Annotated in this window: 50 protein-coding genes and 1 tRNA gene (2 of these 51 running past the window's edge); 35 read left to right on the forward strand and 16 right to left on the reverse strand. The window is 37.9% G+C overall.

Annotated elements, in window-relative coordinates:
- Positions 1 to 3,140 carry the 5' portion of a DUF3418 domain-containing protein gene (locus FTU75_RS04815; RefSeq protein ID WP_218948329.1) on the reverse strand. Its footprint begins 778 nt before the window's first position, so 3,140 of the gene's 3,918 nt are visible here — the first part of the coding sequence; its start codon is at positions 3,138 to 3,140; its stop codon lies off the left edge, out of view.
- Positions 3,141 to 3,680: 540 nt separating this feature from the next.
- Positions 3,681 to 4,118 (reverse strand): hypothetical protein, encoded by a 438-nt coding sequence (locus tag FTU75_RS04820; RefSeq protein ID WP_180084199.1) that lies wholly within the window; start codon positions 4,116 to 4,118, stop codon positions 3,681 to 3,683.
- A gap of 356 nt (positions 4,119 to 4,474) precedes the next feature.
- Here FTU75_RS04820 and ahpC point away from each other — a divergent pair, with 356 nt between their 5' ends.
- The 3 genes from ahpC to FTU75_RS04835 all read left to right on the forward strand — a co-directional run bounded on the left by ahpC (position 4,475) and on the right by FTU75_RS04835 (position 6,229).
- Positions 4,475 to 5,038: an alkyl hydroperoxide reductase subunit C gene (gene ahpC, locus FTU75_RS04825; RefSeq protein WP_078193727.1), complete on the forward strand. Its 564-nt coding sequence runs from the start codon at positions 4,475 to 4,477 to the stop codon at positions 5,036 to 5,038.
- Positions 5,039 to 5,328: 290 nt separating this feature from the next.
- Positions 5,329 to 5,805 (forward strand): hypothetical protein, encoded by a 477-nt coding sequence (locus tag FTU75_RS04830; protein WP_180115280.1) that lies wholly within the window; start codon positions 5,329 to 5,331, stop codon positions 5,803 to 5,805.
- A gap of 217 nt (positions 5,806 to 6,022) precedes the next feature.
- Positions 6,023 to 6,229 carry a KTSC domain-containing protein gene (locus FTU75_RS04835; protein WP_078189026.1) on the forward strand — a complete coding sequence of 69 codons (207 nt, stop codon included), beginning with the start codon at positions 6,023 to 6,025 and terminating at the stop codon, positions 6,227 to 6,229.
- Positions 6,230 to 6,314: 85 nt separating this feature from the next.
- On the opposite strand, the gene FTU75_RS04840 is transcribed toward FTU75_RS04835, so the two are convergent.
- Positions 6,315 to 6,908, reverse strand: a complete 594-nt coding sequence (locus FTU75_RS04840; protein WP_180115281.1) for an O-methyltransferase — start codon at positions 6,906 to 6,908, stop codon at positions 6,315 to 6,317.
- 57 nt (positions 6,909 to 6,965) lie between these two features.
- A complete protein-coding gene (locus tag FTU75_RS04845; RefSeq protein WP_180007360.1) occupies positions 6,966 to 7,184 on the reverse strand; it encodes a DUF1653 domain-containing protein in 219 nt (72 codons plus the stop codon).
- A 283-nt stretch (positions 7,185 to 7,467) separates the two neighbouring features.
- Between FTU75_RS04845 and ahpF the strand changes: the two genes are divergently transcribed.
- The 3 genes from ahpF to FTU75_RS04860 all read left to right on the forward strand — a co-directional run bounded on the left by ahpF (position 7,468) and on the right by FTU75_RS04860 (position 9,971).
- Positions 7,468 to 9,033: an alkyl hydroperoxide reductase subunit F gene (ahpF, locus tag FTU75_RS04850; protein WP_180115282.1), complete on the forward strand. Its 1,566-nt coding sequence runs from the start codon at positions 7,468 to 7,470 to the stop codon at positions 9,031 to 9,033.
- Between the two features lie 266 nt (positions 9,034 to 9,299).
- Positions 9,300 to 9,542 (forward strand): hypothetical protein, encoded by a 243-nt coding sequence (locus tag FTU75_RS04855; RefSeq protein ID WP_180094142.1) that lies wholly within the window; start codon positions 9,300 to 9,302, stop codon positions 9,540 to 9,542.
- Positions 9,543 to 9,776: 234 nt separating this feature from the next.
- On the forward strand, positions 9,777 to 9,971 hold the full coding sequence (locus FTU75_RS04860; protein ID WP_111885752.1) for a hypothetical protein: 195 nt from the start codon (positions 9,777 to 9,779) through the stop codon (positions 9,969 to 9,971).
- Positions 9,972 to 10,040: 69 nt separating this feature from the next.
- On the opposite strand, the gene FTU75_RS04865 is transcribed toward FTU75_RS04860, so the two are convergent.
- Together FTU75_RS04865 and FTU75_RS04870 are read right to left on the reverse strand one after the other, a co-directional pair.
- A complete protein-coding gene (locus FTU75_RS04865; protein WP_180115283.1) occupies positions 10,041 to 10,688 on the reverse strand; it encodes a LysE family transporter in 648 nt (215 codons plus the stop codon).
- A 145-nt stretch (positions 10,689 to 10,833) separates the two neighbouring features.
- Positions 10,834 to 11,406, reverse strand: coding sequence for an FxsA family protein (locus tag FTU75_RS04870; RefSeq protein WP_180115284.1), 573 nt, complete (start codon positions 11,404 to 11,406; stop codon positions 10,834 to 10,836).
- Between the two features lie 132 nt (positions 11,407 to 11,538).
- Between FTU75_RS04870 and ruvC the strand changes: the two genes are divergently transcribed.
- Complete coding sequence (gene ruvC, locus FTU75_RS04875) at positions 11,539 to 12,084, forward strand: crossover junction endodeoxyribonuclease RuvC (protein WP_078189034.1); 546 nt, start codon at positions 11,539 to 11,541, stop codon at positions 12,082 to 12,084.
- 71 nt (positions 12,085 to 12,155) lie between these two features.
- Here the strand turns inward: ruvC and FTU75_RS04880 are convergent, their stop codons facing one another.
- Together FTU75_RS04880 and FTU75_RS04885 are read right to left on the reverse strand one after the other, a co-directional pair.
- Complete coding sequence (locus FTU75_RS04880) at positions 12,156 to 12,431, reverse strand: acylphosphatase (RefSeq protein WP_180115446.1); 276 nt, start codon at positions 12,429 to 12,431, stop codon at positions 12,156 to 12,158.
- A 1-nt stretch (position 12,432) separates the two neighbouring features.
- A complete protein-coding gene (locus FTU75_RS04885) occupies positions 12,433 to 13,920 on the reverse strand; it encodes an NAD(P)H-hydrate dehydratase (protein ID WP_180115285.1) in 1,488 nt (495 codons plus the stop codon).
- 20 nt (positions 13,921 to 13,940) lie between these two features.
- Here FTU75_RS04885 and queG point away from each other — a divergent pair, with 20 nt between their 5' ends.
- Positions 13,941 to 15,035 (forward strand): tRNA epoxyqueuosine(34) reductase QueG, encoded by a 1,095-nt coding sequence (gene queG, locus FTU75_RS04890; RefSeq protein ID WP_180115286.1) that lies wholly within the window; start codon positions 13,941 to 13,943, stop codon positions 15,033 to 15,035.
- Positions 15,036 to 15,312: 277 nt separating this feature from the next.
- Positions 15,313 to 16,305, forward strand: coding sequence for a biotin synthase BioB (gene bioB / locus FTU75_RS04895; protein ID WP_168379635.1), 993 nt, complete (start codon positions 15,313 to 15,315; stop codon positions 16,303 to 16,305).
- 125 nt (positions 16,306 to 16,430) lie between these two features.
- On the opposite strand, the gene FTU75_RS04900 is transcribed toward bioB, so the two are convergent.
- Entirely contained in the window at positions 16,431 to 16,655 is a 225-nt protein-coding gene (locus FTU75_RS04900) for a hypothetical protein (protein WP_111885746.1), read from the reverse strand.
- 535 nt (positions 16,656 to 17,190) lie between these two features.
- Complete coding sequence (locus tag FTU75_RS04905; protein ID WP_180115287.1) at positions 17,191 to 19,395, reverse strand: OsmC domain/YcaO domain-containing protein; 2,205 nt, start codon at positions 19,393 to 19,395, stop codon at positions 17,191 to 17,193.
- 368 nt (positions 19,396 to 19,763) lie between these two features.
- On the opposite strand from FTU75_RS04905, the gene FTU75_RS04910 reads away from it, so the two are divergent.
- From FTU75_RS04910 to FTU75_RS04925, 4 genes are all read left to right on the forward strand, one after another.
- Positions 19,764 to 19,840: transfer RNA gene (locus tag FTU75_RS04910), tRNA-Ile, on the forward strand.
- A 194-nt stretch (positions 19,841 to 20,034) separates the two neighbouring features.
- The gene (locus FTU75_RS04915; RefSeq protein WP_180115288.1) at positions 20,035 to 21,264 is read left to right on the forward strand and encodes a site-specific integrase; all 1,230 of its coding nucleotides are present in this window, start codon (positions 20,035 to 20,037) and stop codon (positions 21,262 to 21,264) included.
- Between the two features lie 181 nt (positions 21,265 to 21,445).
- The gene (locus FTU75_RS04920) at positions 21,446 to 24,289 is read left to right on the forward strand and encodes an ATP-binding protein (RefSeq protein ID WP_180115447.1); all 2,844 of its coding nucleotides are present in this window, start codon (positions 21,446 to 21,448) and stop codon (positions 24,287 to 24,289) included.
- 1,738 nt (positions 24,290 to 26,027) lie between these two features.
- Positions 26,028 to 27,026 carry a hypothetical protein gene (locus FTU75_RS04925; protein ID WP_180115289.1) on the forward strand — a complete coding sequence of 333 codons (999 nt, stop codon included), beginning with the start codon at positions 26,028 to 26,030 and terminating at the stop codon, positions 27,024 to 27,026.
- A gap of 31 nt (positions 27,027 to 27,057) precedes the next feature.
- Here FTU75_RS04925 and FTU75_RS04930 read toward each other — a convergent pair whose 3' ends face one another.
- Positions 27,058 to 27,396, reverse strand: a complete 339-nt coding sequence (locus FTU75_RS04930; RefSeq protein WP_180115290.1) for a helix-turn-helix transcriptional regulator — start codon at positions 27,394 to 27,396, stop codon at positions 27,058 to 27,060.
- Between the two features lie 126 nt (positions 27,397 to 27,522).
- Between FTU75_RS04930 and FTU75_RS04935 the strand changes: the two genes are divergently transcribed.
- The 12 genes from FTU75_RS04935 (at position 27,523) to FTU75_RS04990 (ending at position 42,969) form a co-directional block, all read left to right on the forward strand.
- Positions 27,523 to 28,245, forward strand: coding sequence for a hypothetical protein (locus FTU75_RS04935; RefSeq protein ID WP_180115291.1), 723 nt, complete (start codon positions 27,523 to 27,525; stop codon positions 28,243 to 28,245).
- Positions 28,246 to 28,323: 78 nt separating this feature from the next.
- Positions 28,324 to 29,196, forward strand: coding sequence for a hypothetical protein (locus FTU75_RS04940; RefSeq protein WP_180115292.1), 873 nt, complete (start codon positions 28,324 to 28,326; stop codon positions 29,194 to 29,196).
- A 379-nt stretch (positions 29,197 to 29,575) separates the two neighbouring features.
- On the forward strand, positions 29,576 to 31,144 hold the full coding sequence (locus FTU75_RS04945; protein ID WP_180115293.1) for a type I restriction-modification system subunit M: 1,569 nt from the start codon (positions 29,576 to 29,578) through the stop codon (positions 31,142 to 31,144).
- Positions 31,144 to 32,397, forward strand: a complete 1,254-nt coding sequence (locus tag FTU75_RS04950) for a restriction endonuclease subunit S (protein ID WP_180115294.1) — start codon at positions 31,144 to 31,146, stop codon at positions 32,395 to 32,397. Before FTU75_RS04945 ends, FTU75_RS04950 begins: the two co-directional genes overlap by 1 nt.
- A gap of 72 nt (positions 32,398 to 32,469) precedes the next feature.
- Complete coding sequence (locus FTU75_RS04955; protein WP_180115295.1) at positions 32,470 to 32,928, forward strand: hypothetical protein; 459 nt, start codon at positions 32,470 to 32,472, stop codon at positions 32,926 to 32,928.
- A gap of 82 nt (positions 32,929 to 33,010) precedes the next feature.
- A complete protein-coding gene (locus FTU75_RS04960; RefSeq protein WP_180115296.1) occupies positions 33,011 to 33,838 on the forward strand; it encodes an HNH endonuclease in 828 nt (275 codons plus the stop codon).
- Positions 33,839 to 33,877: 39 nt separating this feature from the next.
- Positions 33,878 to 36,754 (forward strand): type I restriction endonuclease subunit R, encoded by a 2,877-nt coding sequence (locus tag FTU75_RS04965; protein WP_180115297.1) that lies wholly within the window; start codon positions 33,878 to 33,880, stop codon positions 36,752 to 36,754.
- Between the two features lie 35 nt (positions 36,755 to 36,789).
- Positions 36,790 to 37,764 carry a hypothetical protein gene (locus tag FTU75_RS04970; protein WP_180115298.1) on the forward strand — a complete coding sequence of 325 codons (975 nt, stop codon included), beginning with the start codon at positions 36,790 to 36,792 and terminating at the stop codon, positions 37,762 to 37,764.
- Between the two features lie 109 nt (positions 37,765 to 37,873).
- Positions 37,874 to 38,080 carry an AlpA family transcriptional regulator gene (locus tag FTU75_RS04975; RefSeq protein WP_180115299.1) on the forward strand — a complete coding sequence of 69 codons (207 nt, stop codon included), beginning with the start codon at positions 37,874 to 37,876 and terminating at the stop codon, positions 38,078 to 38,080.
- Positions 38,077 to 40,101, forward strand: coding sequence for a DUF3987 domain-containing protein (locus tag FTU75_RS04980; RefSeq protein WP_180115300.1), 2,025 nt, complete (start codon positions 38,077 to 38,079; stop codon positions 40,099 to 40,101). The genes FTU75_RS04975 and FTU75_RS04980 overlap by 4 nt, the downstream gene beginning before the upstream one ends.
- A 1,245-nt stretch (positions 40,102 to 41,346) precedes the next feature.
- Positions 41,347 to 41,916: a 1-acyl-sn-glycerol-3-phosphate acyltransferase gene (locus FTU75_RS04985; RefSeq protein ID WP_078194352.1), complete on the forward strand. Its 570-nt coding sequence runs from the start codon at positions 41,347 to 41,349 to the stop codon at positions 41,914 to 41,916.
- A gap of 300 nt (positions 41,917 to 42,216) precedes the next feature.
- Positions 42,217 to 42,969 carry a YebC/PmpR family DNA-binding transcriptional regulator gene (locus tag FTU75_RS04990; RefSeq protein ID WP_078194353.1) on the forward strand — a complete coding sequence of 251 codons (753 nt, stop codon included), beginning with the start codon at positions 42,217 to 42,219 and terminating at the stop codon, positions 42,967 to 42,969.
- 89 nt (positions 42,970 to 43,058) lie between these two features.
- Here the strand turns inward: FTU75_RS04990 and FTU75_RS04995 are convergent, their stop codons facing one another.
- Positions 43,059 to 43,529, reverse strand: a complete 471-nt coding sequence (locus FTU75_RS04995) for an Lrp/AsnC family transcriptional regulator (RefSeq protein ID WP_067763303.1) — start codon at positions 43,527 to 43,529, stop codon at positions 43,059 to 43,061.
- Between the two features lie 481 nt (positions 43,530 to 44,010).
- On the opposite strand from FTU75_RS04995, the gene FTU75_RS05000 reads away from it, so the two are divergent.
- Entirely contained in the window at positions 44,011 to 45,339 is a 1,329-nt protein-coding gene (locus FTU75_RS05000; protein ID WP_180115301.1) for a hypothetical protein, read from the forward strand.
- A gap of 81 nt (positions 45,340 to 45,420) precedes the next feature.
- On the opposite strand, the gene FTU75_RS05005 is transcribed toward FTU75_RS05000, so the two are convergent.
- Entirely contained in the window at positions 45,421 to 46,185 is a 765-nt protein-coding gene (locus tag FTU75_RS05005) for a glutathione S-transferase family protein (protein ID WP_180012150.1), read from the reverse strand.
- A 629-nt stretch (positions 46,186 to 46,814) separates the two neighbouring features.
- On the opposite strand from FTU75_RS05005, the gene ychF reads away from it, so the two are divergent.
- Both ychF and FTU75_RS05015 read left to right on the forward strand, forming a co-directional pair.
- Positions 46,815 to 47,906 carry a redox-regulated ATPase YchF gene (gene ychF, locus FTU75_RS05010; protein ID WP_111885996.1) on the forward strand — a complete coding sequence of 364 codons (1,092 nt, stop codon included), beginning with the start codon at positions 46,815 to 46,817 and terminating at the stop codon, positions 47,904 to 47,906.
- Between the two features lie 273 nt (positions 47,907 to 48,179).
- Positions 48,180 to 48,572 (forward strand): hypothetical protein, encoded by a 393-nt coding sequence (locus tag FTU75_RS05015; protein WP_257223712.1) that lies wholly within the window; start codon positions 48,180 to 48,182, stop codon positions 48,570 to 48,572.
- Positions 48,573 to 48,637: 65 nt separating this feature from the next.
- Here FTU75_RS05015 and FTU75_RS05020 read toward each other — a convergent pair whose 3' ends face one another.
- A complete protein-coding gene (locus FTU75_RS05020) occupies positions 48,638 to 49,177 on the reverse strand; it encodes a DUF962 domain-containing protein (RefSeq protein ID WP_180115302.1) in 540 nt (179 codons plus the stop codon).
- A 100-nt stretch (positions 49,178 to 49,277) separates the two neighbouring features.
- On the opposite strand from FTU75_RS05020, the gene FTU75_RS05025 reads away from it, so the two are divergent.
- Complete coding sequence (locus tag FTU75_RS05025) at positions 49,278 to 49,985, forward strand: Crp/Fnr family transcriptional regulator (RefSeq protein WP_180115303.1); 708 nt, start codon at positions 49,278 to 49,280, stop codon at positions 49,983 to 49,985.
- 96 nt (positions 49,986 to 50,081) lie between these two features.
- On the opposite strand, the gene FTU75_RS05030 is transcribed toward FTU75_RS05025, so the two are convergent.
- Both FTU75_RS05030 and FTU75_RS05035 read right to left on the reverse strand, forming a co-directional pair.
- Entirely contained in the window at positions 50,082 to 50,240 is a 159-nt protein-coding gene (locus tag FTU75_RS05030; protein ID WP_227591814.1) for a hypothetical protein, read from the reverse strand.
- A gap of 434 nt (positions 50,241 to 50,674) precedes the next feature.
- On the reverse strand, positions 50,675 to 51,154 hold the full coding sequence (locus tag FTU75_RS05035; protein WP_180115304.1) for a hypothetical protein: 480 nt from the start codon (positions 51,152 to 51,154) through the stop codon (positions 50,675 to 50,677).
- Between the two features lie 103 nt (positions 51,155 to 51,257).
- Between FTU75_RS05035 and FTU75_RS05040 the strand changes: the two genes are divergently transcribed.
- The 6 genes from FTU75_RS05040 to dapC all read left to right on the forward strand — a co-directional run.
- Complete coding sequence (locus FTU75_RS05040; RefSeq protein WP_180115305.1) at positions 51,258 to 52,010, forward strand: AzlC family ABC transporter permease; 753 nt, start codon at positions 51,258 to 51,260, stop codon at positions 52,008 to 52,010.
- Entirely contained in the window at positions 52,007 to 52,354 is a 348-nt protein-coding gene (ygaH, locus tag FTU75_RS05045; RefSeq protein WP_180115306.1) for an L-valine transporter subunit YgaH, read from the forward strand. The genes FTU75_RS05040 and ygaH overlap by 4 nt, the downstream gene beginning before the upstream one ends.
- A gap of 121 nt (positions 52,355 to 52,475) precedes the next feature.
- Positions 52,476 to 53,339: a hypothetical protein gene (locus tag FTU75_RS05050; protein ID WP_180115307.1), complete on the forward strand. Its 864-nt coding sequence runs from the start codon at positions 52,476 to 52,478 to the stop codon at positions 53,337 to 53,339.
- A gap of 118 nt (positions 53,340 to 53,457) precedes the next feature.
- The gene (gene purT / locus FTU75_RS05055; protein ID WP_180115308.1) at positions 53,458 to 54,672 is read left to right on the forward strand and encodes a formate-dependent phosphoribosylglycinamide formyltransferase; all 1,215 of its coding nucleotides are present in this window, start codon (positions 53,458 to 53,460) and stop codon (positions 54,670 to 54,672) included.
- Between the two features lie 29 nt (positions 54,673 to 54,701).
- The gene (gene glnD, locus FTU75_RS05060; protein WP_180115309.1) at positions 54,702 to 57,368 is read left to right on the forward strand and encodes a [protein-PII] uridylyltransferase; all 2,667 of its coding nucleotides are present in this window, start codon (positions 54,702 to 54,704) and stop codon (positions 57,366 to 57,368) included.
- Between the two features lie 24 nt (positions 57,369 to 57,392).
- Positions 57,393 to 57,671, forward strand: the 5' end (the start) of a protein-coding gene (gene dapC / locus FTU75_RS05065; RefSeq protein ID WP_180115310.1) for a succinyldiaminopimelate transaminase. It continues 891 nt past the right edge of the window; only the first 279 of its 1,170 coding nucleotides appear in the window; its start codon is at positions 57,393 to 57,395; its stop codon lies off the right edge, out of view.

Genomic DNA, 57,671 nt, shown 5'->3' on the forward strand with positions numbered 1-57,671 from the left:
TGTTTCACCACCACACCCGTGACTTTTTGTGATGCTTCGAACACAAAATTATCAGGGAAGGTTTTAAACTCACCTTTTAACTGTTTGACTGGGCTATGAGTTTCCGTACGACAGCGTGCTTTGAGTTCATCTAGATCACGACCTTGCTCAATCACACGGCCTTTTTCATCAATGACTTTGATTAAAGGCAGCAGATATTGCTCAACGCGTTCCCAAGAAAAGTCTTTGTCTGTGATTTGCTCACCGCGCAGTTGGTATGCCAAGAAACTAAAAATATGCTCGCGCAAATGCACGGCATCGACACGATCCATCAATTTACGAGCCGTATCAGGTATTGGCACCAAGTGACGGCGTTTATCCTTAGGCAGGGCTTTAAGCAAGGCTTCAATCAGGTCTTGTCGCCAACCGGGTATGCCCCATGACCAAATATTTTCATCCACTTGCGGCAAAGCTTGAACTGGAATTTTGACCGTTGCACCATCTTCATCATGACTTGGGTCAAAACGATAACTTGCAGCCAAACGCAGTTCACCATTTCGTAGGTAGTCTGGAAATTGCTGGGTCGTTGGACGGTCATTCATCCAAAGCGCATCATCATCGATAAATAAATACCGTGGATTTTTCGGTTCTACAGTTGCACGCCAGTCTTCAAAACTACGACGACTTGCCACCTCTTCAGGCACTTTTGCAGCATAAAATTGGTAGATGGTTTCTTCATCCACCACCAAATCACGACGACGCAGTTTATCTTCAACACGCTCAACTTCTTCGAGTTTTAATAAATTGTGTTTTAAGAACGGCGGCGTAATACCCAAATGTCCCGTCGTCAACGCATCGCGTAGGAAAATTTCATGCGCCGCCGGATGATCCACTTTTTCATAATTAATCTGACGACGTGGCTCAATAATCAAACCAAATAAAGAAATTTGATCATAAGCATTCACCACACCAGCTTTTTTCGACCAATGCGGCTCAAAATAATGATGCTTCAATAAATCGCCTGCAGCCAATAAAATCCATTCAGGTTCAATTTTCGCCAATGTACGAAGATATACCTGAGAGGTTTCCACCATCTCAAAAGCCATGACCCAAGGTGTATTGGTTTTATGCAAAGTTGATGCAGGGAAAATACGTGCCTTTTGCTGACGCACCGCCATGAATACATTGCGTTCATCTGTTTTATTGGCAATAAATGAAAGCAACCCTGTTAAAAGCGCACGGTGCAGATTTTCGTAATTGGCCTTCTTTTCATTAAAAGAGAGTTTCAAGCCCTGAGCCAAATCCACCAATTGCTCATGGGTTTTTTTCCACTCACGAAGACGTAACCAACTGAGGAAATGATTGCGCGCAAAGGTTCGACGCTTATTTTCACTCATGTCACGGTTAGCAACCAAAGCTTCCCATAATTTGATATAGAACAAGAAATCTGAGTCAGCTTCACGGAACAAAGCATGTTTCTGATCGGCCTGCATTTGTTTATCCGCAGGACGTTCACGTGGATCTTGTACCGCTAAAGCAGCGACAATAATTAAGACTTCATTTAATACGCCAAAATGCGCTCCACCCAAAATCATCCGTGCAAGACGTGGGTCAATCGGCATTTTCGCCATTTGCTGACCGATTTTGGTTAAACCACCACCCTTCGCCGGAGGAAGTCCCCCTTTTGTAAAGGGGGATTTAGGGGGATTACTTTCAATAGAATCTCCCCCAACCCCTCTTTGCGAAAGAGGGGCTTTCCCTTTCTCAACCATCGCCCCAAGCTCAATCAAAAGCTTACGACCATCATTCACCAAACGATGATCTGGCGGCTCAATAAAATCGAAGTCTTCTAATTCACCAAAGCCCAAACTTTGCATTTGCAAAATAACCGAGGCCAAGTTGGTTCGTTTAATCTCCGGTTCGGTAAATTCAGGACGACTCATAAAGTCTTCTTCTGAATACAGTCGAATACACACACCTGGTGCAATACGACCACAACGACCTTTACGCTGATTTGCTGCTGCTTGTGATACTGCTTCAATTGGTAAGCGCTGTACACGTGAGCGATAGTTATAACGGGATATCCGTGCAAAGCCACTATCAATTACGTAGCGAATATTCGGTACAGTTAAAGCCGTTTCTGCCACGTTGGTGGCAATAATAATACGTCGCCCACCGCCTGATGGATTAAAGATCTTTTGTTGTTCTGCCAAAGCCAATCGTGCATATAAAGGTAAAACTTCGGTATGTCTTGGCCCAAACTTTTGCAGTGTTTCCTGTAACTCACGTATTTCTTGTTCAGTGCTGGCAAAAATCAAAATGTCGGCATGTTCAGGATGACCTTTTTCCTGCGCATCTTGAAAACATTCTTCTACGGCTGAAACCACAGCACGGGGTAAATTTTCTTCAAAATCATCAAACTCATCGTCATCACTACCGACAATGCTCAGCTCTGAAATCGGACGATAACGGAGTTCTACTGGGAAGCTTCGACCTTCGACCGCAAAAATAGGTGCCCCATTAAAGTAATTCGAGAAGCGATTTACGTCTAATGTCGCGGAAGTAATAATGACTTTGAGATCTTTACGACGAGGCAAGAGCTGTTTGAGATAGCCCATGATGAAGTCAATATTTAGCGAACGCTCATGCGCTTCATCGATAATAATCGTGTCATATTTATTTAAGAATCGGTCATTAGCCAGTTCAGCCAATAAAATACCATCGGTCATTAATCGAACGATGGAATCTTGTGAACCTTGTTCATTGAAACGAACTTTAAAGGAGATCGACTCCCCCAGCTTTTCGCCCACTTCTTCTGCAATACGTTGCGAAACACTACGCGCTGCTAGTCGACGGGGTTGAGTATGGCCAATCAAACCTGTTAAACCACGACCTGCAAGCATGGCAATTTGAGGCAACTGTGTGGTTTTACCCGAACCCGTTTCACCTGCCACAATAATCACTTGATGCTTTTGAATCGCTTCAATTAGTTTGTCCGCATACTGCGTAACAGGTAAGTCTTGATTTAATTTAATATTGGGAATGCGGGCAATCCGTTCGCGCACTTTCGCATTCGACTTTTCAAACAAATCTTGAAATTTTTCAGGATTGGCTTCTTTGCCTTTTTTCAGCCGACTTAAGCGATGGCGATCACGAACCATGACCAATTGATCGACATTTAACTGACTTGGCACAGATGCATTATCCTGATAATTAAAATAGAACCGAATATTTTACGCTGTATGTAAAAATAGTGAAAGATGAATCTATTTTTTGCGTGCCTGAAACCAATAGGTAAAGCCGAACAGAATAAAATGATAAAAAACTAAAATTGCGGCCAATAGCCAATAATTGCCACATGCTTCAATACTGCCATGTAATGGCTGATAAAATGACACTGTATAGAATATACTCAATGGCACAATTAAAAACATCAATAAAATGAAAGAGATGATCAAAAAATGATGAATAGATTTTGTTAAGCACAAAAAAATTGAGAATAAAAAGCAAATCAACGCAATAAAAATAAATAAAAGAGGTTCATCCGATGAAAAACCATTCATTTCAGCTTAATAAATAATTTGATTCGGGCTAGCACCTTGAATTGAAAGCACATTCTTGATTCATCCAGTACAGAAAAATAAACCCACATGCTGACTAGAATAGGCAACTCAAGCTTATCCATTTGGATGCTTTATCCATTAGTTTTCAGTCCCATAGAAAATATAAATGATACTAAAAACAATAAATATACTCTGCCCGATCACCCATGCGAACAACCAACCATTATGACAATAAACAATACTGTCATAGATAATTTTTGAAATTGAAGCAGTTTCTATCATTAAAATGATGATGAATTGAAAAATCGCATATAGCCATAATATAACCACATACCAAGCACGTCTAAATGATAGCAACAGTGGGAAAAAAAAGAAGATTCCAACGATTCCCATGGTACTCAATAGCGTAGGATCATCTGATGAAGTTCCTAATAGTTCATTAAAATAGGTCGCTTTTTGAGGTTGCAAGTATTCATAGATACATAAATTTGTACCTGTGTCTTCAACTTTAAGAATACATAGTGATGCAAGTGCAAGACTGAGAATGGCAATGATACGAAAAAATTGACTAAGCACCTGATCAAATCTGGAGTCATTTTATGTTCATGCCATCTTATATGAACAAATTCTATAATTTGAAATATTTTTTATAACTTTTTTAGAGATCACCCTTGAAATCTTATGCCACAAGCATCATGTTGGTTACAGATTTTAAAAAGATGATTTTGTCATTTTACTTTCAACTTTATATGGCATTGATATGGCTTATATCGAATGAAATAATGATAAATAATCGTTATTGCTGAAATAGTTCTGGAGTGTACTAATTCGGATTTTCCGATATTAGTTATGTAAAAATACTATTTCAGCAATAAGAAAAATTTCTGTACCCTATTGGAAATCAAAAACAAACCTCAATCATGGAGACAATGATGAGCTTAATTAATACTGAAGTTAAACCGTTTAAAGCACAAGCATTCCAAAATGGTCAATTCATCGAAGTAACTGAAGCTGATCTTAAAGGTAAATGGTCTGTTGTATTCTTCTACCCAGCTGACTTCACTTTCGTTTGCCCAACTGAACTTGGTGACCTTGCTGACAACTATGCAGAATTCCAAAAACTAGGTGTTGAAATCTACTCAGTTTCTACTGACACTCATTTCACTCACAAAGCTTGGCACGATTCTTCAGAAGAAATCAAAAAAATCCAATACGTAATGGTTGGTGATGCGAACTGGACTCTTGCTAAAAACTTTGACGTATTAATCGAAGCTGACGGTCTTGCTGATCGTGGTACTTTCGTTATCGATCCAGAAGGTAAAATCCAAATCGTTGAAATCAACGCTGGTGGTATCGGTCGTGATGCTCAAGAACTTCTTCGTAAAGTTAAAGCAGCTCAATACGTACACGCTCACCCAGGCGAAGTTTGCCCAGCTAAATGGAAAGAAGGCGATGCAACTCTTGCTCCTTCAATCGACCTAGTTGGTAAAATCTAATCTGTATTAGATTGAACTGATTCAAAAACCACGCTTTTAGCGTGGTTTTTTATGCCTATTATTGGAGAGTATGTACCTCTATATACCCTACGCAGTTCACACTTTATTCATACAACTTTAACGTATTAGCACTATCCACATATCTGTAGATATTCATCAAGTTAGAACTTACACAAATATAATAAAAATGCGCCGCAAACTTGATTGTCTAGGCTTACATCTTTGCCGGTATTTCAGTATTTTTAACATGAATTTTAGGTCAATTGCTTATTTCAGGAAGATGTAAGCCCATGAAAAAATATTTCGTCTCGATCAGTTTAATTTTATGTTCATTTACGACTTTTGCTGCCGTGAACTGCGAAGGTGAAATTAAAAACCAAAGTATTCGTGAGGATATTAAAGTCAAAAAAAATTGTCAGCTTAAAGGTTTAATTCTTCATGGCAATCTTATTTTAGAAAATGGTGCCAGTGTTGAACTGCATGACAACCACATCAAAGGCAATATTGAATCGAATAAAAATTTTACCAAGATCATTGCCAATCATAACAATATCAGTGGCAATGTCGATTTTACGACAGGGAAAAACATCCAACTCCTCAATAATCAAATTTCAGGCGACCTCAAATTAAAGAAAAATAATGGCAATATTGTTCTAAATAATAATGAAATCGCAGGTAATTTGATTTGTCTTGAAAATGCTTTTTCAATTAATGGCAGCAACAACCAAGTCAAAGGCAATAAATCAGAACAATGCCGTAGTTTTTAACTCTCCTTACACTAATATGGGAGAATTACACTTATGGCATTTATTTGAACTGGCATTTTTTTATCAAATTAGTTGATAAAGAAATGAAAAAAATGTGAGATAAAACATTATTTTTTAACAATTCTGCAATACTCCACGCCCTAAATTTGTCTTAATTTCAAATGAGATAAACCTTTAACTGCAGTATGACTATAACAACGCAATAAGGGGGTGGCTTATGACAACAACTGTTGTAACTTCTTGGAAATACAGTTCTTCTTCACGTTACTTAAAAATATTTTATGCGAATGGTTCTGGGGATCTCTTTTATCCAGTTTCACCTTTTATTTATGATAATTTACTTCGATGTAGTGATAAAACGGCATTTGTCCACAAATATTTAGAATATGATCTACATTTTTCACGAGTAAGCTTACAGGGTTAAATCGCTACAAGCTCAGCGCTATAGCAACAGTATTTTTACTAATTAAAAAAAAATTCGATCAAATCAGGGCTGAATGCCCTGATTTTTAGTTGCGCCAAATCACCATAAAAAGCCCTGCGCCCACATTTAATGTTGTACTGATAAAACGATCATCCGTTTCAACACGCTGGATAAATTCAGCGACCTCATCGGCATGTGACAGCACATTGTCCACGATTAACACGCCATTTTGAACTTGTATTAATTCAGCTAAATATGACCAATACGCCACATACGCATCACGTTCTGCATCTAATAAAATGAAATCATAACGACGATTTGAATGCTGTAAAAAATGCAGTGCATCGCCATGATGAAATTCGATGTATTCGGATAAAGCTAAATTTTCCGCATGCTGTTTAGCTTTCTCAATGCGCGCTGCATCAATTTCAATGGTTTCGACCCGCCCTTGTGTAGACTGCGCAGCATCTGCTAACCACAGCGTGGAATAGCCTGTAGATGTTCCAATTTCCAAGATCTGTTTGGCTTGTTTTAAGCGAATTTGCATAGCTAAAAACAGTGCAGACTCAGGCTCAATATTTCGGTAACGCGCAAGTCGGTGATTTTGCGCAGCATCGTGAGCACTAAAGTCTGCATAGAGTTGTTGCATATAGTTTTTAAAATTTGCATCCATGCTCATGATTCTGTCCTTTTGTTATTTCTTTCATATTTAAAGATTAAAGTACTAAATGTCTGCTCAGTGGGTTTCTTGGATCAGTTTAAAACGTGGAATTACTTCACCATCAATTTCAACGGTTTCCATAAACATCTCTAAGGGTCTGACCCACATTGAATAGTCGTCATACAAGCACTGATAGACCACAACTTTTTCACGCGTTTCACTATGTGTTGCAACATGAAAGATTTGATACAACTGACCTTTATAATGCTGATAAATTCCCTGTTTAACCTGCATGCCATTTCCCTAAAAAGTTCTCAATACAATAGCGTTGACTCTAGCATTCTCTCGCTTAAAGCGCGATGAATTCGTTTATTTTTCCACTATTTAACTTGTATTTCTCGATAGTGGCCCAATATTGACTGCATTCACATCGGTATATTCTTATGATTTAGAAAGAAATTTAATCACTTGATTTGTAAAACCGATTAATTTTATAAAAACAAACCGTTTCACCTATTTAATGGTTTGTTCTATCATTCTCTCATCAAATAAATTTACTCCTCTGGAGACGTTAGCAATGTTAGATCAAAATACTTCTGCTCAATTAAAAACCTTACTTGAACGCCTTGAAGGCCCGATTGAAATCGTCGCGACTTTAAACGGCACGGACAAATCAGACAAAATTAAAGAATTGGTAACTGAAGTTGCTGCTTTATCTGATTTAGTGACTGCACGTTTTGACGGTAACAACAGCCGTGCTCCAAGCTTTGGTATTGCAAAAGCAGGTGAAACTCCACGCGTATTCTTCGCAGGTCTACCGATGGGCCACGAATTCACTTCTTTGATTTTGGCATTGTTACAAACTTCAGGTTATGCACCGAAAGTTTCTGACGAAGTACTGAACACCATCAAAGGTCTAGGTCTTAAAACTGACTTTGATGTGTTTGTATCTTTAAGCTGCCATAACTGTCCTGACGTGGTTCAAGCACTTAACTTGATCGCAATTTACAACCCAGGTACAACTGCAACCATGATTGATGGTGCATTCTTCCAAGACGAAGTGGAAGAACGCAAAATCATGGCTGTACCAATGGTATTCCAAGACGGCAATCACATCGGTCAAGGCCGTATGACTTTGGAAGAAATCATTGCCAAATTAGACACTAACTCTTCTGCAAAAGATGCTGAAAAGTTAAATGCCAAAGAAGCCTTTGATGTCCTTGTGATTGGTGGTGGCCCTGCAGGTAATACTTCTGCAATCTATGCAGCACGTAAAGGTATCAAAACAGGTATCGTGGCTGAACGCATGGGCGGTCAGGTTATGGATACCATGGACATTGAAAACTACACGTCGATTCAAAAGACACAAGGTCCTAAGTTTGCTGCTGAAATGGAAGCACATGTACGTGAATACGGTGTGGACATCATGAACTTGCAACGTGTATCTGACATCAAAGGTGCAGATGAAACAGCCAATGGCTTGGTTGAAGTGACTTTAGAGAATGGTGCAAAACTTGAATCTAAAGCAGTGATTCTTTCAACAGGTGCACGTTGGAGAGAAATGAACGTTCCGGGTGAACAAGAATACCGTACACGTGGTGTTGCATACTGTCCACACTGTGACGGTCCATTGTTTAAAGGTAAACGTGTTGCGGTGATCGGTGGTGGTAACTCAGGTGTAGAAGCAGCAATTGACCTTGCTGGTATTGTAGAACATGTAACACTTGTTGAGTTTGATACCAAGCTTCGTGCTGACCAAGTCCTTCAAGACAAGTTAAATAGCTTACCGAACACCACTGTGATCATGAATGCATTGTCTACAGAAGTGGTCGGTGATGGTTCACAAGTGACTGCATTGAACTACAAAGACCGTGCAACTGATGAAATCAAAACAATTGAATTGGCTGGTATCTTTGTACAAATCGGTTTGTTACCAAACACTGATTTCTTAAAAGAAACAGCAGTTGAACTTTCAAACCGTGGTGAGATCGTAATTAACGAGCGCAACGAAACCAATGTGAAAGGTGTATTTGCTGCCGGTGACTGTACAACAGTACCTTACAAACAAATCATCATTGCGACAGGTGAAGGCGCGAAAGCATCATTATCTGCTTTTGATTACATCATCCGTTCGGGTCAATAATTCAGTTTAAACAGAACAACAAAAGCCAGTTTTCGAACTGGCTTTTTTTATGACTGAAAATTTATGTCTTGTTTCATATTTAAATTATCAATAAAACAATTATTTAACTTACTGACGCTTTTCATTTACACAATAATGAGCAAAACAAACCGTTTAAAACTTGTACAGCAGCTTATTTGCACATTAAGATAAAACAATCATCACGGATTGATGGTTGACAATAACAACAAGAATGTTGGTCAAATTCGACTAAATGGAGAAACGCAATGCACTATCAATATCACTGTGCTTGTTGCAATAAAGTATTGGCTTCAAGCGATAAAGAATGTTCCGAATGTGGCTCACATAATATCCGTAGCCCATATGGCTTTTGGATATTTTGCATACTCAGTTGTTTGGCTGTTGCCATTCTATTTAAGAGTATCCAAGTGTATTTGCAACAGCACGATACTGAAGCGACAACCCAACTCAACATCTTTGAAGTACTCAAGCAAGATGGTAAAAATTAAGTTTTTTTACAACAGCCAAATACAGCCGTATGAACAGGCTGGCAATGTGTGAAATTTAGCCAAACTAAATCTAAGCACTATTATCCAGTTGCTTTAAAGTCATTCAAAGCGAGAAATTAAAATGATGAAAGCCTGAATGATTTCAGGCTTTTTTATGCGCTAGCATCGCCCTGCTCACTTATCTTCACGAGGAAAATTCTTTAAACTATGACAATAGCAATGAGGTTCTAGACGATGGTGCAGTTAATAAAAAAAGGCGGTTTACGTGAACGCGCCAATCGTAGCCGATCATACAAAGGCTCTGAAAATACCGAAACCACCCTCAAGCCAAACCGCTATCGTGATCATGCCGAAACTACCGATGTTGCACAAGATCCATCAAATACAGCACCATCCAAAGACCAAGATCAAACCAATCCAGAGCAATAAAATTGGCACATAAAAAAAGCCAAGTTCTAATACTTGGCTTTCGCTTTGCTGACAGCAATATGTTTGCAGCTATTGAAGATTGAACATTCTAATTGCGTCGAACCACAGCCAAATCGCAAAAATTAAAAATAACGCCCCTGAAACCACATCAATATAACTACCAGAACGTTGGTAGAGTGCTTTAATTTTGGGCAAAGACATAATCATCATAAACAGACTAAACACAATAAAAGTTTGAATCGGAATGATGACAGCAAGCTGTGCTTTTAGGTTACTACTGGCTGATGAACTCAACGCCAGTGAGAACACACTACTAAAATAGATCAGTGTTTTCGGATTGGCTAAATTCGTAAATAAACCTAATAAGAAATAATTTTCAGTATTCTGCTGACTTAAGGCCTGCCCATCTTCTAAATTGGCTGTTTGATTTAAACTTTTAAGCCCACCACTAAACATCGCCCAACCCATTTTCGCCAAGAAAAATCCACCAACAGCCATTAAAACTTGTTGTATCCATGGAAATTGCTCAACCAGAACCGTAAAGCCCAATAAGGTTAAAACGACCCACACCACAATCCCGACAGAGATCCCCGAAATAATTTTTAAGGTATTTGCACGCGTTGTTGATGCTGCACTTTTAGCAATTAATAATACATCTGGACCGGGACTCAACTGCGCAACAAAATGAAGCGCACAGATGGTGAATAACAGTGACATGCAAGCTGATTCATTTGAATTAAAACGTGAAGATTATATCGCCTGTTCAATTTTTTTGTTGGCAACACAAGGTTTATTTTTAGGCCGTATCAAAATTTACGCAAAAAAAAGCCGAATACACATTCGGCCTTTCATACTGAGTTAATTATTTTTTATTGACATCTTTCAGTTCAATTTGTTTCGCATCTGGCGTCACTTCACGAGCTTCACCATCAATAACGGATGAATCACGACCTGATTGCTGATTTTGCATATCTTGCATTTGACGCATCATATCTGCAAATGGGTTCTGACCTTGAGCACCGCCCATGCCTCCCATATCCCCCATCATGCCACCCATCATTTTTTCTATCATGGCTTGCTGACGCTTCATCATTGTTTTCATCATGACTGCTTTCATGGCATTTTGTACAGGTGGAATCAAAATAAGTAATGCCATAATATCTGAGATTAGACCCGGTAACAGCAATAAGAAACCAGCCAAAATTTTTGGTAAATTTCCAGTTAAAGCTGGATCATTACTCATTTGACCTGCTTGCATTTGCTGCATTTGAGGCATCAGACCTGATGAATATTTACGGATAATATTCATCCCTATAAAGAAGGCCGCCACGAACCAGAAAAAGACATACCACATGCTGCCGACGAGGTCGCCCACACCGATCCAGACAAACACTTCCAGGATCAAGCCTGCTAAAATCAGAAGAAATAATTTCATGAAAATTAAACAAATCTCAGTAAATTAATTTAAGGTGTTGCGTTCAACTGCTCAATCACTATCAAGCTTTTTTGACACGCTTATGTAACAATATGGGCATTATTTTATTTTTAAAGGGCAAATAGGGCAAACATGTCATTAATTATCGGTATTGACCCTGGGTCTCGCTTAACTGGTTACGGCATCATCGAAAAGGATGGTTCTAAACTACGTTTTGTCGATGCTGGCACCATTCGTACCGAAACAACAGAAATGCCTGAACGCTTAAAACGTATCTTTGCTGGTATTGATCGTATCGTAAAGTTTCACGGGCCTACTGAAGCTGCGGTTGAACAAGTATTTATGGCTCAAAACCCTGACTCGGCCTTAAAATTAGGTCAAGCACGCGGTGCTGCCATTGCCGCTTTAACCAATTTAGATTTACAAGTCGCTGAATATACTGCACGTCAAATCAAACAATCTGTGGTCGGCTATGGGGCTGCTGATAAAGAACAAGTCCAAATGATGGTTATGCGCATTCTGAACCTAAGCATCAAACCCCAGCAGGATGCAGCCGATGCTTTGGCTGCCGCAATTTGTCATGCGCATGCGTCCGGGAGTATGAGTAAAATGGCTGTACTGAATGCCTTAGGTGGTATGGCTCGTGGCCGAAGCCGTGTAAGCACTCGACGTCGATAAATAAATCGTCAATTCATATAGCTCAGTAATTCATTCTGTTTTCAAAAGCCCATTCAATCTAGTGATCAAATTTAGAGAATCATTTTAAAACCGCTATAGTCTAATTCATGCATTGGTATTTCTTGCTGATCGATTTTAGTCACGTCTGCTCGTAAAGGCCCCACCAGACTGTGTTTCAGTATTTTATGAATGGCATCTTCAGTTCCAATAATCAGCGCTTCAACTTCGCCCGTCGCTAGATTTTTCACATAGCCATTTAAACCAAGTGCAACCGCTTGCTGTTCAAACCAACGACGATAACCAACACCCTGAACTTTACCTTGAATTCGCAATTTAACCGCATGCATTTTAGTCTTTAACTCCTGAATGATTAACCACATGATAAACCGCTTGGGCCATATCCTGCGCTTGCAAACCACGCATCCCCGGCTTCGCCAATACATCACCTGCTAAAGCATGCAAGCTTACGATTTCATGCAGATGAATTTGCTGATGGAATTGTGCTTTTAAACTCGCAATCATCCCTGCAAGCACATCTCCCATACCGCCTGTACCCATTCCTGCATTACCTGCGGTGCAAATCCAAAGCTGATCTTCAAGTATTAAGCTGCCTGCGCCTTTAAGCACCCATTGACCTTGAAATTTTTCTTTTAAATACTGAATTGCTTGTACACGATCTGCTTCAACTTCAGCAGTAGTAATACCCAGTAATTTCGCAGCTTCACCCGGATGTGGCGTTGCATAGGTGCTTGCATTCAATTTTTCAGGTGTTTCAGCTAGAAACCACAAGGCATCTGCATCCAAAACAATTTCCAATGTTGACTGCTGAATCAATGGAAACCATGACTGAAACTGCTGTTGTGCCCAATCGTCACGACCAAGCCCCATGCCAAAGCTAATCGCATCGACTTGATCGATCAGTTGCCGAATCGCTTCTGTAGTTAATGCATTGATATCGCGTAGCATAATATTCGGTGCGCGCGCCAAAATCGCGGTGTGATGTCGTGCATCACAAACAACCGTAACCTTACCTGCACCTGCATGGAATGCAGCCTCAGCAGCCATAATCACCGCCCCACCCATTTCAGCATGGCCACCAACAACCAAAACATGGCCATAACTGCCTTTATGACCAAAAGCTTGACGTGCAGGTAAAGTGATTTTCTGTGGCGACAAATACGCAAGTGGCTCTAGCTCTGCATCAGTCGGTATACATGCCATCACCGCAACTTCACCTGCATATTCCTTCGCTTGACCTGTAAATAGCCCTGCTTTTAGACCCAATGCCGTAAAGGTATAATCGGCTTGAAATGCAATGGGTAAAGGCTGCCCTGTATTGGCATGTAAACCGCTTGGAATATCAATCGCAATTTTGAGTCCCATGCATGCATTCAATCGTTGAATAATGGCTTGCCATTCGCTAGAAAGTTCACGATTGAGTCCTATACCAAATAATGCGTCGATATAGACGTCATAATCTCGCTGAAAATCAAAATGTGTATAGATCTTAAGCTTGTGATCTATCGCTTCTTGTACCGCAGAATGTAAGTCCTTCGATGCCCCTGTTTCAGCGGCATAGATATCAACTTGAAAGCCTGCTTGCTGTAGGTATTGCGCTGTAAGATATCCATCACCTGCGTTGTTGCCCTGACCACAACATACTGCAATATTATTTAAATTTTGCTGCTTTAACATTGGAATGAGTTGCTGAGCAATCGACCATGCGACCTGCTGCATCAGACCATAACTGCTATTGTGCTGAGCAAACCAACGCTGCTCCCAAGCTTGAATACTTTGGCTAAGATAAACAGGGCTATGGTAAACTTGCAGACGCATTGTTTTTCCTTGTTATGATTATGGCCGCTTCAACTCCTGCACAAAAAATTCCTGTCGATCAATATGATCCAGAAACCCTAAAAGCATGGATTAAAGCACAAGCCTTAAATTTAGGTTTTTCTGATTGTGTCATCGCAAAGCCAGATGCTCAAGAGGAACTCCCTCGTTTTAAAGAATATTTAGAACGTGGTTATCACGGCGATATGAAATTCCTAGAGGAAAACCTTGAAAAACGTGCCAATCCAGCACTTTTAGTCCCCGGCACCCGCAGTATCATTTGTGTCCGCATGGATTATTTGGTCGAAACCCCAAAACCACGTTATATTCCAGATGAGCCAAACTCAGCCATCATTGCACGCTATGCACGAGGTCGTGACTACCACAAAGTCATGCGCGGTCGTTTAAAAACCTTGTCGAATATTATCCGTGAAAAAATCGGAGATTTTGAATCTAGACCCTTTGCCGACTCTGCACCAGTGTTTGAAAAATCCTTAGCTGAAAATGCAGGCATGGGCTGGACAGGCAAACACACCTTACTGATCCATAAAAAATCAGGCTCATTTTTTGTATTAGGTGAGCTGTTTACATCACTCGAATTACCTTTTGATTCTCCGGCAACCAAACATTGTGGTTCATGCACAGCCTGTATTGATATCTGTCCAACACAGGCCATCGTTGAGCCCTATATGTTAGATGCACGTAAATGCATTGCCTACTTAACCATCGAATACAAAGGCATCATTCCTGAAGAATTACGCCGTGGCATTGGCAACCGTGTGTTTGGTTGTGATGACTGTCAGCTCATCTGTCCATGGAATAGCTTTGCGCATAAAACTCAAATTGAGGACTTTTATCCACGTCATGGCCTCGACCAAGTGAGTTTATTAGATCTTTGGCAATGGGATGAAGCCACTTTTTTAAGCTGTACTGAAGGCAGTCCTATCCGACGAACAGGCTATCAAAGCTTTATGCGAAATATCGCGATAGGCTTAGGCAATGCACCATACAGTTCAAATATTGTTCAATCATTAAAAAATTCTCGCGAAAAACATGACGCGATTGTGCAAGTTCATATTGATTGGGCAATTGCAGAACAAAACTCAAAAATGCTTTAAGGACTTTTATTCTCTATTTTCCAGATCCTTACAAAGTTTTCATTTAAGCTAAAACTTAGTGACGTAATCCAAGAAAATTAATTTTTTAGCTCAAAATAAACATTGCAGCGATTGTTCTGTCATTTAGCATAACTTTGCAAGCATCTTAAATATCAAAAGTTCTTTGAAAAAGTCATTTCAATGCATTTTAGCTAAATTGCAATGTTACAAAATAGTCTTGGAAGTCTGCAAATTTTACGTATGATGATCTGCATTAGGCAGAAAATATGGATCATTTATGAGCTACCGAAATGACTGGACACATCCAGAAATACAAGAGTTGTATCAACAACCATTGATGGATTTATTATTCCAAGCACAGACCATTCACCGTGAATATTTCCAAGCCAATCATATTCAAGTCAGCACCTTACTTTCGATTAAAACCGGCAAGTGCCCTGAAGACTGTAAATATTGCTCTCAGTCTGCACATTATGACTCTGGATTAGAAGCTGAAAAACGTCTGGCTGTGGAAAAAGTCATCAATGAAGCGAAAGCTGCGCTTGCCTCAGGTTCTTCGCGTTTTTGTATGGGCGCTGCATGGCGCAATCCACATGAACGGGACATGCCCTATGTGCTAGAAATGGTGCGTGAAGTCAAAGCGCTGGGACTTGAAACCTGTATGACCCTTGGCATGCTGAATCAGTCTCAAGCAGAGCGCCTACATGAGGCAGGCTTAGATTATTACAACCATAACCTCGATACCTCTCGTGAGTATTATCCCAATGTCATTAGCACGCGTAGCTATGATGACCGTTTAACGACGCTAGACTATGTTCGCCAATCTGGAATGAAAATCTGTAGCGGCGGAATTGTGGGCTTAGGTGAAAGCCGTGATGACCGTATCGCCTTTTTGATGGAGTTGGCAACGCTGCCGATTCATCCTGAATCCGTGCCGATTAATCTCCTTGTCCCTATTCAAGGTACCCCACTTGCAGAGGTTGAGAAACTTGATGTGATCGAATGGATTCGCACCATTGCAGTCGCACGGATCATTATGCCAAAAAGCTATATTCGACTCTCTGCAGGTCGTGAATCCCTGAGTGATTCAGAACAAGCTTTGGCATTTATGGCAGGTGCAAATTCACTTTTTTCTGGTGAAAAACTGCTGACCACGCCAAATGCAGGCGAAGGCAAAGATCAGCTTTTATTTAGCAAACTCGGTTTAGTGGCTGAACAGCCCAAACCAAATGCTGCACAGCTTTCAACTGATGCTATGCAAATGGCTTAAAATAAGCCCCGAACTTCGGGGCTTAGTTCAATTGAATGATCAGTGATAGGTTTCAATGTGCAATGCAAGAGATGGTGCGAACAAATGAAATGGCTAAATCACCATGAGTAGGGAAAATATATCGTTTACTTAGCGAAGTTATGTGCTGTTATTAAAATTCCATAGCCTGCATTTAAATAATCCCCTTCACGGATGATGTCTTGACCATTAGCATGTTGAACCACCAATTGCTGCTGAATCACATCATAATGAAAAGATTCAAAGCAATCCTGATGTTGTAATAACCATGCAATGGTATCTGCCATATTGGCATCGACGGTATAACGCTCGGCTTGAAAATCTTTACTCATATCTGCATAAAAACTGTGAATGTATTTCTATTTTAATGATTTCAATATTGACCGGCATTAAAAAAGTGAGCTTTCGCTCACTTTTTTTCGGCTTAGACTCTGCATTACTTTGTCACACCGCACTTACGACATTCCTTGTGCGAACCGATTTCTTCCATTTGCTCGTATTCGTAAATATGCATGCAAAATAGTTTTCTGAATAATTGAAGCATGTTGTTAAAACTCCCGTTTATTTATTAATGTGCTTCTAAATATTTCGTCCTGAAATATTATGATCATGCCTAAACACGCCATAGCTAATTTATTAGCATATTTTTCCAATGAGTCAAATATCTTTACTTTAAAATGACACAATTTCGGATAATCGGTTATTTTTAAGCCTCCCTTATATTCACCTGAGTTATAAGGATTTTTATTAATATCAACATCACAGATATAGATTAATTTTCAGCAAATTTCGCACAAAAAAACTCCCCCTTAGGAGAGTTTTTTCAAATAAATGATCACATGAGTAACGTTATTCACAAGCCCAGATTTAAACGTTCTGACTGGCAAACTTCGCACGTGCAGCATGCAATTTTTTATAGCTATCAATCAGACGTAAATGACGATCTAAACCTTCAAGTTGCATATTGGTTTCAGTTAAACCGTAGAAGCGAAGACTGCCATCCATTGAACCAATCACCGCATCCATACGTTCGTCACCAAACATACGACGGAAATTATGTTCATAGTCATTGAGATCTAAGTCATCGTCCAATTCAACTTCTAAAACCACATTCATGCATTGATAGAACAAACCACGTTCAACTGTATTAGTGTTGTACTGAAGGAAGGTTTCGACTAACTCTTTTGCTTCTTCAAACTCTTGTAGCGCAATATAGATCAGTAGTTTGAGCTCAAGAACCGTTAATTGACCCCATACGGTATTATCATCAAACTCAATCCCGATGAGCGTCACAATATCCGTGTAGTCATCCACTTCAAGCTCTTCTAAGCGCTCAACCAATGACACTAACTCGTCTTCATCTAGGCGATGAATATTTAAAATATCCTCACGGAAGTCCAAAGCTTTGTTGGTATTATCCCAAACCAAGTCTTCAACCAAATACACTTCAGAATAACCCGGAACTAAAATACGACATGCCGTAGCACCAAGATGCTGGTAGACCGCCATATACGCTTCTTTGCCCATATCTTTTAAAATCGCGAACATCGCTGCGGCTTCTTCCGCATTGGCATTTTCACCTTCAGATGTGAAATCCCACTCTACAAAATCATAGTCTGATTGTGCGCTAAAGAATTTCCAAGATACCAAACCACTTGAGTCAATAAAGTGTTCTACAAAGTTATTTGGCTCAGTGACTGCATTCGAGCTAAACGTTGGTTTTGGTAGATCGTTTAGACCTTCAAAGCTTCGGCCTTGTAGAAGCTCGGTTAAGCTACGCTCTAAAGCTACTTCGAGTTTAGGGTGCGCACCAAAAGATGCAAAAACCCCACCAGTACGTGGGTTCATTAAGGTTACGCACATCACAGGGTACTGACCACCAAGTGAAGCATCTTTTACCAATACAGGAAAACCTTGTTCTTCTAAGCCTTGAATACCCGCAACAATACTTGGATATTTGGCTAAAACCTCTTCTGGTACATCTGGTAGAGCCAATTCACCTTCTAAAATCTCACGTTTGACCGCACGCTCAAAGATTTCCGATAAACATTGCACTTGAGCCTCAGCCAAGGTATTCCCTGCACTCATCCCGTTTGACAAGTATAAATTTTCAATCAAGTTTGATGGGAAATACACTGTTTCACCGTCGGACTGACGGACAAATGGAAGAGAGCAAATACCGCGTGCTATATTTCCTGAATTGGTGTCATATAGATGTGTACCTAATAACTCATTTTCTGGGTTATAAATTTCACGTGTGTAGTCATCCAAAATTTCGACAGGTAACTCGCCTTCTGGGCCGGGTTGGAACCATTTTTCATCTGGGTAATGCACAAAGTCAGCATTGGCAATCTCTTCACCCCAGAACTGGTCGTTATAGAAGAAGTTGCAATTGAGACGTTCAATAAATTCACCCAAAGCCGAAGCTAATGCGCTTTCTTTGGTTGAGCCTTTACCATTGGTAAAACACATTGGCGATTGTGCATCACGAATATGTAGAGACCAAACATTCGGCACGATATTACGCCATGATGCAATTTCAATCTTCATGCCTAAACCAGCCAAAATACCTGACATATTGGCAATGGTTTCTTCTAAAGGCAGATCTTTACCCGGAATAAACGTGGTACTGTCTGACGCTAAATTTGGCATAAGTAAAGCTTGTGCATCTGCATCAATGCTTTCTACTTCTTCAATGACAAACTCAGGACCAGTTTGAATCACTTTTTTAACCGTGCAGCGGTCAATTGAACGCAAAATGCCTTGACGGTCTTTTTCTGAAATATCCGCAGGAAGTTCAACTTGAATTTTGAAAATTTGCTTATAGCGGTTTTCAGGATCAACAATATTGTTTTGAGATAGGCGAATATTGTCTGTCGGAATGTCTCGCGCCGCACAATACACTTTTACAAAATACGCTGCACATAATGCTGATGACGCTAAAAAGTAGTCGAATGGTCCGGGAGCAGAGCCATCGCCTTTATAGCGAATAGGTTGGTCGGCAATTACCGTGAAGTCATCAAATTTGGCTTCTTGTCGAAGGTTATCGAGATAATTAACCTTAATTTCCATGTGGGCACCTAAATATTCTTATGTGTCAGTGCAACACATAAAAATGAAAACATAAGCCGAATAACTCTAGGACATTGACTTAAAAATGTGAGGCCAGTACCAATCTAAGCGCTGTTGGGCACGGTACTGACAAGAATGGGCATTATTATAAGGTTATTTTGACTGTTTGATAACTTTTGTCGTGATTTACATCACGATAGGATTCGGCATTTTGTGCATTTTGATCGAATCCAAGCTCAACTGCTGCAACTACAGCCAATTTGTTGTGTTAGTGTGCAGCCGTGAAGAAAAAGGCTTGTCTTTTAAAAAAATCTTCGCTAGTATGCTTTTCGTCTGAACTTGTTGATAAATAACACATTCAGAATATAGGGCCTATAGCTCAGTTGGTTAGAGCAGCGGACTCATAATCCGTTGGTCCACAGTTCAAGTCTGTGTGGGCCCACCAATTTTTTGTAATCATATGCACAACTTTGCAATGATTTGATATATAAACCCATGAATTATAATGATTCATGGGTTTTTTATTTCTGCTTTTTGCACAACTATGTTCGGCTATGCACAGCTTTATTTGACCCTCTTGTGTATCCAATCTTGTATCCGATACTCTTTCTGCATTACTCGGATACAAGGTGTTTAGCTATGAAAAGAACTGCCCTAAATGGCATCAAACAGATAAAAGACTCGCATTTATATAATCTTGAATCTGAAGATAAGGAGTATCGTATTTCATGCGATGCTGGGCTTTATTTTCGTGTATCACCAAAAGGGAAAAAAACTTGGCAAGTCCGCTTTAAGGATGAAGCTGGGAAGTGGAAATGGCATAGTATTGGAAGTTATCCGCAGTTATCGCTTGTAGCAGCTAAACTTGAAGCTTCAACTATTTTTCTCAAGTTACAGCAAAATGAAAAAGTATTAACAAAAAAAGAAATTGAATTGCAAAGAATTGAGAAGCAACAACTTAATTTAAAAAGCTTGATGTATGACTGGCTTGATACTAAGAAAACAACTTGGGCTGCAATAACAATAAAGAAAGAAACTCAATCAATTGAAAAACGTATCTTATCTGTTTTTGGTGAATTGGATTTCACCAAAATTTCACCTCAACAATGGCTGACATTTTTTCAGGATATGCTCAGAAGTGAAAGTATTTACAATCGTGTAGAGAAACTAGTTTCACATTGTCGCAATGCCTATGATCTTGCAAAGTTTCATGGACAAATAGAGTCGAACCCTTTGGATGGAATTTTGAAGTATCTTGATAAAGGTAGTAAAGGGAATATGAAGCATGTCAGTCTTCAGGAACTGCCCGAGTTGGTGCAGTCTATTCGAAGCTATAGAAATTCGCATACGGCAATTGCTTTAGAGTTACTTGTTATTCTTTTTCCTCGACCACAAGAATTGCGCTATGCAAAATGGCAAGATTTTGACTTTGAGAAAAAAATCTGGATAAAGCCTGCCGAAACAATGAAATGTGGTATTACCCATGTTGTACCTTTACCAAAACAGGCAATAGAACTGTTATTTAAATTAAAAGAAATTAGGACAGTATCGGATTTTTTATTTCCTAGCAGAGATAGCCTTATAAAGCCAATGAGTGAAGCAACTTTAAATAATGCTTTGAAAAATCTAGGCTATCGAGGCCGTCAAAGTCCACATGGATTTAGACATATTGCAAGTACTGCCTTAAATAATCAATTCAGTGATAAAGAACAGGTTATTGAAGCTTGTTTAGCGCATAAAAAACAGGGTGTAAAAGCTGTTTATGACAAAGCTACACATTTAGAAGAACGAATTGAAATTATGCAGTGGTGGGCTGATTATTTAGAACAGTTATATTCGGATAAAAAAGTCACAATGAAAGTTGCTTAATTCACTATCGAATGTATGATTAGTGCAATTAATAACAATGTCTTAGATACAATGAAGTTAGACCTTTAGAGTTAAAGGATGTTGGGTAGATTTCGTATCTGCAATTAGAAAATATTAACCCATCAATGAATATTATTTGTGGGGGAAAAATATGGTTGGGAAAACAAATAGGGTAATAGAAATGCTTAACGACTCAATTTTATTAGATCAAGAATTATACAGCTTAGAAAGGCATTTTGAGAAGGTTTGTAACCGCCACCCTCATTTAAAATTATTAGAATCACAATGGCGGTTTGATCAAGAGCTCATTAGTAAAGCCCTTCAAAATGTAAGTACTATTTTTCCACATTACAGTCGTCATGATGTTTCTCATTCTCGTCAGATAATAGTAAATATTGAAAGATTACTTGGAGATAAAATAAAGTTTTTAAGTGCTACTGACACATGGCTTATTTTAGAGGCAGCATATAACCATGATATAGGAATGGTTATTACTCAAAAACAAATTGAAGACATGAATACTCCTGAATTTGAAGAGTTTGTTCATTCATTAAAAGATAGCTCAGATGATAATTTAAAAAAATTTGCAAAAAAATGGATTAAAAAAAAGGCTGTCTTACCTCAAAAAGCAGAAGCCCATGATTTTATTCACCAATATATTCAGTTATTAGCCGAATGGTATAGACAAAAACACCCTCTAAACTCAGCAAAAATAGTAAGAAATCCAGTTGAAGAAATAGGATTGAATTCATCACGTAATGAGTTATTACCAAAGCGTTTATTTGATGTACTGGCAGATATCTGTAAATCACATGGTGATAATTTTGATGCTTTAATAAATTCACTACCGAAAGCAGAAGCAGGCATGGCATCCGAAGACTGCCATCCTCTTTATGTTGCTTGTTTACTTAGAATGGGTGATTTATTAGACATAGATGACAATCGGTTTTGTCCAATCATGATGTCAATGTGTGGTCATAATTTGCCTAACTTAAGTAAAGCTCATTATGATAAGCATCATTCTATTAAACATTTTCGACTTGATGCGGAACGAATTGAAATTAAATGTTTATGTCCTACCCCTGAATCATACGAGGCTGCTTATGATTGGTTTAACTGGCTACAGCAAGAATACCATCAACAGACTCAACATTGGGACCAAATAGTTCCGTGCAAAGAATTAGGTCGTTTGCCAACCTTAATGACACCTATCGTTGATATAGATGAACCCTATTTAATTCTAAGTCAAGGAAGAAAACCAAGTTTTAAAGTTAATCAAGAAGCTATTTTAAAATTAGTAAGAGGAACTGGCTTATATTCTTCGAAATTTGACAGTATTCGTGAAATTTTACAAAATGCCGTTGATTCCACATTGCATAGAATATGGCTTGAAAACCAAGATGAGATTAAGGACTTAATCCCAACATCAGCTCGATTAAAAGAAATCTACGATAATTATAAAATGACTATAACATTTGAACCTAAAGAGAAAAAATCAAATAAATGGGTGTTAAAAATTAAGGATCAAGGAACAGGCATAAGTTCAAATGATTTAAAGTATATGTTAGAAATAGGTAGTTCTTTCAAAAACAAGGAAAAGCAAAAAAGAATTAGAGAAATGCCTAAGTGGTTTAAACCTTCAGGAGCATTTGGTATTGGTTTACAAAGTGCTTATTTGCTTGCAGATAGTTTCACTATGATTACCCATTCATTTTTGGATAATCAAAAACTAAAAATTAGCTTTAACAATAAAAATAAAAGTGTAATTGTTGAAAAAATAAATAAAAATATAGATTTTGGTACTGAATTTATAATTGATATCGATATCAAAAAATTACCCCAAAATATTTCTTATTCATTTGATGAAAAATCTTTAATTGACGATAAATTAAAAGAATTTGACTTCATTGATCCAAACTCAAACTTATCTTTTGTAGAAACAATTAAGATACACAATAGTATTAATAACTTTTTATTAAACTCTCCTATTTCATCCAATCTAAAATTACCTTCCAAAGAAGGAAAAGCTTATTTTGATAAGGAAACAAATCTTTTATTTCATCTTATAGATTTTGGCGATTTTTCTCCTCGAAATCATTATAAAACCTATTTCAGAGGACAGTCCTTTATAGATTTTTACACAAATTATGAATGTGTTAGCTTTATCGTTGATTTTTATCATACAAATTCCGATAAGTTCTTAACATATAACCGTGAAAAAATATTACCCACTGCGAAGAAAGAAGCCAGCAAGGTTTTACGTAAAGCTATATGTAATTATATTGAAATTTTTTTTGATAACTTGGATGAGGAAAAAAAACCTTATGCTGCATTAAGTTATATTGTTAGTCTGACAGAGAAAAAATATGATGAAATTGATCGTAAGTTTTTAAATTATTTGGATAAATTTCCAATTTTACTTGATAAATCTACTATTCTTCTTAAGGATTTAATAAGCAATATTAAAAGTGGAGAAATTAAAAGCCTTTCTATAATTGATAGTTTTAGAAATGATGCTACCGAAGAAGAAAAAATACAAAACCGTATTTTAAATACCTCACGCAATGGTTTATTTCATATTATTAAATTTTTAATAACAAAAGATGGACTTTATTATGTCCAAAATTATAAAACACATGATTTAGAAATTATTAATTTTTCTAAAGATGATATTCAGCCAATAGCTAAGCATTTATTTAAAAATCACCTTATTGAAAAAAGTAAAGGAGGATTACACTCTATTGGTTGTAGACTTATTATTCCCGCTTGGGGGGATTTTAGAGGTCTTTCAATTAAAGAAAAATTTAGTTGGGTAGATATATATGATTACTCTTCTTTCCAATCTGACTTTTTAGTTCTACCTCTAAACTTTAAATATGATATTACAGATAAAGAATTTTATGAAGAATCTGATGATTTTATTAATTGGGTATTCAATCATAGAAAGAATAATGAAATTAAGATTGAAGATATTAAAAGATTGAATCAAGATTTAATTAATCATATTCATAATATACTTCAGTAAGATACTAATTTAGATTAAGAAAATAAGTAAAACTCTTAATTGATTATATAGTTTTTATAAGTATCTAAAGTAAGGCTCGTCCCTAAGGGATCGAGCCTAATTTCATTTGTTAATGCTCTTTGTTGAGCAGATGATTACGCCTGTTCTGGCGGTTCAATTTTTTCATGCCGACTTAGGCCATATTCCATTTCATATTTCTACTGCTAGGCAATAGTTTTATGCTTGTCTAATCTGGAAGAACAAGCCACGATTTTTTCATGCTGGTGTAGCATTATCCTGATTTAAGTCTCAGGCAAACCCGTATAAGTATATTTTCATCAGTGACCAAACTTCTGAATACTTACACTGTACCAATCTCGGCCTAGTCAAGGAGACCAATCCCCGACTGAGAAACACGACCAGTGTTCCATTAACCTTTCTTTTCTACATATTGTCCAACATGCTCACGCATGTGCCGACTCAAGTTTTCGCAATGAGCATCCCGACTGAAAAAAATCGAAATGTTTTAGGATTCGCTTTAAGCTAGCTATCTCATTTAATACAAATCTTACTATTAAGATTTGTATCACAATTTCCGCAAGTAGATACTTGCTTTATATGCGCTACTCACCATCGCTCCCACACTGAAAAAATACAACAGACTTTTAACCAATTTAAGCCTTTTTATTCAGTGCTTCCCAAGTTATTTCAAAGCGTCTTAATGTGCAGACCGTTTATCCTCTCGCCTGTATACATGCTTCCTGTTTCCCCCGACCGTAGTTCCTTAAAAAATATCGGGATATGATGTATACATAACTTTATAAAGGGTAAAACTCTTACACTCCAATCAGCATCTATCGATTAATGCCGTTACACGTTTAAGCTATCCAGCGACCCATTCAGCTTGCGCAAAATGGTGCCAGCTTTTCCAGCGTTAGCCTCAAAGCCCTAGTACCTTACGGCACTCTCAGCAGCCATCGTGATTGGAAATGAGCATACTTTTCCAAGTAAATAAACTTGTTCGATCAAGCATACACATTCAGCTATTAACGGAGACTATCGCACATCCTATGCTGCTCCTGACTGTATCACTTTGAACAGGGTTTCAATGATCCACTATTTTCATAGTTTCACACCTAACTTGGCTATTACTAACCAAATGACCATTTCACGATAAATCGCTTATAGGCTCCCGTTTCCTTGTCGCCCAACCACTTTTTATTTGCTTGGAACTCTTAAAAAGTGAATGAACGGATAGAAAGAGGATATTGCAATCCTCTAGCCCCCGTTGCAACGTACCGAGCGAGGTTTCCCCAGCAGTCCGCTACATCGGCAGTACAAAAATGGTTAATTCGTGTACTCATGGCAATATGTATCAAAGTTTTTGAATGGTGGTCAGCCATTCAAACCACTTCAAAAAAAGAAAGTTGGAATGGATGGTCAATCCACAATTCGATTGATATGCAGCCATATTATCAAAGTTAATTTATTATATCAATAATATTGATATAATATTTAAACAAGTATAAGATTTGCTGATCAAGGTTCGTAATGCGCATTAGGAACTACTTTATTGTCACCTTACAACGTGAGGTGACAGTGCTAGCGCAATTTGATTAATGCTGATTGCTGACGCACTCAGCAAAATGGGAAATGTAGAGAAAATTATTGTTGATGAACAATTCAAAAATGGATGAAGAAATTTGGATTGAAGTGGATTGTTGATTGACATGAAAAGTGCATAGTTGGATGACATAAAATGATTGATTACAGCCCCCACACAAAATACACCGCACAAAAAATTCAAGATAAGGTCACAAGAGGATCATATTTTTACTGCAAATTTATAGTGCAAACTGAGTTAGGTAAAATTGATATTGAAAAGATTATTCATAAATTAACCGAACGATATTCATTAAATTTAACCAGTCGGCAAAGAACATATCGACTAAAACAAGGATTACCTGTTGCTGATCTCATTGTTCAAGACATTCTTTATAAAGATGCATGGTTATTTGTCTTGTTGATCAAAACCCCTAATAGCCATCGTCACAGCAAAGAAACCATAGGCAAAGTGACTTCAACAACTAGTTCAGCATATACATCAAAAGATAAAATTGCTGAACTTGAACCTGTCATCTGGGACAAAATTACAGTCGAGCAAGAATTAACTTTTATCCGTCACTACTATAAAGACAATGAACAATTTAATTTCATATTGAATAAACCTTATCTATGCTTAGATTTTGGGAAATGTGAGGCTGAATTAGTACGGTTAAGCCATAAAAAGTATGCTGAACATCAGACTAAGTTTTACCGTAAAAGTAACAAGAATTTCTCATGGACGTGGCGATTTAAGAAAACTGAAATAGAAAAACTAAAAAGAGAATTAACCCAAATTCTCAATCGAGTGATTTCACAGAAAGATCAGACCAAAGCGCTCAATGATCTTCTTGCATGGCAGAATTATTTTAAAGTTTATGCTGTATTCAGAGGCAATCGACAACAGGCGGGACGTTTATATACCTTCGGGAAACTATTCTTTTTCAGTCGGAAAAGACAACGATGGGATCAAGCACAAATGCCTGTGATGGACTTAACAATCATCGCGCGTTATGAAACCTATGCGGATTCTTATATTGAGTATTGTATGCGTAGATATTTTTATGAGTCCTTTGAAGCGGAGCTTCCACGAGAAATTTCAAAATCTGAAGATTGGCAGTTAATCAGTGAATACATTAAAGCGCAGGATTTATAAAAAAATATCAAATATACTTATACTTAAAAATTTATATATTTGTTTTTTTTATATTTTGAGCTATTTGATTAATAAAATCTAATACTTCTTTCTGCTGTAATTCAGTCAAAAAATAGAGTTTTGTAACAAGTTCTGCCATTAAATTATCTTCAATATAGAAGTAAGCTACGGGTACTTCTAAAACTTCAGCTATTTTTATAGCCGTCAGAAGATCGGGCGCATACTTTCCTGTTTCATATTGATTCATTCGAGCACTAGCCGAAGCTTCATCAATGCCAGCAAGTATTCCTAATCGTTCTTGAGAAAGCTTCTTCGCTTTGCGAGCAACCTTTAGACGCATTGAAAATACATTGGATTTTTTGCTTTCCATATGTTTAATAATCAATTCAAAACTAAGATTCTCTTAGTTTTGAATTGATAAATTACTAAGGATTACTTAGTATTATGATCAGCATAGCTATGCTTTATAATATTGATCCAACACTCAGAGGGTAAAATGAATAAGAATTTTTTATTTTTAGCGATTTCTTTCGTCTTAATTAACGCAACAGGCTGTCAACATATCCAAACAGCAGCAGACAGTACGGTAGGTGCTATAACGAAAGGAGTAAACGCCTATGATGGCTGGGTAAGTAAAGGTACTCAACGCGTATGGGATGAAATGTCAAATAAAGAAATACGAAACAAATTTTTAGTCCTTTCAAATAACTCTAATAATAATGTAATTGTTCTAAACCCATCATTGATCAATGATAAATTTAAATTAGAAAAACGTACAATGGGTTCAATCCATTTAGAAAAATATATTAATCATGAAGCAAACTTTAGCGAAGCAAATCGAAAAATTAACAATGGTATTTATATTTCAGAAAAAGATTTAGCCTCAAAAATGTTTATTGAACAAGCATTAGCAAAAGGACATCAAGTCCGTATGTATAAAAAGAATATTAATAAAGATTTGAACAATGGATTAGTACAATCAATTACCGAGTTTAATGGTGCTCAAAATCGTTATGATGTCGACCCTGCCTTTGTAGAGTTTGATAAAAATGGTAGTCCTGTAGCGATTATGACGCGTTCATGGCAAACAATTTCAGCTATCGGTGTCGATAGCCGTACATACACCAATATTTATTTTGCTCAAGATGCTTTGCGTTGGTTTGAAAATAATTTTTCAAATCGTTATTTAGAAGACTCTTTAATTCGGACATATAAATAAGTTTCCTACTCTAAGATTCTATCCAGTATTAATTTATTGCATTCAGATAAAATAAGCAAAACCTCAAAGAGACACATAATGAAGACAATTACATCTATTCTTGGGCTTTCTTTTGTAACTAGTATCATTGGGTGCGTGACTGTCGATCATATAAAAACTTCAGATGTATCAAAATTTAAAGGTCCAAATGAAGTTATTACTTCCAAAAAATTGAATGGAAAAGATGGCACTGGGAAAGAGTACATAACGAGTGACGTATTACTTGATCACCAAATTCCTTATACTTATTTAAAGACATATTGTGAATCTCAAAATGGGCGTTTTTCACAGACATATCAATCAAAATTTTCAAGATTAACCAAGCCAATTCAAGGTTATACAAACATCGCACTCCCATATATTGGTGGTTTTACTTGTACAGCTTCCCAACCGTGGGGTGTAACAATTGAACCGATTTCAAACAGGTACAATCGTAATGCACAACTTACGTTTATGACTTTAAAAACTGAAATAGCAAATCCACTTGATCTTCTATATACATCAAGTGACTATCATATGATTGATATGAAAAAGAAAAGAGACCTTGATGCTCAAATACAACAACGTAATCAAGAGATTAGAAATCAACAACAAAATTATCAACGCATGATTTCTGCTAATGCGCCTAAATCCAATGATATCGGTCGCACTATCTGTAAGGATACTTCAGTTTCTGAATATACTGGTCTAATCGTGCTTGGTCAGCCACAATTTAGAACTGTAGATGGTGCAAAAGTTATTGCAAGTTTAGAAACAATTAGCAATAACAACATTAAAATTAATATCAAAGGTTGGTTAAGTAGTAACAATAGCATTGCTTCTGGAAATAATGTTATGTACAAACAAACGCCATTGGAATCTGGTCGCGTGATTTGGGACAGTAAAGAAAATTGGTACACTTGTATGTATTAACATTTTTTCTAAAAAGTTGACTTGCTAATCGACAAGTCAACTTTTTAGTTAGACATATCATCTTGAATTTCATATTTTTATGATTTTCTCTCATTCAGTTCCACTTTGTGTTGAAAAAATTAGCAATTATTTTTCTAAGATTGTAGTTACTTTTGACTAATGATTTAAATTTTATGCATGTTTAATTTTGGGAGTATTACCCCATCATAAGTGATAATTTTGTTATTTAAACTTTTTATAAAAATCAATAATTATATCAAAAATATTGATATAAGTTTAGTGCGACAAATTTTGTCTTTCTATTTCCAATTTTGCTGAAAAAACTTTAATTTTCGGTACACTAGTCATGTTTTATTCTTTTCATCGGACTCCTATAACAATGACCCACGTACAACTGCAACAATTACAAAAACAACTGTGGAATATTGCCAATACTTTGCGCGGTACCATGGGCGCCGATGAATTCCGTGATTACATTCTGGGTTTTATTTTCTTTAAATATTTATCGGAAAAGTCGGTGAACTTTGCCAATGAATTGCTCGATGGCGAAGACCTCAGCTTTTTAGAGTTAGATGAAAATAATCCTGAGCATGTACCGTACATCGAAGAAATTAAAAAGAATGCCATTGCCGAAGTGGGTTATGCGCTTACACCAAAACAGCTATTCCATACCTTAGCCGAGCGTGGTCGTCAGGGCGAATTCATTCTGGATGATTTAACTGCGACCTTAAAATCGATTGAACAAAGCACCTTAGGCACCGACTCTGCCGATGACTTTGCCAACCTGTTTGAAGATTTAGATCTAAACTCGACCAAGCTTGGCAATAATGCCAGTGACCGTAATGCACTGGTGGCGAAAGTCCTGAGTCATTTAGATGATATTGATTTTGATATTAGTAATACCGAAGCCGATGTACTGGGGGATGCTTACGAATACCTGATTGGTGAATTTGCCTCAGGCGCGGGCAAGAAAGCTGGTGAATTCTATACCCCACAAACGGTATCGACTTTACTGGCAAAGATTGTCACCCAAGGCAAGGAGCGTTTACGTTCAGTCTATGATCCGACTTGTGGTTCAGGTTCGTTGTTGCTACGGGTAAAACGTGAAGTGAAAGATGTCGATATGATTTACGGTCAGGAGATGAACCGTACTACTTACAACTTGGCACGCATGAACATGATTCTGCATGATGTGCATTTTGCCAAGTTCGACATCAAGCAGGAAAATACCTTAACCCGTCCGCAGCATTTAGATAAAAAGTTTGATGCGGTGGTGGCGAATCCGCCATTTTCTGCAAAATGGTCTGCCGATCCGTTATTTTTACAAGATGAACGCTTTGCTGCGTATGGCAAACTGGCGCCAAGTTCTAAAGCCGATATGGCATTTGTACAGCACATGCTGTATCAACTGGATGACAACGGCACGATGGCGGTGGTGTTACCGCATGGCGTATTATTCCGTGGTTCGAGTGAAGGCGTGATTCGTCAGTATTTGATTGAACAGTTGAATGTGGTGGATGCCATTATTGGTCTACCCGCCAATATTTTCTATGGCACTTCGATTCCGACCTGTATTTTGGTGTTGAAGAAAAACCGTGAGCAGAGCGGCAATATTCTGTTTATTGATGCCAGCAATGAGTTTGAAAAGCAGAAGAACCAAAACAAGTTATTGCCTGAGCATTTGGATAAGATTGTTGCAGCATTTGAAAAGCGTGAAAATATTGAAAAATATGCGCATGTGGCGACTTTGCAAGAAGTGAAAGATAACGACTACAACCTGAATATTCCGCGTTATGTGGATACCTTTGAGGCGGAAGCCGAGATTGATTTAGATGCGATTGCAAAACAGCTTCAAGCTTTGGAACACGACAGCCAAAAGGCCGATGCTATCATTGCAGAGTTTTGCAAAGAGCTAGGCATTACATCGCCTTTTGCGGAGGTGAAGTAATGACTGCGCCTAAGTTAAGATTTAAAGATTTTGATGAGGATTGGACGGCTAAAAAGCTGTCACAAGTTGCAAATCTCACATCTAGTAAGCGAGTTCATTTATCTGATTATGTGTCTGAAGGAATTCCATTTTTTAGAGGTAAAGAAATTACCGAACTTAAATCAGGAATTTTTCCTAAAGATATTTTGTATATTTCAAAAAAACAGTATGAGGACTTTAAAGAAAAATTTGGAGCACCTCAAAATAATGAAATTTTGATGACTGCAGTAGGTACGTTAGCGAATACTTACTTGATTAACACTGATTTTGAATTTTATTTTAAAGATGGAAACCTAATTTGGTTTAAAGATATTAATGCAGATCCAAACTTTTTAATGATTCTATTAGATGCTAGAAAAAATGATGTCTTAGCTAGTGCGATAGGTTCAACCCAAAAAGCTTTAACAATTGCGAATCTGAATAAGCTAATTTTTAATTTTCCATCCAAAGAAGAACAAACCAAAATCGCCTCTTTTCTTTCTACCGTGGATGAAAAGATTAGCCAACTCACGCAAAAACATGCGCTACTCAGCCAATATAAACAAGGCATGATGCAGAAGTTGTTTAGTCAGGAAATTCGTTTTAAAGCGGATGATGGTAGTGAGTTTGGGGAGTGGGAGGAAAAGACTTTAATTGATTCTATTGATTCTAGTATCAAATGGAGCTTTACAGGCGGTCCTTTTGGATCAAACCTAAAATCAGATGATTATACTGAATCAGGTATAAGAATTATCCAACTTCAGAATATCGGGGATGGGCTATTTTTAAATGATTATAAAATTTTTACTTCACTTGAAAAGGCTGATGAATTACTAAGTTGTAATATCTATCCTAATGAAATTTTAATTTCAAAAATGGGCGATCCTGTAGCTCGTTGCTGTATTGTTCCAAATCATCATGATCGCTACCTTATGTGTTCTGATGGTATTCGATTAGTTGTTAATAAAAATAAATATTCCACACATTTCATGTTTTACCAGATTAATTATCAAGATTTTAGGCAAAAAGCCTCAGATGTTAGTACTGGGTCAACAAGAAAACGAATAGGTTTAAGTGATTTAAAACAATTACCTATTTTAGTTCCTTGCCTAGACGAACAAACCAAAATCGCTAATTTTTTATTGAGTACCGATCAAAAAATTGAAGTTGTGACACAGCAAATTGAACAAGCCAAACAGTGGAAAAAAGGCTTGTTGCAGCAAATGTTTGTTTAATACTTTCATATCAGCAAAGTGATAAAGTCACTTTGCTTTTTAATACTTTATAAAACTTAAAATAGGACCATCATGAAAAAACTTATACTCGTTGCTTTTATGGCATTGCCGATGTTGGCACAGGCTCAACCTTTTAAATATCAAAAAGATATTTCTGGTTTTAAGCACTATAAAGGAGACGTAACCATAACAGGAACTTACTCACGTACTTTAGACCCTGAATATTTAGAATATATGGGCGATGGGATTTGCTTTGAACCTGATAAAAAATCATCTGCACTTGTTCCTCGTCCAAAAGGTGATGAACGAACTGCATGGTTCTGCTTTAGCAATTTTGAGCAAGCCAAAAAAACATTTAAATTGCCAGATACCATTAAAAAAGACTATTGCAGCTATGAAGGTAAGGCAACCATTACCATTAAAGACTACAACTTGTTTGTTGAAGAAACAGAAGGTTTTGACTTAACACACTTGGTTTCAGCAAAAAATATAACGCCTGCAAAAGCAGTGAAGTGTGAAACTCAGTATTAAAGCTGTTTTGTTAATGCATTCAGATAAGCCAAAAACTTGAAAATGGCTTGTTGCAGTAGATGTTTGTGTAAGGGGAATTGTTATGGCGAATTGGTTAGTTACTGTTAATTTCGATGAATTTGATTTAGAAAAAGCCTTTGAAGCATTACCTACAATTTATTGGAAAAACTCAGCAACGACTGAAGGTAAAGGGTTACAGATTAACGATATTGTTTATGTCTATGTCACTCAACCAATATCTAAAGTCATGTATCAATTCAAAGTGATTGGACATGCTGATCCATCAGAATATCCTCTTGCACAAAAAGCATTTTGGAAAGATAGGACCCAACTGAATAGCATTAAGGGCTATGCTGTTTTTGAAAAGTTAAAAAAAGTCGATAAAGCTACTTTATCCTTTGATTACTTTGTCCAGAATAAATTAATCCCTGATGCTCCAATTCAAGGTCGCCGTACAGATCGTGACAAAGCTCCGAATGACCCTATTCGCATCTTCTTAGCGCATATTGTGAATGAGTTTAATCACGAAACTGTCGCTACAGATTACCCAGATGAAGCTGACACTGAAAATAAAAGTTTTCCTGAAGGTGCAAAGCAAACCGTTCAAGTGAATCGCTATGAACGTAATCCTGTAGCACGTGCCAAATGTTTAGAAATTCATGGAACGCGCTGTGAAATTTGTAAGATGAGTTTTGCAGAAACTTATGGCACTTTCGCTAAAGATTTTATTCATGTGCATCACAAAACTCCATTACATCAAATTTCAGAGAGTTATGAGGTCAATCCTAAAACGGATTTAATTCCTGTTTGCCCAAATTGCCATGCAATGCTGCATCGTCAGGAAAATGGTATTCCCATGACAGTTGATAGATTGAAACTTTTATATGAAGTCTCAAGAAATTCAAAATAGAACAAAGTATAAAATTTAGTTTAGAAAATAGAGGGTGAAATGACAGTACAAAGCGAATACCAACTTGAAAATGAACTGATTAGCCAGCTGCAACAATTAGGTTATGCCTCAGTGACGCTCAAGGACGAAAGCCAACTACTGTCTAACCTCAAAACCCAAGTCGAACGCGCCAATGGACTTGCGCCCCTGTCAGAAACGGAATGGAAACAAGTCATCAGTTTTTTAAACACGGGCACCGTGTTTGAACGCGCCAAGAATCTGCGTGATCTGTTCCCAGTCAAATTTGATGATGGAACCAGTAAACACCTTTTTTTCCTGTCCGATGATCCTAGCAAAAATATTTATCAAGTCACTAATCAAATCACCATCGACCACCGCGACTATAATGGCAGAACCAGCCGTTTTGATGTGACTTTACTGGTCAATGGTTTGCCTTTGGTACAGATCGAGCTGAAAAAGCGCGGTATGGAAATCGCCGAAGCCTTTAACCAAACCCAGCGTTATACCCGTGAAGCGTATTGGGCTGGACAAGGACTATTTAGCTTTGTGCAATTGTTTGTCATCAGTAATGGCGCCAATACCCGTTATTATTCTAACGGCACCACAGGCATCGAGTTTGCCTTTCCATGGGCGGATGTCAGCAATAAACACATCAATGAAATTGTCGACTTTGCCGACGCATTTTTAAATCAGCAGCATCTGACCCAAATGCTGACTCAGTACATGGTGCTGCTAGAAACCACCAAAAGCCTGATGGTGCTGCGTCCCTATCAGATTTATGCAGTACAGAAAATTGTTGAGCATGTGCAAAACTCCGATCAGAACGGCTATATCTGGCACACTACAGGTTCAGGCAAAACCCTGACCTCATTTAAAGCCAGTCAGATCATCATGCAAATGCCTGATGTGGAAAAAGTCCTGTTTGTGGTGGATCGTAACGACCTCGACACGCAAACCTCACGCGAATTTAATGCTTTTAAAGCCGATAGCGTCGACAGCACCGATAACACATCGACCTTGGTGAAACAGCTGGATCAACGTCATGACAAACTGATTGTGACCACCATCCAAAAACTCAATCGGGCCATCAGCACCGAGCGTTATTTAGAATCGATTGATTATCTTAAAAATAAAAAAGTGGTCTTTATTTTTGATGAATGTCATCGCAGTCAATTTGGTGAGACCCATCAGAACATCAAAAAATTCTTCAGCAATGCACAAATGTTTGGTTTTACCGGTACGCCTATTTTTGAAAAGAACAGCCAAAGCAAAGCAGGTTTAAAACTGACGACCGATTACCTGTTTAATGAGTGTTTGCATAAATACGTGATTGTAGATGCCATCCGTGATCGTAACGTATTGCAGTTCCAGATTGATTATCGGGGCAAATACACCGCCAAAGGCATGGCGACGAATGACAGTTATGAGGAAGATGTAGAAGGCATCGATACCAAAGAACTGTATGACAACCCGCAACGCTTAGAAATGATTGCCCGCTACATTGTCAATATCCACGATACCAAAACCCGTAATCGTGAATTTACCGCGATGTTCTGTGTCAGTTCGGTCGAAACACTGACACAATATTACGACATCTTTGAAAAAGTGCAGGCTGAAAAGCAAATTGAAGATGAAGCACAAGGTCGGATATTTAAACCGTTGACCATTGCCACTATCTTTTCTTATGCGGCAAATGAGGCTGTACCGACTGATGACTTAAATGGCTTAATTCATGAAGAAGCCGCAGATATTCCAACTCAGGTCAATTCATCCAGTCGGGATAAGCTGGATCGCTACATTGCGAATTACAATCGACAGTTTAAAACCAACTACAATTCTGGTGATCAATTTTATGCGTACTACCGCGACATTGCACAGCGCGTAAAAAACAGACAGATTGATATTCTAATTGTGGTCAATATGTTCCTCACGGGATTTGACTCGAAGCCGTTAAATACCTTGTATGTCGATAAAAACCTAAAATATCATGGCTTGATTCAAGCATTCTCACGTACCAATCGTGTCTATAATGATAAAAAACCATTTGGCAATATCATCTGTTTCCGCAACCTGAAACGCGCAACAGATGAAGCACTGGCGCTATTTTCCAATAAAGAAACGACCAAGATCGTCCTTGTTCCAAGCTATGCGGAAATCGAACAGGATTACCAAGCAGCGGTGAGCAAATTGTTTGCCTTAACGCCCAATTACCAATCAGTCGATGATCTTGTCACTGAAGAACAGCAACTGGAATTTATTAAAGCTTTCCGTGAAGTGATGCGCTATAACGCGCAATTACAAACTTTTATTGAATACGATCAAGACCAAACACAACTCGATAAGCAGCACTTTGCGAATTTTGCCTCTAAGTATGCTGACCTATGTCGTGCCGTTAGAAAGACCACCAAGAAAGACAAAGTATCGGTACTGGATGATGTCGATTTTCAACTGGATTTACTGCACAGTGACCGCATTAATGTTGGTTATATCATCAACCTCCTACAGCTTGTTGTTGATACAGACTCAGAGGACAAGCGTCAGAAGTACCAAGCGCAAATTTATGACTTAATCAGTAGCGATATTAGTTTGCACGATAAGCAAGACCTTATTCAAAAATTCATTGAAGAAAACATGCCGAAGATGATCAATGGGCAGAGCGTCCAAACGGCTTTTGCTGCATTCTGGGATGCTGAAAAAGAACAGGCCTATCAGCATCTCTGCAAAGAAGAAAACCTGAAACCAGAAGCCATGAAGCAGGTTCTGGAGCATTATGAGTTCACTAAACGCTTACCACGTAAAGAAGAGTTGAAAGACTTGCCTAACTATAAGGTTAAGCTGTTTGAGCGGGATAACGTCTTCACTCACTTGATGGTCAAGACACGTCAGTTGATTGAGAAGTTTTATACTGGTTTATAAATCAGTAACGCTGAATTTCAATTTGAGATAATTAAATGGAAAGAGTTACACAAGAAGACAAAGAGGAAGTAGCTATATTTCTAAAAGAATATAGCAAACTTAATAATAAATTTATTAAAATTAAATTTATAAGTAATAATCTAAAATTTAAAACTTACCTTAGTAATGAGGAAAAGGATTTCCATGTTGAGAAAATTTATTTATTGTTAGAGGATAAGTCTTTTAGAAAAATATTGGAATGTGAATTAAAGCTAAGTGATTTAATTCTTTTTTCTAAAAAATATTATTTCTCAATAAAATATAAGGAAAAACTGGATAGTAGTTTAGTATATAGTGGAACTGAATTAAAAAAATGGCTCAATAAGCTTGAGTCAGCAAAAAATAAAATGATAAATTTATTAAATACATCACCATTGTCGAAAACCAAGACAACAGTTTTTTATTTAAGTTCAAGCTATGTTAATAAGATTGTGAATTATTTGAGAAAAGAAAAAATAATTGCTGTTATAGATATGGAAATGATAGATGTAAGATTTCATGAACTAAAAGAATATGCAAAAAAATATGATAATAAAGATATTGATGATTTTATTAATTTTATGAAAGATAATAATTATATTTCTCCTTTAAGTGGTATGGAAGATGATATAAAAATACCAGAATATAAGTTTTTAAGAAAATATAATGATATTTTACTAAGTGAAAAAATATATAATAAATTAATTGATTATATTGAATTTGTGGATAGTGATCTGCTTGATTTTTTTTACAAAAAAATAGAAACAGAAATATTAAATATGAAATCTCCACGAGTTGATAATACATCGCACAGAACATTCTTTATTAAAGACATATGGGATATTGACGGAAAGGCAGAGATTTTCCCAAATAAAAGACCGTACAATATAAATATAATTTCTAAATTAATTCAAATTTTTTACACCGACTTAGATGTACTAAATGATGATGCGGCAAAGGCTAAAGTTAAAGAAATATTAAAAATAAAATAATATATTTCAATTATTTAGGTTTTTTTTGTAAAAATATTAAAAAAACATAAGGGCTTATAACTTCAAAAAAAACCATGATGGTTCCTAGCATTGTTATTGGAGCTCACAAATGCTTTTGAAGATTAAAGATGTTTGCCGTATTCTAAAAATTAGTAGAAATACGTTGTATAACTTGCAACAAAAAGATTCTTCGTTTCCGAAGCCAATAAAATTTGGAGATAAAAAACAAGCTAGAATTTTTTATCGTGAAAATGAAATAAAAAATTGGGTTTTGAGTTTAAATCCTTCAGATTCTGAGCTGGAGGGTGAAAAATGAATGTAAAAATCATTTTTAACGAACCGTTTGCAGCAAGCACCGATCCGGTGACAGGCAATAAAACCGAATATCATTCGATTGAAGATTTTGCAAAAGGCTGTATTGATGAGCAGAATCTCAAAGTTAAGCCTGAAAGCTATATCCATCCTGAATTGCCGGAATATAACTGCGAAGAAAACACAGTTTTTCCTTTTGTAAACCCCCAGCAGCTTAAAGAGGTTATTGGTTATCGAATTGGTGGAATTGCGAAGAAATGGGATATAACTCAGACACCACACAAAGAGATTGATTCTAAAAAAGTATCTTTTTTGATTGGTAAAGAAGGAATCGTTGCAAGTATTAAAAATACTACCTCTATGCAGTATGTTTTAGGTACTGATAGCGCAGAGTTATTTGCAAAACTTGCTAAGGCTGGTGAATCAGTCATATTCCATTCTGATATTGATGTCGCGTATCGGATTATCAATAGCGGTATGCCTGAAACAATTTTTAGGGCTATGACAGGCTTTAATCAACCTAAAAAAAATCAGGATTTATTTATAAAGTTGGACGAGAGTTTTAAAGAACTTCAATCTACACAAATAAAGTATTTTTTTTCAGAAAAAATTAACGAGCTCAAGCAAGCAATTGACCCTAACACATTTATTCGAGAACCATTAAAGCAATGGGAAGAATTGTTACCACTCGTACAGAAAGAATCAAATGCATCTTATCCAATCCATGCTTTTCCAGAAATTGTACAGAATGCCGTAAAAAAAGCGGCATATTACAACCATGTACCTCTTGCACTAGCGGGACAAACAGCATTGGGATTGATGGTGTATGTTGCGCAAGAACATGCACAAGCTCCGAGTGATAAAAGTATCAAAGGGCAACCGTGTTCGTTTGGTACACTTTCAGTATTTGAAAGCGGTGGTGGTAAAGATGAAACTAGAAATCTATTGGCAAAATCTATTGTAGATCGAGATAGAAAAGACAAGGTGGGTTATCTTGCTGAGAAGCGCGCTTATGAAGCTCTCCCCCCCAAAGAAAAGAAAGATATACCACTACCCATTAACCCAGTCACGCTCTACACGAAAGGTACGACACAAGGTATTGTAAAAGCTATGTCACGCTCAATCCGCACTAGCTTTGCATGGCAAACTACAGAGGGCGCAATGGTTTTGGGTGGTTACTCTCTCACCAGCGATACGATGGGCGAATCTTTAGGGGTGATTAATACTCTTATAGATCAAGGAGAAAGCTCTAGCACCTTGCACGGCAATGATGAACCCGAGATTGTCATAGATAAAAGGTTTAGCGTGGATTTATGCATTCAGGATGTAATGGCAAAAAAGGCACTTAATAATGAAGCATTACGACATCAAGGTTTTTTAGCGCGTTTTTTATTTGCAGCACCTGAGCCTTTAGCTAGGCGCAAGGTCACTAAGGAAACACGGTGCATTATTGCGAGTGAAGATTCTGCAATCATTGCTTTTAATGAATTATCAGAACGATTGAAATATCCACCACATATAGAAATTGATTATCTCAGCGGTAAGCGTACTCAGTTTATGAAAGATGCTGAAGCAGATGCACTGCATATTGAATTTGAGAACCACATTAAAGAGGCAGCAGACAAAAGCGGAAAATATCATAGTATCCGGCCAAACGCTTTACGGATGATTCAATACAGCTTAAGAGTTGCAACAGTGCTAGCGTATTTCACACCTGAGTTAGATTGTATTGATGCAAAGACTATGCAAGGTGCTATTGCTCTATGTACCTACTCACTTGATGAATGGATAAGGTACTACGGTAAAGATGAAGAAACCGACAGCGACTTATTGCTTAAGTGGTTAATGAAAGAAAACGGTAGCAAGATTTTAAAATCGAGAATTTCTACTCACGCATCACCTGCAAAATTAAGAAATAAAAATATTCGTGATGATGCTTTGACAACTCTTTGTGACTGTAATTATGTGCGAATAGAAAAAATTAGTGGAAAGGATTATGTAGTTTTAAATTCTACTCTTTTATGAAAACATGCTAAACCTGCTAAAAGTAGTTGTAAGCCTTATATAGTGAAGGTTACGTTTTAGAAAATACAAATGCTAGGCTGTGCTAAAAATGCTAATTTTTCGGGAAATAGCAGAATTAGCCAGCTTTAGCAAAATGTTTTACTAAAGCTAATATCTTGCACAGCAAGGTGTTCATAGTTAATTAGCAGCTTTAGCAAACTTTAGAAAATTAAAACATCAGAAAGCAGTTCCGGAATAAAATTATAAAGGGCTAATTTAGAAAAATAGCTAGTATTTGCCAGAATATTATCTATTGAATGATGATGTTAAATTAGTGCTGAATCAGTTCAATTCTTAGCGCTAAGAAAAAAAATGAAAAATAAATACAAAAAAGTAACAAAAACAACCCATGTATCCAAGTTTGTATCTTTTTCCACTCACTTTAATAATTTTTTATAAAACAATAATTTAAGTTAAAGTATGGTAACGTGTGGGCCCACCATATAAAACAACCCCTTACGTGCATTAATCGTGAGGGGTTTTTTAATGTTAAAAACTAAATAAAGTCAGTCTAAGCCTTTAAAAGATATGGCAGATAACATATAGATACGTACAAAATTTCAAGCCAACTTGAGTAAGCCACGATTGGTTAATACGAGAAGTGGATTTCAAAGAAATACATTCAAGAAAAATTTAAAATCTTAAGTTCTAAATACCCGTAAATTAAGTCACGATTTGTTATACTTAAAAGATATTATTTTATTCATTATCAGCAAATGTTTTTTGATTCATGATTTTTAGAGATACTACATATTTCGCATTTTAAAAGCGCAAATATTAAGACTCAACCTGTTCAGGCTTTCTTAAGTCCAAATAAAACTCAACAATTGACCAAATAACAATCAAAGCAAACATAGCAACAGCGAATAACACAGCAGTTAAATAAATCATGCTTGAGTTCTCCGTTAGAAATCGAGTTAAGACCAACAGGCTAAAATTTTTAACCTACGACAAAAGTCTAATAAGAATTTCTGACGGTGCCTAGCCATATTTAGCAAATTTTTAAGAGTATTTTTATCTATGATGATAGCTTTGCTATATAAAATTTAACCGATTTATTGCTAAAAAGTATAATTTTTCAATCCGCCCTTCTTATTCCGATTTGAAATATCTGCACAATTCAGATCAAAGCTCACTTAAATCCTCTTGACTCATGATCCAAACAAGCAGAAATTACACCTTTTTAAAATCACCGTATCACCGACTATGTTGAAAAAGTTTATTGGCGAATCTGCATTTAAATTGGCAGGCTGGAAATACCACGTAGAACCTGATGTTTTAGAAAATAAACAAGTGATCGTCGGCTTTGAACACACCTCAATGATGGATGCTGTTCTTTCACTGGCCCTTTGCCAAATTTACGACATTAAAATTCACACGCTGATTAAAAAAGAACTCTTTAAAGGTCCATTTAAACCTGTTCTTGAAGCGATTGGCGGTATTCCTGTAGACCGTAAAGCCAATAAAGACATCGTGACTCAAATGGTTGAGCATTTTGAAGCTAGCGAAAAATTTAATTTAGTCATTGCTCCAGAAGCGACCCGTGCAGTACGTGGTGAAACACGAAAACCAATTCGTACAGGCTTTTGGTATATTGCTAAAGCAGCAGGTGTGCCGATTGTATTAATGTATGCCAACTCAAAAACCAAACAAGGTGGTATTTTTGGCAAGATTTACCCGACTGAGCTCGATCACGATTTAGCTTTAATTAAGCAACTCTATAAAGATAAAGTAGGTTTAGATATCGTGATCCCAGAACCTAAAAATAAAGACTAAGCACCATTCACGTTTTAACGATATATGTATTCAAAGATATAAATGTATCGTGCTCCACGCATTGTACATTTATATCTTCCTGTTATAACAAGATCAGACTCCCCCTTTTTGCCCGATTCTCATCATAAGAAAAATTACAGTACGGGCGTTTAGACATTTCGCATTATTTTCTCAAATTTGGATATTTTTTTTTCAACTACTCAATTCATGAAATCCAGTACTTTCACACAAAAAAGCCATTATGGTAGAATTTGCTCAATTTGATAGGCATAAGGCCAATCTACAAGGAGCATATTTCGCATGGCGGGTCATTCCAAGTGGGCTAATACTAAGCATCGTAAAGCAAAACAAGATGCAAGCCGCGCTAAAGTATTCACAAAATTTATCCGTGAAATCGTGACAGCTGCACGCTTAGGCGGCGGTGATGTAGCGTCTAACCCACGTTTACGTGCTGTTGTTGAAAAAGCATTAGTTGCAAACATGACACGTGACACCATTAACCGTGCGATCCAACGTGGTGTGGGCGGTGAAGAAAATACCGATCTAAAAGAAGTAACCTACGAAGGATATGGCGTTGGTGGTGTTGCGGTCATCATTGAAACAATGACGGATAACTTGAACCGTACTGTTCCTGACGTTCGTCATTGCTTCTCGAAAACTGATGGTAATTTAGGTACTGCAGGTTCAGTGGCTTATATGTTTACCAAACGTGGTGAGATTACTTTTGAAGATGTTTCTTTAGAAGATCAAATCATGGACATCGCTTTAGAAGCAGGTGCTGAAGACATCGAAGTAGATGAAGATGAAATTCTAGTTATCACCACACCTGAAACTTTCGGTGAGGTTCAGGATGCACTTGCAGCAGCAGGTTTAAAATCTGATAACGCCGAAGTGGTCATGAACCCTTCAACTAAAGCGTTAATTTCAGATATCGAACAAGCGAAAAAAATCATCAAAATGATTGATATGTTTGAAGATCTAGACGACGTTCAAAACGTGTATACCAACGTTGAATTTACTGATGAAGTAATGGCTGAGTTAGAAGCTTTATAATTCAATCGAGTGAAGTATAAAACGCACCCTTCGGTGCGTTTTTTATTGCCTAGCTTTCAACTGTTTGAGTTTATATATGAGGGCTGCATTTAAACCTTATTTAATAAGCCATTACAGTTAAAAACATTATATTGTTTAATTACAAAGCTCGAATGTAATGCAACCACATGTTCAATTTTACCAATACGTTTGAGTAAAATTTCACTATAATTTTCCATATCACGCGCAACGACTTCCACAATAAAATCGGCAGACTGCCCTGTCACTAAAAATGCATTAATCACTTCTGGAATACTTTCAAGTTCTTCTAAAAATTTAGCAAAGGTATCTGTATCATGTTTGCTTAAGGACACCTGCAGCAGCACATGCAAACTAAATCCCAATTTTTGATAATTAATTTCACGTTTCAGACCACTGATAATATTGTGATCAATCAATTGTTTGATCCGACGATGAACTGAACTGACCGATAAATTCACCCGCTCTGACAGTTCATTTAAATTGACATCTTCATGGGTCAAAATTTCTAAAATTTGTTTATCAAAACGGTCTAGTTCCATCAGTCTACTCCAGCCATTTTTGAAAACAGTGCTGATGATCCAGATTCATCAACACCTGTTGTCATTTTCAATGTTATTTTAACTTTTAAAATCAGCATTTATGTGCAAGTTTTCTCATGTATAGCATGATTTATTAAAAATAATAAAGCTCATATGCATTATGAACATAATAATTTGCATATATATCGTGTTTAAATGAATGTTTTTTCATCAAAGTTTAGTTTTTATATTCTAAATAACGTCTTTAGACAACCTACCAATAAAGCTTCTCGATGCATTCCATTGATCTGAATAAATCAATTTCAGATAAAAGGGAAAGATATTTTATTTATATTTTTCAATTTTTTATTTTTACTTTATTTTTCAATGTGCGCTCTATGTCACATTTCTTTTTTTTCACTTATTTACTTGGTTTGGTAATTACATTAAAAAATAGCGGCGGTTCATAAATATACAAAAAAACAAAAACGGAAGAATAAACATGGCAATTAAATCACTGAGTTCACTCAGCTCAAAATTAAGTTCTGTACTAAGTCCTTCCCTACAGCTCAGTACAATTAGCAGCACGGTCAGTAACCTACTTAGCCCACTTAAACCTACAACCAATATCACGGATACACTGACAGGATTATTGGGTAATTTAGGTGGCACAAACTCTTTTGATTTTAGCGCACTGACTAAATCGCTTCCGCAAGTGATTAGCACGATTCAAAGTCTTACATCCAATAACGGTTCAAATTCGGATGCACTCAAGACTTTGATGACAACACTGCAACCGCTCCTACAAAATTTAGGTGGCAACGCTGGCTCAACAGAGATGAATCAGTTGGTTCAATCCTTACCTACCATTGTCAACAGCTTGCAAAGTTTACTGAGTAGCACCAATAATCAAGGTAATCTTCCTGACAATATCAGCAGCGCTGTAAATGCCATCAAACCACTGCTTGCTATGCTTGGAAGCGCAACTGGGTCAACGGATTCAACGCAAATTATCAATACATTCAGTCAAGTTTTAGAATATGCGCAACCCATTATTCAGATGATTGGGAGCTCGTCTTCTGGAAACATCGACTTTGGGCAAATTGCACAAGGCGCAACGACTACCCTCCTGCCTTTATTAGCCTCAATCAATAAAGATAACTCAACTATTGATATGGAACAGTTGAGTCATGCTTTACCGACAGTGATTGAAAGTGTGACCAATCTAGTGACCGCCATTTCATCAGCCAACCAAGGGAATGTCCCTGAGACCATTTCAGGGGTGATCAAAGGACTTAATCCGCTGTTAGATTTACTGGCAAAAAGCGATGTCATCGATACGGATCAGGTTCAAACCGTCAAAGCGATTTATGATGTATTAAATAGCGTGAGCACCATTTTGGATGTGGTCAACAATCCATCCTTACTGACGCTTTCAACTGATTTAAATCAAGTAATTGATTCATTGAAACCAGTCATTGCTCTGATGGACAGTAATGGTGAAGCGACTCAGTTCCTCGATCAACTGACCATTCCAGATCTTGGCGATTTACTTGGCAATCTTGCTCCTGAAAAAATTGATCTTGGTTCTATCACGGATCAGTTCAACCAATTGACTGAAAACCTCACGGGCCAATTACCGAATATTAATGACCTATTGGAAAATTTAGGTTCTGCTCAAGGTGATTTTGATATCTCCACCATCATCCCAAGTATTAAGGATGCGCTAGGCAATATCTTCTACCCTGTTATGCCGCTGAATACTTTACAAGCCGATAGTATCAGTCCAGTGCTGAATATTTTGGATATTCAACAACAAAGCTATATTTAAGGATTGAATGTCTGATGAAAAAGCGCGCTGTTAGGCGCGCTTTTTTAAAGCAGTATGACGCAAAGTTTTCATATAAAGAGCTTATACACCACGCCAATCTACCCGTGCGTTACGTTCTGTTTGGTATATACGTTGCACATATTGACCTAAAGGCAAATCGCTCAAATAGGCTTTGTAAGCTTTAAACTCTTCTGACAAGGTTTCGCCATGCTCTTTTTCCCACGGCGTTCCAACAATCTCTAATATCGGCGCCAACATTGAACACACTGCAATATCAGCCAAACCTAATCGGTCGCCTACAAAATAACGCCCACCTTGTTCGATCAGACGTTGATTTAAATCAACCACAATTTCGTCCAATCGCTCACGTGAAGCCGCAACCTTATCCGTATCTAATTGATAACCTTTAGAAACCAGTGCCTTTATAATGGGCTTGGAATATTTTTCAAACTGACGTAAATAGCCCTTTTCACCAATTAAAATATCAAGTGATTCTTCACTTTCATTTAATACATGTGCCAACCCCCAACGGCGCACATGTTGGCCTAACTCAATGGAGAGTTCATTAATTTCTAAAGCGTCTTCACGCAGTTTGACATCTGGACGGATCAGACTATGTTCGGGGTAGGTCGCATCCAAGTAAAAGGCGATTTGAGTTGAATCTGCAACCCAATGATCTTGATCACGTAAAATCGGTAATTTGTTTTGCCCTGTTTTAAGCTGTGCAAATGCACGATGTACACCCGGCATTAAATTATGAGCCACATAATCCAACTCTTTATGATCGAGTAACCAGCGCGCCTTTTCACAAAAATGTGAGAGTGGAAACTGGTAGAGAGTTCGCATAAATGCTCCATGTTTTTGTTGTAACTGTAGTTTATAAAACCCAGTAATTTTATAGGGATACTTTAGTCACTGTGTTATTGAAACACAATGTCATTTTTGCACCTATTCTGCATCCGTAGTGCAACTTAAATACCTATCCTGCCGTGAAATGATTTCGATAAAATCTATATTCAATAGCTGATGTTACGCATGTAAAAATAATTTCGCATTTTTAAAGTGATATTTGAGTCCTATTCAACGGAATCTTACATCTAAGGTTTGAATAAAGAGATTAGCCTTCGGCTGGAGGTACTCTTATGAAGCACGCTTCTCATTAGGCAAAATGAGAAGCGAAGCTTCGCAAGGAAACCATCTTGCGGAGCAGTGCTCCTCACCGCAAAATTCGTTCACTAGTGTTAAATTATTCAAAGTATCGCAAAAACATTTTTGATGAGAAGTATTCCCGTCTCAAACAGTTGCGGATGACGTTACCGCGTATCGTTTTTTATTTGAATCAAATTACACTTCTGATGTTACTGCGTAACATCAGTCAATAAGTTATACATTCTCCTGCCCATATCACCTGACTTTATTATGGCTTTCATGTAAAATCATCCACAATTTTTTTATAATACTTTGTGAGTTATTTCATGGGTTTTAACTGTGGTATTGTCGGCCTGCCGAACGTTGGTAAATCAACGCTTTTCAACGCATTAACCAAAGCTGCGATTGCTGCTGAAAACTTCCCATTCTGTACAATTGAGCCAAATACTGGGATCGTACCTGTACCTGACCCACGTATGGATAAACTTGCTGAAATTGTAAACCCACAACGTGTTGTCCCAACCACGATGGAATTTGTGGATATCGCAGGTCTCGTTGCTGGTGCATCTAAAGGTGAAGGCCTTGGTAACCAATTCTTAGCCAACATTCGTGAAACGGATGCTATTGCACACGTTGTACGTTGTTTTGAAGACGAGAATGTCATTCACGTAAATGGCAAAATTGATCCACTTGACGATATCGCAACAATCAACACTGAACTTGCACTTGCCGACTTAGAAGCTGTTTCTAAAGCAATTACACGTCTAGCAAAATCTGCAAAAGGTGGCGATAAAGAAGCGATTGCGACCAAAGCTGTTTTAGACAAAATCTTACCTTTACTGGATGAAGGTAAACCTGCGCGTGCAGCTGACCTTGATGAAGATGAACGTAAATTGGTGCGTGGTTATGGCTTCTTAACCCTTAAACCAACCATGTATATTGCCAACGTTGCAGAAGATGGTTTCGAAAATAATCCTCACTTAGAAGCAGTACAAAAATTAGCTGCTGAAGAAAATGCGATTGTGGTTCCACTTTGCAACCAAATCGAAGCAGAAATTTCATTACTTGAAGATGAAGATCGTGCTGAATTCCTTGAAGCTTTAGGCATGGAAGAACCTGGTCTAAACGTAGTTATTCGTGCAGGTTATGGCTTACTCGGCCTTCAAACATACTTCACAGCTGGTGTACAAGAAGTTCGTGCTTGGACAGTAAAAATTGGTGCAACTGCACCTCAAGCTGCAGGTGTGATTCACACTGACTTCGAAAAAGGCTTTATTCGTGCTGAATGTATTGCCTACAACGACTTCGTTCAATACAACGGTGAAGCTGGCGCTAAAGAAGCAGGTAAATGGCGTTTAGAAGGTAAAACATACATCGTTCAAGATGGCGATGTTTTACACTTCCGTTTTAACGTATAAGACAGTACTCATAAGAAGCCAGCAATTTGCTGGCTTTTTTAATTTCAGGCAAAAGCCCAAGCCAAAAAATAAGCATATTTAAAAACTTAAAACCTGCTTAAAAACAAAATTATATCGACACGAATACATGATTTGGTTGCTGAGTCACCACAGTGCAACGACTTAAATCTCTACCGTTCTGCTATAAATTTACTCATAGGCACTAATGCCTATTTTCATAGAACAATAGCAATGAAAAAAATCAGCACAATTCTAACAGCAGGTATCTTTACAATGCTTAGTGCAACTGCGTTTGCATGTCCACAAGGCACCACACTTACAGGTGGTACAGGTGCAAACCATAAAGGTGGTACTTGTGTTTCCATTGCTAAAGATGCAAAACATCAGGAACGTACTGCTACACATGCAGCACAAGTTGCGCAGCATGATGCAAAAGTCGCTCGACACGATGCAAAACAAGCCAGCCAATTGGCTCAAAGTAAAGTGAAACATAATCAAAAATTAGCAAAACATGATGCAGCTCAAGCACAGCATCTTGCAACACAAGCAAAATCAGAAGCTAAAACTTCAGCCCATGCTGCCAAAGCTGCAAATACTGACGCAAAAGCAAAAATCGCTGCACAAAAGGTCGCTGCGGAACAACATAAAGCAGCTGTTAAATCCTAAACAGTTGAGAATTAACACATCGTAAAAAAAAAGCCGGAATTATCCGGCTTTTTTATTTAAATCATTTATGGGTGAGCAGTATGTAATGCTTTTGCATCCATCTCTGCGCGCTGTCTTCTTGCTTCTGTCAGCATGCGTTGTTCAAGCTCTTTACGAAAGCCTAGTAGAAACACAAACTCAGCTAGAACAAATAAAGGCCCTATTGCCAAGCCAATGACATCATCCATAAACGCAGGCTTTTTCTTTTCATAATAATGACCGATAAATTGGATGATCCAACCCACTACAAAGATCCCCACACTCCAAATCAGCCATGACATAAGGCTCATTTTTTCGATCATTAAGGCTAAGGGATATGTGATTGCAAACATCAAAAGCATAATCAAACCGAAAATTTTATCTAAACTCAGGTAATAAATTACACTGGCAATAATCAACAACAATGCAAGGGTCAGTTCAAAACCTGAAATCATCAGCCCTGCTCGTGCGGTTAGACACATAATTGAAAACACAATAAGCGGAATACCCACAAAATGCGTCAGCACATTTTTTCGATCTAAATGATATGCTGCATATTGGCTCAGCAGTCTTTCAAATTTGCTCATTAACTTACTCCTTGTTCATTCACTCATTTCACTATATAAAAAATGCATCAATAAAGTTGTCATCTAATAGACAAGTTGGACCATAAAATAAGGATATGCTGTGCTGGACGCTCAATATGTGCATCAACTCAATAAAAATGTGTGGTATTCAGGCTTAAATATTTCCTTCCAAGACTTTATCTGCCGCCATGCCCTGACCTTAACTTTCGAAAAAGACGCACGTGTTTTTTTATCAGGACAGCGTTTTAATGGTATGTATGCTGTCTTAGAAGGCGCAGTTCGCTTAGGCTATATTGATATTCATGGCAAAGAAGCGATTGCCGCCATAGCTGAGCCGATTATGTGGTTTGGCGAAATATCCTTGGTTGACCAATTACCACGTTCTCACGATGCCGTCTGTACCAAAAAATCCACCTTATTACACTTACCAGCTCAAGCAATTCAGCAATTATTACAACAACACCCCGAGTTTTGGTTTCATATTGCCCAGCTCACCAGTCAAAAGCTTCGCTATGCTTTTATGGAACTCATTGCCTTACAAACGCAAAGTTTAAGTCAACGTCTCGCACAGCGCCTGCTGTTTATTTTAAATGGATATGGAAATCATTTGGAAATTGAGCAACACACCATACACATCTCGCAGGAACAACTTGCTCAACTTTTGAATTGCTCACGGCAATCAGTCAATCAGGAGCTTCAGCAATTGGAAAAAATGCAGGTGCTTCGTGTTGCGTTTAAAAAAATTGAAATTTTAGATCTAGCGCAGTTACATCAGATTGCTCATGCACTTCCTGTGCATGATGTCTGACATTTGTGATTTAAATAAGTGCATTTAATTGCACCAGAATGATTCTTTATAGTTATTTTGCTTTTATTTGTGGCACTTCGCTTTATCGAGTTTTGATCACGACAATAATTGGCAAACATTTACACTGTCAAAACCATTTGTACATGCTGCAACTTCTTGAGTTGATGCTTCTGATTTGTCTTCAGTCGCTGCTTGTACATTGACCGCTGTAGTCAAAACAGCCAAAACCGATAACTTCATTAATGTTTTTTTCATCTTAATCACCTATTCAACGTCTTTAATTTAACTTACATACTTCATCTTTTACGCAGTAATTTTTACATACTTTATCAAATAATGATAATTTTAATTTTTTATCACATTATCCATACTTTGTATTATTAATATTTTATAGATATTAATTAAAGAGAAGGTCAGACGACTGGCGTTCTAAAATGGGGGATTTTTATCAATAAATTTTTCTCAAAAGATATTTTTACTATTCATTATCAATGCTTTATCTATTTAACTTCAGAAAAAAACCATGCAATTTGGAATTTAGCTCAATACTACTGCAGCGCACTGATTTAATTTTTTATATGAAATAGCGATGCTTTTAGGAGGATTTTCCAATACTCTATTATAGATTTATTCTTGTTTTTTGATATTTTCTAAAAAAAAAGCAGTGAAAATTCACTGCTTTGATCAAGTTAAACGCCTATTTTTTTCGGATCGGTATTTCCGAGTTCAGGGTTTTCAATCGCACCTTTGCATTGATTTTTATCACGCTCATAATCTGCTTGCTTTTGTGCAACAGTCGAACTCTGATCAATGCTTTCACGTGCCCAAATTTCCAGACTTGTCAAAGCCTTACGACACAGCGCGTATTTGCCTTCAGTCACAGAATCGGTCATTTTGACATTGATACGCCATTCCGTACTCAATTTACGCGCTGGAATACGAACTTTCTCTTCCATCTGATCGACTTGTTTTGCATAAACAATCGGATCGACTTCATTGATAAACGCCCAAGCTTTGGCAGCATACTCCGTTGCATCATTGGTTAATTTGGGTGCTGCTTTAATTTCGACTTGAGCTTGTTCAGCTCCATCATTACCACAGGCCTGCAACAACACCGTGCTGCTCAATAATGAAACAATCAGTATCCCACGCATCTTTAACCTCTGCATATCCAGCTCATTTCAGCAAACATATTCGGCAATATGCTAGTGAATTCGCGTACAATACTCAATCATCATTTGACCTGTTGTTCAACTCTTTCAAAGGTGTGTCGTGTCTGAGCACAAACTTCCTACAGTTCAGCCTGCGGGTTTTTGGCAAGGTGCTAAAGATAGTCAAGCCATTATCTTTACCTATCTTCCTGTTTCTTTTGCATTTGGGGTTTCTGCGACTCAATTTGGTTTCACTGCGTGGGAAGCCTTATTTTTATCTTGCTCTATGTATGCCGGTGCCAGTCAGTTTCTCGTCGTTGCGTTACTGGGAAGTGGAACATCCATTTGGATGACTGCACTCACTGTGATTGCTCTCGATATACGCCATTTGCTCTACGGTCCTGCTTTACAAAACCTGATTCAAGACCGACTCAATTTAAAGAAAACGGCAGTTTGGGCTTGGGGTTTAACCGACGAAGTTTTTGCATCAGGTATGATCAAACTGTCGCAACGTCGTCAAGAATGGTCAGAATCTTGGATGTTAGGACTCAGCTTATTTAGTTGGCTGTCTTGGGCAACAGGCTCATTTTTAGGCGGTTTATTTGCCGATCAAGTCAGCAACCTTCCACAATTTTTACAAGCTGCACTCGACTTCCTACTGCCTGCATTGTTTTTAAGCTTTTTACTCGCAGCATTTGAGAAAAAACATACATTTGTGGTCACGGTTACAATTATTGTTTCTGCGATTGCTTGTTACTTTATCGACTTGTCTGCTGCGATTTTTATCGGGATTTCATCAGGAATCATTGCAGGTTTGGTCAAACATTATGTCTTGAAAAAACCAGACCCTGAACATATAGGAGAAGCATCATGAATCTTGAAATTATCATGGTCGGTATCGTAGTCGGAATTGCCAATTTTGCTTCTCGCTTTGGGCCATTTTACTTTATTCAAAAACTTCAAAAGGGTTCACAACAACGTGGTTCCCTTTGGCTGAAAATTGCACTTGGCTCAATTGGTATTTCTGCCATTAGTTCCATGCTTGTTGTAGCAACCTTGCCGCCATTATTAGAAACACCTAATAAAAGTTTTGCCATGCTGGTGGGCTTCCTTGTGCTTGCGGGACTATATTTTAAGTTTAAGAAAATTGTCCCTGCGACACTAACTGCGGCACTGAGCTATGGTATTGTCTATACCTATATCCCTATCCCCTTTTAATCACCTATTAAAAAAGATGTTGTAAGTTGGTTGAAGCTTAGATATTTATCTTAAATTTCAATCAACTAGAATGATTTAATATTTAAAAACAACATATAAATACACAAATGCTAGGTAAAAGATGAAAAATCTATTAAAAAATTTAATCAAAAAATTAACCCCAAACCCAAATCATAATGAGCCAACAAGTTCAGAAAATATCGAAGATTTACCGTTATTTACACCGCAACTCCTTGATGAATGGATTAAAGCAGGCAAAACAGATGAAGTATTAGCTTTATTAGAAAAATACGAACCATATTTCACCACTGAAGACTATGCAATTAGTGGAGAGATCCTTTTAAGCCACAACCTGATTGATGAAGCAATTTATCATTTAGAAATAGCTGCAAATGAAAATGATCTTTACGCAATGAATCATCTGGGTTTCATCTACGGCTATCGCTATAAATATAAAGATTTGCCATTTGCACTAGAGATATTCCACACTGCAATTGAACTGGGCGATAAAAATGCATATTTCTCATTGGCAGATCTATATTCAGAAGAAATTGAAATTTTAGACCTGAATAAAGCCCTACATTATGCCGAGTTAGCGATCAAGAATGGCGAGTATAGTGCCTATTATATTATTGGTCGTTGCTACACAATCCGTCACGATTACGCTCAAGCACTGAGAGCATTTGAGCAACTTAAAGTCCATGGTTTAGTACAACATGCGTTAATGGGTATAGGTATATTGCATTATGAAGCGATAAATAGTGAGTTTTACAAACCTAGCTATGCCGAAGAGTTGCTCAAAAAGGTGGCTCTTGAATATGATTCTCCAGACAAATATTTTGAATTAGCCCGATTCTACACAGCCGAAACACCTTTTAAAGATATTGAAAGAGCCATTCAACTTTTCAAACAAGGAATTTCAATTGGTTGTATATATAGCGAAGCTGAATTAGAAAAATTGAGCGAATCAAGCGCACAGGACTAAATTTAAATACCAAACTTTATAAAAAAAATTGTTGGACAATATCATTTATTTATGTGAACACTCGCTTATCTCTCGAACAAGTTCTGCTATGCTTAAATTCCCATAAAATCAAGCATGGATGATTTACATGAGCGTCACTATTGGTACTCCACTTCAGTCTTCAGCGTATAAAGTCTTACTGTTAGGTTCTGGTGAACTCGGTAAAGAAGTTGTGATTTCATTGCAACGTTTGGGTGTAGAAGTTCATGCTGCCGATCGTTATGACCATGCTCCTGCCATGCAAGTTGCAGATTTTTCTCATACTTTAAATATGGCAGATCCTGAGGCACTTAAAGCTTTAATTTCTCAAGTGAAGCCTCATTTGATTGTTCCTGAAATTGAAGCTATTGCGACTCAAGTTTTAGTCGAGATTGAAGAACAAAATATTGCCACTGTCATTCCTTCTGCAAAAGCTGTAAACCTGACAATGAATCGTGAAGGGATTCGCCGTCTAGCTGCCGAAGAGCTTGGACTACCGACTTCAGCCTACCGATTTGCCAACACACTTGAAGCGTTTCGTGCTGCATGCGATGACATTGGCTATCCAAACTTTGTTAAGCCTGTCATGTCGTCTTCGGGTAAAGGACAGTCACGTGTAAAAAGCTTTGATGAAGTCGATGCTGCTTGGGAATATGCACAAACAGGTGGACGTGTAAATCAAGGTACAGTGATCGTAGAATCACAAATTGACTTTGACTTTGAAATCACCCTGCTGACTGTTCGTGCAAAAAATGCAGAAACAGGTGAAATTGAAACATCATTCTGCGACCCGATTGGCCACCGCCAAGACGCTGGCGACTATGTTGAAAGTTGGCAGCCACAACTCATGACTGCTCTTGCTTTAGAAGAAGCCAAGCGTATTGCCAATAAAGTAACCATTGCATTAGGTGGATGTGGCATTTTTGGGGTGGAACTGTTTGTCAAAGGCGATAAAGTATGGTTTAGTGAGGTATCACCTCGTCCACACGATACAGGCCTTGTCACTCTTGCATCGCAATTCCAAAGCGAATTCGAACTGCATGCACGTGCCATTCTTGGTCTGCCTGTGAATACTGCTCGACACAGTACTGCTGCGAGCGCAGTCATCTATGCAGGCGTGGATGATACCAATTTATCATTTACTGGCTTAAATCTTGCTTTGGCTAATCCAGACACCGATTTACGCCTCTTTGGTAAACCAGAAGGCTTTAAACGTCGCCGTATGGGCGTAACAACAGCACGCGCTGAAACCACAGATCACGCGCGTGAACTTGCTCAACATGCTGCACAACAAGTCAGTGTTCAACAAAACTAAGTTTGTAACACCTTAACGGACCACTGTTCATGATCAATACGCTTCCTCTGCTGAATTACATTAAAAGTAACCACGACATTCAGGCGATTAACCAATGGCGCTCAGATGTTGAAAATCAGCTACAGGAATGCTTTGAAAATGGACAGTCGATTCGTGATGTGATTTTGGCTCGATCAAACCTGATCGATGAAGCCTTAAAGTTCTTATGGACACATGCTGAACTCGACCAAACCGATCTCGGTTTATTTGCTGTCGGTGGCTATGGTCGCCGTGAAATGCTGCCATACTCCGACGTCGATATCATGATTTTGTCTGAAGATGAAATCAGCCCAGAACAAGAAAAACTCATCTCTAGCTTTATTTCAACACTTTGGGATGTTGGTAATTTCAAGCCGGGCATCAGTGTACGTACTATTAACGATTGTGTTACTCAAGCCACCAATGATTTAACCGTGGCAACAGCGCTGATCGAAGCACGTTTGATTGTGGGCAATGAACACCTAGCCAAATGGCCACGCCGTATCGTGTCACAGACATGGACGGATAAAACCTTCTATGATGCCAAAATGCAAGAGCAAGCCAAACGCTATGCTCAACATAACAATACCGAAAGCAACTTAGAACCCGATATTAAAAATGCGCCCGGCGGTATCCGTGATATCAACCAAATCGGATGGATTGCTAAGCGTCATTTCCGTGTCAATCGCATCTATGACCTTGTACATTTAGGTTTTATTTCAGAGTTTGAACTGGGTGTTCTTGAAGAAACAGAAAGCTTTCTTTGGGAAATCCGCCATCATTTACATCGCTTAACCAAGCGCGACGAAAACCGATTATTGTTTGATTATCAACGTGACATTGCTGCTAAATTTGGCTATCAGCGCGAAGAAGGTAAATCACCGAATTATCCAATCGAACAGTTCATGAAACGTTACTATCGTAGCGCTCAGCAAGTGACGACGTTAAATGAAATGCTCTTGGCTTATTTTAATGAATCTGTCATTACGCCACGCTTACCTGACTATGAACGTAAGATTGAAGAGATCAATGCCAATTTCAAATTAGTTGATGGTAAATTGGCTGTGCAGCATCATAAAATTTTCTCTGAAAATCCAAGTGCTATTTTAGAAATTTTCTACCTCTTGGCGAATCGTCCAGAAATTGAAGGGATTCGTGCCCGAACTTTACGTCTATTGTCACTTGCAGCAAAACGTATTGATCAAAACTTCCGTGACAATCCTGCACATCAAGCCTTATTTATGGCGATCATTCGCTCACCCTACCGCTTATACGACACCATGGTGGCGATGAAACGTTATGGCGTGCTCGGCAACTATATTCCTGCCTTTGGGCAAATCATGGGACTTATGCAATACGACTTGTTCCATATTTATACTGTCGATGCCCACACCCTCCTACTACTACGTAATTTAAACCGTTTTAAAGAGCCTGAATTTGCCAAGGACTTCCCTGTCGTTAGCTCTGTATTCCAACGACTGGCGCGCCGTGACATTGTTTATTTAGCGGCAATTTTCCATGATATCGCCAAGGGTCGCGGCGGTGACCACAGTGAACTTGGTGCAGCAGATGCAATTGAATTCTGCCGTACCCATGGGTTTACTGAACGTGAATGCAACCTTGTCGCATGGTTGATTCAAAACCATCTATTGATGTCCGTTACTTCTCAGAAAAAAGACATTTCCGATCCAGATGTGGTGAAAGAATTTGCTGAGAAAATGGGCGATATGGAGCATCTCGACTATCTCTATACCTTGACAGTTGCCGATATTAACGCAACCAATCCAACGCTTTGGAATACATGGCGTGCATCCCTCATGCGCCAACTGTATACACAAGCGCGTGATGTGATTCGTTCTGGTTTGGGGCGTCCTGTAGACTACCCAATGCTGATCGAAGACACTAAATTTGCAGCCAGTGAACTGTTAGTCAACGATTTTTCACTCTACGATGTAGAAACTGTTTGGCAAGAACTCGGTGATGAATATTTCCTGAAAGAATCTGCCGATGAAATCGCATGGCATACGCGCGCCATATTAAAGCATGGCAATAATGCAGAACCATTGGTACTGATGCGAGCACATCGCAAATTTGCACAAGATGCGGTACAGATCTTTATTTACACACAAGATCAGCCTAACTTGTTTGCGACCACAGTGGCTATTTTGGACAGAATGAATCTAGATGTTCAGGATGCTCGAATTATCACTGCATCCACTGCATTTAGTTTGGACACTTATGTTGTACTTGACCGTTTTGGCACCTTATTAACAGATCCTGAACGTGAGCAAACTGTTATTGAAGCGCTCAAAAAAGCCTTAAGCCAATCTGATAAGTATCCAGGCCTGATGCAACGTCGTATCCCACGTCAACTGCGTCATTTTGATATTGAAAATACCGTGAGTATTTCTTTCAATGAAGCACTTCAACAAAATATGGTTGAAATTGCGACACTTGACCATCCGGGCTTACTTGCTAAAGTTGGTGGTTTATTTATGATGCAAGGTCTAGATATTCACTCTGCGAAAATTGCAACGCTCGGTGAACGTGCTGAAGATATTTTCTATGTCACTAAAAAAGATGGCTCACCTATGAGTGATTCAGAAGCGGAAACGTTTGCTGCACAGTTAAAGTCAGCACTCGATGAAGCTTCGAATCAGGTTTGTAGTCATCATTAACTTAAATTGATCGGTATCCATTCCATGAACTCCAGTTTGTCATTATTGCACCCTTATCCATTTGAAAAGCTAAATAAGCTATTTCAGGATGTGAAACCTGCAGATTTGCCTTTGATTCCCCTATCGATTGGTGAGCCAAAGCATCCTGCACCGGAGTTTGTGAAACAGGCCATTATTGATAATTTTCAGCACTTATCCACTTACCCAAACAGTAAAGGTTTACCTGAGCTCCGCACAAGTATTGCAAATTGGTTAACCCGTCGCTTTAAACTCAATAGCATCAGTGCAGATACCAACGTCCTT

This window comes from Acinetobacter sp. YH12140, from assembly GCF_013418475.1.
Classification (GTDB): Bacteria; Pseudomonadota; Gammaproteobacteria; order Pseudomonadales; family Moraxellaceae; genus Acinetobacter; species Acinetobacter amyesii.

Bases quoted from the DNA above. Each gene is read 5' to 3' on its own strand.
- ahpC (WP_078193727.1), top strand. From the start codon at position 4,475: ATGAGCTTAATTAATACTGAAGTTAAACCGTTTAAAGCACAAGCATTC.
- FTU75_RS04830 (WP_180115280.1), top strand. From the start codon at position 5,329: ATGAAAAAATATTTCGTCTCGATCAGTTTAATTTTATGTTCATTTACG.
- FTU75_RS04835 (WP_078189026.1), top strand. From the start codon at position 6,023: ATGACAACAACTGTTGTAACTTCTTGGAAATACAGTTCTTCTTCACGT.
- FTU75_RS04840 (WP_180115281.1), bottom strand. From the start codon at position 6,908: ATGAGCATGGATGCAAATTTTAAAAACTATATGCAACAACTCTATGCA.
- FTU75_RS04845 (WP_180007360.1), bottom strand. From the start codon at position 7,184: ATGCAGGTTAAACAGGGAATTTATCAGCATTATAAAGGTCAGTTGTAT.
- ahpF (WP_180115282.1), top strand. From the start codon at position 7,468: ATGTTAGATCAAAATACTTCTGCTCAATTAAAAACCTTACTTGAACGC.
- FTU75_RS04855 (WP_180094142.1), top strand. From the start codon at position 9,300: ATGCACTATCAATATCACTGTGCTTGTTGCAATAAAGTATTGGCTTCA.
- FTU75_RS04860 (WP_111885752.1), top strand. From the start codon at position 9,777: ATGGTGCAGTTAATAAAAAAAGGCGGTTTACGTGAACGCGCCAATCGT.
- FTU75_RS04865 (WP_180115283.1), bottom strand. From the start codon at position 10,688: ATGTCACTGTTATTCACCATCTGTGCGCTTCATTTTGTTGCGCAGTTG.
- FTU75_RS04870 (WP_180115284.1), bottom strand. From the start codon at position 11,406: ATGAAATTATTTCTTCTGATTTTAGCAGGCTTGATCCTGGAAGTGTTT.
- ruvC (WP_078189034.1), top strand. From the start codon at position 11,539: ATGTCATTAATTATCGGTATTGACCCTGGGTCTCGCTTAACTGGTTAC.
- FTU75_RS04880 (WP_180115446.1), bottom strand. From the start codon at position 12,431: ATGCATGCGGTTAAATTGCGAATTCAAGGTAAAGTTCAGGGTGTTGGT.
- FTU75_RS04885 (WP_180115285.1), bottom strand. From the start codon at position 13,920: ATGCGTCTGCAAGTTTACCATAGCCCTGTTTATCTTAGCCAAAGTATT.
- queG (WP_180115286.1), top strand. From the start codon at position 13,941: ATGGCCGCTTCAACTCCTGCACAAAAAATTCCTGTCGATCAATATGAT.
- bioB (WP_168379635.1), top strand. From the start codon at position 15,313: ATGAGCTACCGAAATGACTGGACACATCCAGAAATACAAGAGTTGTAT.
- FTU75_RS04900 (WP_111885746.1), bottom strand. From the start codon at position 16,655: ATGAGTAAAGATTTTCAAGCCGAGCGTTATACCGTCGATGCCAATATG.
- FTU75_RS04905 (WP_180115287.1), bottom strand. From the start codon at position 19,395: ATGGAAATTAAGGTTAATTATCTCGATAACCTTCGACAAGAAGCCAAA.
- FTU75_RS04915 (WP_180115288.1), top strand. From the start codon at position 20,035: ATGAAAAGAACTGCCCTAAATGGCATCAAACAGATAAAAGACTCGCAT.
- FTU75_RS04920 (WP_180115447.1), top strand. From the start codon at position 21,446: ATGCTTAACGACTCAATTTTATTAGATCAAGAATTATACAGCTTAGAA.
- FTU75_RS04925 (WP_180115289.1), top strand. From the start codon at position 26,028: ATGATTGATTACAGCCCCCACACAAAATACACCGCACAAAAAATTCAA.
- FTU75_RS04930 (WP_180115290.1), bottom strand. From the start codon at position 27,396: ATGGAAAGCAAAAAATCCAATGTATTTTCAATGCGTCTAAAGGTTGCT.
- FTU75_RS04935 (WP_180115291.1), top strand. From the start codon at position 27,523: ATGAATAAGAATTTTTTATTTTTAGCGATTTCTTTCGTCTTAATTAAC.
- FTU75_RS04940 (WP_180115292.1), top strand. From the start codon at position 28,324: ATGAAGACAATTACATCTATTCTTGGGCTTTCTTTTGTAACTAGTATC.
- FTU75_RS04945 (WP_180115293.1), top strand. From the start codon at position 29,576: ATGACCCACGTACAACTGCAACAATTACAAAAACAACTGTGGAATATT.
- FTU75_RS04950 (WP_180115294.1), top strand. From the start codon at position 31,144: ATGACTGCGCCTAAGTTAAGATTTAAAGATTTTGATGAGGATTGGACG.
- FTU75_RS04955 (WP_180115295.1), top strand. From the start codon at position 32,470: ATGAAAAAACTTATACTCGTTGCTTTTATGGCATTGCCGATGTTGGCA.
- FTU75_RS04960 (WP_180115296.1), top strand. From the start codon at position 33,011: ATGGCGAATTGGTTAGTTACTGTTAATTTCGATGAATTTGATTTAGAA.
- FTU75_RS04965 (WP_180115297.1), top strand. From the start codon at position 33,878: ATGACAGTACAAAGCGAATACCAACTTGAAAATGAACTGATTAGCCAG.
- FTU75_RS04970 (WP_180115298.1), top strand. From the start codon at position 36,790: ATGGAAAGAGTTACACAAGAAGACAAAGAGGAAGTAGCTATATTTCTA.
- FTU75_RS04975 (WP_180115299.1), top strand. From the start codon at position 37,874: ATGCTTTTGAAGATTAAAGATGTTTGCCGTATTCTAAAAATTAGTAGA.
- FTU75_RS04980 (WP_180115300.1), top strand. From the start codon at position 38,077: ATGAATGTAAAAATCATTTTTAACGAACCGTTTGCAGCAAGCACCGAT.
- FTU75_RS04985 (WP_078194352.1), top strand. From the start codon at position 41,347: ATGTTGAAAAAGTTTATTGGCGAATCTGCATTTAAATTGGCAGGCTGG.
- FTU75_RS04990 (WP_078194353.1), top strand. From the start codon at position 42,217: ATGGCGGGTCATTCCAAGTGGGCTAATACTAAGCATCGTAAAGCAAAA.
- FTU75_RS04995 (WP_067763303.1), bottom strand. From the start codon at position 43,529: ATGGAACTAGACCGTTTTGATAAACAAATTTTAGAAATTTTGACCCAT.
- FTU75_RS05000 (WP_180115301.1), top strand. From the start codon at position 44,011: ATGGCAATTAAATCACTGAGTTCACTCAGCTCAAAATTAAGTTCTGTA.
- FTU75_RS05005 (WP_180012150.1), bottom strand. From the start codon at position 46,185: ATGCGAACTCTCTACCAGTTTCCACTCTCACATTTTTGTGAAAAGGCG.
- ychF (WP_111885996.1), top strand. From the start codon at position 46,815: ATGGGTTTTAACTGTGGTATTGTCGGCCTGCCGAACGTTGGTAAATCA.
- FTU75_RS05015 (WP_257223712.1), top strand. From the start codon at position 48,180: ATGCTTAGTGCAACTGCGTTTGCATGTCCACAAGGCACCACACTTACA.
- FTU75_RS05020 (WP_180115302.1), bottom strand. From the start codon at position 49,177: ATGAGCAAATTTGAAAGACTGCTGAGCCAATATGCAGCATATCATTTA.
- FTU75_RS05030 (WP_227591814.1), bottom strand. From the start codon at position 50,240: ATGAAAAAAACATTAATGAAGTTATCGGTTTTGGCTGTTTTGACTACA.
- FTU75_RS05035 (WP_180115304.1), bottom strand. From the start codon at position 51,154: ATGCAGAGGTTAAAGATGCGTGGGATACTGATTGTTTCATTATTGAGC.
- ygaH (WP_180115306.1), top strand. From the start codon at position 52,007: ATGAATCTTGAAATTATCATGGTCGGTATCGTAGTCGGAATTGCCAAT.
- FTU75_RS05050 (WP_180115307.1), top strand. From the start codon at position 52,476: ATGAAAAATCTATTAAAAAATTTAATCAAAAAATTAACCCCAAACCCA.
- purT (WP_180115308.1), top strand. From the start codon at position 53,458: ATGATTTACATGAGCGTCACTATTGGTACTCCACTTCAGTCTTCAGCG.
- glnD (WP_180115309.1), top strand. From the start codon at position 54,702: ATGATCAATACGCTTCCTCTGCTGAATTACATTAAAAGTAACCACGAC.